Annotated in this window: 58 protein-coding genes (1 of these 58 running past the window's edge); 23 read left to right on the plus strand and 35 right to left on the minus strand. The window is 35.7% G+C overall.

Translation table 11 applies throughout. From position 1 onward, the window contains the following. Nucleotides 1-464 precede the first annotated feature (464 nt). Together F960_RS05580 and rpiA are read right to left on the minus strand one after the other, a co-directional pair. On the minus strand, nucleotides 465-1,145 hold the full coding sequence (locus F960_RS05580; protein ID WP_004860568.1) for a M48 family metallopeptidase: 681 nt from the start codon (nucleotides 1,143-1,145) through the stop codon (nucleotides 465-467). A gap of 124 nt (nucleotides 1,146-1,269) precedes the next feature. Further along, the gene (rpiA, locus tag F960_RS05585) at nucleotides 1,270-1,941 is read right to left on the minus strand and encodes a ribose-5-phosphate isomerase RpiA (RefSeq protein ID WP_004860571.1); all 672 of its coding nucleotides are present in this window, start codon (nucleotides 1,939-1,941) and stop codon (nucleotides 1,270-1,272) included. 104 nt (nucleotides 1,942-2,045) lie between these two features. On the opposite strand from rpiA, the gene ilvA reads away from it, so the two are divergent. After that, nucleotides 2,046-3,584: a threonine ammonia-lyase, biosynthetic gene (gene ilvA, locus F960_RS05590; protein ID WP_004860573.1), complete on the plus strand. Its 1,539-nt coding sequence runs from the start codon at nucleotides 2,046-2,048 to the stop codon at nucleotides 3,582-3,584. Nucleotides 3,585-3,769: 185 nt separating this feature from the next. Here the strand turns inward: ilvA and F960_RS05595 are convergent, their stop codons facing one another. Next, nucleotides 3,770-4,267 carry a hypothetical protein gene (locus F960_RS05595; protein ID WP_004860577.1) on the minus strand — a complete coding sequence of 166 codons (498 nt, stop codon included), beginning with the start codon at nucleotides 4,265-4,267 and terminating at the stop codon, nucleotides 3,770-3,772. Between the two features lie 157 nt (nucleotides 4,268-4,424). On the opposite strand from F960_RS05595, the gene F960_RS05600 reads away from it, so the two are divergent. Beyond that, on the plus strand, nucleotides 4,425-5,075 hold the full coding sequence (locus F960_RS05600) for a potassium channel family protein (protein WP_004860580.1): 651 nt from the start codon (nucleotides 4,425-4,427) through the stop codon (nucleotides 5,073-5,075). A gap of 34 nt (nucleotides 5,076-5,109) precedes the next feature. Further along, on the plus strand, nucleotides 5,110-6,450 hold the full coding sequence (locus tag F960_RS05605) for a TrkH family potassium uptake protein (protein ID WP_004860582.1): 1,341 nt from the start codon (nucleotides 5,110-5,112) through the stop codon (nucleotides 6,448-6,450). 66 nt (nucleotides 6,451-6,516) lie between these two features. Here the strand turns inward: F960_RS05605 and F960_RS05610 are convergent, their stop codons facing one another. The 3 genes from F960_RS05610 to F960_RS05620 all read right to left on the minus strand — a co-directional run bounded on the left by F960_RS05610 (nucleotide 6,517) and on the right by F960_RS05620 (nucleotide 12,510). Then, entirely contained in the window at nucleotides 6,517-7,704 is a 1,188-nt protein-coding gene (locus F960_RS05610; RefSeq protein WP_004860585.1) for a phospholipase A, read from the minus strand. A 23-nt stretch (nucleotides 7,705-7,727) separates the two neighbouring features. Beyond that, entirely contained in the window at nucleotides 7,728-10,667 is a 2,940-nt protein-coding gene (locus F960_RS05615) for an insulinase family protein (protein ID WP_004860588.1), read from the minus strand. A gap of 532 nt (nucleotides 10,668-11,199) precedes the next feature. Next, nucleotides 11,200-12,510 (minus strand): DUF3472 domain-containing protein, encoded by a 1,311-nt coding sequence (locus tag F960_RS05620; protein ID WP_004860591.1) that lies wholly within the window; start codon nucleotides 12,508-12,510, stop codon nucleotides 11,200-11,202. Between the two features lie 527 nt (nucleotides 12,511-13,037). On the opposite strand from F960_RS05620, the gene F960_RS05625 reads away from it, so the two are divergent. The 8 genes from F960_RS05625 (at nucleotide 13,038) to F960_RS05660 (ending at nucleotide 18,971) form a co-directional block, all read left to right on the plus strand. Further along, nucleotides 13,038-14,042 (plus strand): adenosine kinase, encoded by a 1,005-nt coding sequence (locus tag F960_RS05625; RefSeq protein WP_004860593.1) that lies wholly within the window; start codon nucleotides 13,038-13,040, stop codon nucleotides 14,040-14,042. A gap of 15 nt (nucleotides 14,043-14,057) precedes the next feature. After that, on the plus strand, nucleotides 14,058-14,369 hold the full coding sequence (locus F960_RS05630) for a Rieske (2Fe-2S) protein (protein WP_169333007.1): 312 nt from the start codon (nucleotides 14,058-14,060) through the stop codon (nucleotides 14,367-14,369). 10 nt (nucleotides 14,370-14,379) lie between these two features. Continuing rightward, nucleotides 14,380-14,997, plus strand: coding sequence for an OB-fold-containig protein (locus tag F960_RS05635; RefSeq protein WP_004860599.1), 618 nt, complete (start codon nucleotides 14,380-14,382; stop codon nucleotides 14,995-14,997). A gap of 635 nt (nucleotides 14,998-15,632) precedes the next feature. After that, nucleotides 15,633-15,824: a cytochrome oxidase putative small subunit CydP gene (gene cydP, locus F960_RS05640; RefSeq protein WP_004860602.1), complete on the plus strand. Its 192-nt coding sequence runs from the start codon at nucleotides 15,633-15,635 to the stop codon at nucleotides 15,822-15,824. Then, complete coding sequence (locus F960_RS05645; RefSeq protein ID WP_004860604.1) at nucleotides 15,824-17,404, plus strand: cytochrome ubiquinol oxidase subunit I; 1,581 nt, start codon at nucleotides 15,824-15,826, stop codon at nucleotides 17,402-17,404. Before cydP ends, F960_RS05645 begins: the two co-directional genes overlap by 1 nt. Continuing rightward, entirely contained in the window at nucleotides 17,401-18,546 is a 1,146-nt protein-coding gene (gene cydB / locus F960_RS05650) for a cytochrome d ubiquinol oxidase subunit II (RefSeq protein ID WP_004860607.1), read from the plus strand. Before F960_RS05645 ends, cydB begins: the two co-directional genes overlap by 4 nt. Before the next feature lie 23 nt (nucleotides 18,547-18,569). Further along, the gene (gene cydX, locus F960_RS21765; RefSeq protein ID WP_004860610.1) at nucleotides 18,570-18,671 is read left to right on the plus strand and encodes a cytochrome bd-I oxidase subunit CydX; all 102 of its coding nucleotides are present in this window, start codon (nucleotides 18,570-18,572) and stop codon (nucleotides 18,669-18,671) included. Nucleotides 18,672-18,674: 3 nt separating this feature from the next. Continuing rightward, entirely contained in the window at nucleotides 18,675-18,971 is a 297-nt protein-coding gene (locus F960_RS05660) for a cyd operon YbgE family protein (protein ID WP_004860613.1), read from the plus strand. Nucleotides 18,972-19,050: 79 nt separating this feature from the next. On the opposite strand, the gene F960_RS05665 is transcribed toward F960_RS05660, so the two are convergent. Both F960_RS05665 and F960_RS05670 read right to left on the minus strand, forming a co-directional pair. Continuing rightward, nucleotides 19,051-19,575 carry a GNAT family N-acetyltransferase gene (locus F960_RS05665; protein WP_004860616.1) on the minus strand — a complete coding sequence of 175 codons (525 nt, stop codon included), beginning with the start codon at nucleotides 19,573-19,575 and terminating at the stop codon, nucleotides 19,051-19,053. Between the two features lie 118 nt (nucleotides 19,576-19,693). Further along, on the minus strand, nucleotides 19,694-20,377 hold the full coding sequence (locus F960_RS05670; protein WP_004860618.1) for a YccT family protein: 684 nt from the start codon (nucleotides 20,375-20,377) through the stop codon (nucleotides 19,694-19,696). A 377-nt stretch (nucleotides 20,378-20,754) separates the two neighbouring features. On the opposite strand from F960_RS05670, the gene F960_RS05675 reads away from it, so the two are divergent. Further along, a complete protein-coding gene (locus tag F960_RS05675) occupies nucleotides 20,755-21,948 on the plus strand; it encodes a hypothetical protein (protein WP_004860622.1) in 1,194 nt (397 codons plus the stop codon). Between the two features lie 130 nt (nucleotides 21,949-22,078). On the opposite strand, the gene F960_RS05680 is transcribed toward F960_RS05675, so the two are convergent. The 7 genes from F960_RS05680 to ftsY form a co-directional block, all read right to left on the minus strand. Next, the gene (locus F960_RS05680) at nucleotides 22,079-22,675 is read right to left on the minus strand and encodes a nitroreductase family protein (RefSeq protein WP_004860626.1); all 597 of its coding nucleotides are present in this window, start codon (nucleotides 22,673-22,675) and stop codon (nucleotides 22,079-22,081) included. A 123-nt stretch (nucleotides 22,676-22,798) separates the two neighbouring features. Continuing rightward, nucleotides 22,799-24,163 (minus strand): hypothetical protein, encoded by a 1,365-nt coding sequence (locus F960_RS05685; RefSeq protein WP_004860630.1) that lies wholly within the window; start codon nucleotides 24,161-24,163, stop codon nucleotides 22,799-22,801. Between the two features lie 94 nt (nucleotides 24,164-24,257). Then, nucleotides 24,258-26,117, minus strand: coding sequence for an esterase/lipase family protein (locus F960_RS05690; RefSeq protein ID WP_004860633.1), 1,860 nt, complete (start codon nucleotides 26,115-26,117; stop codon nucleotides 24,258-24,260). Between the two features lie 18 nt (nucleotides 26,118-26,135). Continuing rightward, the gene (locus tag F960_RS05695; RefSeq protein ID WP_004860636.1) at nucleotides 26,136-27,158 is read right to left on the minus strand and encodes a T6SS immunity protein Tli4 family protein; all 1,023 of its coding nucleotides are present in this window, start codon (nucleotides 27,156-27,158) and stop codon (nucleotides 26,136-26,138) included. A gap of 51 nt (nucleotides 27,159-27,209) precedes the next feature. Next, nucleotides 27,210-28,217: a T6SS immunity protein Tli4 family protein gene (locus F960_RS05700; RefSeq protein ID WP_004860637.1), complete on the minus strand. Its 1,008-nt coding sequence runs from the start codon at nucleotides 28,215-28,217 to the stop codon at nucleotides 27,210-27,212. Nucleotides 28,218-28,262: 45 nt separating this feature from the next. Further along, nucleotides 28,263-31,010, minus strand: coding sequence for a type VI secretion system Vgr family protein (locus tag F960_RS05705; RefSeq protein WP_004860641.1), 2,748 nt, complete (start codon nucleotides 31,008-31,010; stop codon nucleotides 28,263-28,265). A gap of 314 nt (nucleotides 31,011-31,324) precedes the next feature. Beyond that, entirely contained in the window at nucleotides 31,325-32,434 is a 1,110-nt protein-coding gene (ftsY, locus tag F960_RS05710; protein ID WP_004860646.1) for a signal recognition particle-docking protein FtsY, read from the minus strand. 310 nt (nucleotides 32,435-32,744) lie between these two features. Here ftsY and F960_RS05715 point away from each other — a divergent pair, with 310 nt between their 5' ends. Further along, a complete protein-coding gene (locus F960_RS05715) occupies nucleotides 32,745-34,088 on the plus strand; it encodes a M16 family metallopeptidase (protein ID WP_228134731.1) in 1,344 nt (447 codons plus the stop codon). Nucleotides 34,089-34,098: 10 nt separating this feature from the next. After that, complete coding sequence (locus tag F960_RS05720) at nucleotides 34,099-35,652, plus strand: M16 family metallopeptidase (RefSeq protein ID WP_004860650.1); 1,554 nt, start codon at nucleotides 34,099-34,101, stop codon at nucleotides 35,650-35,652. Nucleotides 35,653-35,708: 56 nt separating this feature from the next. Here F960_RS05720 and F960_RS05725 read toward each other — a convergent pair whose 3' ends face one another. Further along, on the minus strand, nucleotides 35,709-36,032 hold the full coding sequence (locus F960_RS05725) for a hypothetical protein (protein WP_004860653.1): 324 nt from the start codon (nucleotides 36,030-36,032) through the stop codon (nucleotides 35,709-35,711). Between the two features lie 124 nt (nucleotides 36,033-36,156). Further along, nucleotides 36,157-36,513 carry a hypothetical protein gene (locus tag F960_RS05730; RefSeq protein ID WP_004860654.1) on the minus strand — a complete coding sequence of 119 codons (357 nt, stop codon included), beginning with the start codon at nucleotides 36,511-36,513 and terminating at the stop codon, nucleotides 36,157-36,159. 211 nt (nucleotides 36,514-36,724) lie between these two features. On the opposite strand from F960_RS05730, the gene F960_RS05735 reads away from it, so the two are divergent. The 3 genes from F960_RS05735 (at nucleotide 36,725) to F960_RS05745 (ending at nucleotide 38,052) form a co-directional block, all read left to right on the plus strand. Further along, complete coding sequence (locus tag F960_RS05735) at nucleotides 36,725-36,958, plus strand: SEL1-like repeat protein (protein WP_004860657.1); 234 nt, start codon at nucleotides 36,725-36,727, stop codon at nucleotides 36,956-36,958. Nucleotides 36,959-37,107: 149 nt separating this feature from the next. Continuing rightward, on the plus strand, nucleotides 37,108-37,485 hold the full coding sequence (locus F960_RS05740; protein WP_020846690.1) for a DUF2750 domain-containing protein: 378 nt from the start codon (nucleotides 37,108-37,110) through the stop codon (nucleotides 37,483-37,485). A gap of 135 nt (nucleotides 37,486-37,620) precedes the next feature. Then, nucleotides 37,621-38,052 carry a CBS domain-containing protein gene (locus F960_RS05745; RefSeq protein ID WP_004860662.1) on the plus strand — a complete coding sequence of 144 codons (432 nt, stop codon included), beginning with the start codon at nucleotides 37,621-37,623 and terminating at the stop codon, nucleotides 38,050-38,052. A 106-nt stretch (nucleotides 38,053-38,158) separates the two neighbouring features. Here F960_RS05745 and trpB read toward each other — a convergent pair whose 3' ends face one another. The 9 genes from trpB to F960_RS05790 form a co-directional block, all read right to left on the minus strand. Continuing rightward, nucleotides 38,159-39,367, minus strand: a complete 1,209-nt coding sequence (gene trpB, locus F960_RS05750) for a tryptophan synthase subunit beta (RefSeq protein ID WP_004860663.1) — start codon at nucleotides 39,365-39,367, stop codon at nucleotides 38,159-38,161. 66 nt (nucleotides 39,368-39,433) lie between these two features. Beyond that, the gene (locus F960_RS05755) at nucleotides 39,434-40,621 is read right to left on the minus strand and encodes a vWA domain-containing protein (protein WP_004860666.1); all 1,188 of its coding nucleotides are present in this window, start codon (nucleotides 40,619-40,621) and stop codon (nucleotides 39,434-39,436) included. A gap of 13 nt (nucleotides 40,622-40,634) precedes the next feature. Further along, complete coding sequence (locus F960_RS05760) at nucleotides 40,635-41,486, minus strand: AAA family ATPase (protein WP_004860668.1); 852 nt, start codon at nucleotides 41,484-41,486, stop codon at nucleotides 40,635-40,637. Nucleotides 41,487-41,505: 19 nt separating this feature from the next. Continuing rightward, entirely contained in the window at nucleotides 41,506-41,925 is a 420-nt protein-coding gene (locus F960_RS05765; protein WP_004860670.1) for a hypothetical protein, read from the minus strand. Then, nucleotides 41,915-42,220 (minus strand): YcgL domain-containing protein, encoded by a 306-nt coding sequence (locus tag F960_RS05770; RefSeq protein ID WP_020846688.1) that lies wholly within the window; start codon nucleotides 42,218-42,220, stop codon nucleotides 41,915-41,917. Before F960_RS05770 ends, F960_RS05765 begins: the two co-directional genes overlap by 11 nt. 127 nt (nucleotides 42,221-42,347) lie before the next feature. After that, nucleotides 42,348-43,490: a ribonuclease D gene (locus F960_RS05775; protein ID WP_004860674.1), complete on the minus strand. Its 1,143-nt coding sequence runs from the start codon at nucleotides 43,488-43,490 to the stop codon at nucleotides 42,348-42,350. A 302-nt stretch (nucleotides 43,491-43,792) separates the two neighbouring features. Further along, nucleotides 43,793-44,389, minus strand: coding sequence for a recombination mediator RecR (recR, locus tag F960_RS05780; protein WP_004860678.1), 597 nt, complete (start codon nucleotides 44,387-44,389; stop codon nucleotides 43,793-43,795). Nucleotides 44,390-44,399: 10 nt separating this feature from the next. Then, on the minus strand, nucleotides 44,400-44,729 hold the full coding sequence (locus F960_RS05785; RefSeq protein ID WP_004860679.1) for a YbaB/EbfC family nucleoid-associated protein: 330 nt from the start codon (nucleotides 44,727-44,729) through the stop codon (nucleotides 44,400-44,402). Nucleotides 44,730-44,818: 89 nt separating this feature from the next. Further along, entirely contained in the window at nucleotides 44,819-46,006 is a 1,188-nt protein-coding gene (locus tag F960_RS05790) for an O-succinylhomoserine sulfhydrylase (protein WP_004860682.1), read from the minus strand. Nucleotides 46,007-46,146: 140 nt separating this feature from the next. Between F960_RS05790 and F960_RS05795 the strand changes: the two genes are divergently transcribed. The 4 genes from F960_RS05795 (at nucleotide 46,147) to F960_RS05810 (ending at nucleotide 49,724) form a co-directional block, all read left to right on the plus strand. Next, on the plus strand, nucleotides 46,147-47,268 hold the full coding sequence (locus tag F960_RS05795; protein WP_020846686.1) for an alpha/beta fold hydrolase: 1,122 nt from the start codon (nucleotides 46,147-46,149) through the stop codon (nucleotides 47,266-47,268). Nucleotides 47,269-47,648: 380 nt separating this feature from the next. After that, nucleotides 47,649-47,918, plus strand: a complete 270-nt coding sequence (locus F960_RS05800) for a YARHG domain-containing protein (protein WP_004860687.1) — start codon at nucleotides 47,649-47,651, stop codon at nucleotides 47,916-47,918. Nucleotides 47,919-47,940: 22 nt separating this feature from the next. Then, complete coding sequence (locus F960_RS05805) at nucleotides 47,941-48,354, plus strand: HIT family protein (protein WP_004860690.1); 414 nt, start codon at nucleotides 47,941-47,943, stop codon at nucleotides 48,352-48,354. 260 nt (nucleotides 48,355-48,614) lie between these two features. Next, on the plus strand, nucleotides 48,615-49,724 hold the full coding sequence (locus F960_RS05810) for a porin (RefSeq protein WP_004860692.1): 1,110 nt from the start codon (nucleotides 48,615-48,617) through the stop codon (nucleotides 49,722-49,724). A gap of 123 nt (nucleotides 49,725-49,847) precedes the next feature. Here F960_RS05810 and F960_RS05815 read toward each other — a convergent pair whose 3' ends face one another. Beyond that, nucleotides 49,848-50,438 carry a YidB family protein gene (locus F960_RS05815; protein ID WP_004860694.1) on the minus strand — a complete coding sequence of 197 codons (591 nt, stop codon included), beginning with the start codon at nucleotides 50,436-50,438 and terminating at the stop codon, nucleotides 49,848-49,850. Between the two features lie 125 nt (nucleotides 50,439-50,563). Continuing rightward, the gene (locus F960_RS05820) at nucleotides 50,564-51,034 is read right to left on the minus strand and encodes a DUF6231 family protein (protein WP_004860697.1); all 471 of its coding nucleotides are present in this window, start codon (nucleotides 51,032-51,034) and stop codon (nucleotides 50,564-50,566) included. A 33-nt stretch (nucleotides 51,035-51,067) separates the two neighbouring features. On the opposite strand from F960_RS05820, the gene F960_RS05825 reads away from it, so the two are divergent. Further along, the gene (locus F960_RS05825; RefSeq protein ID WP_004860700.1) at nucleotides 51,068-51,940 is read left to right on the plus strand and encodes a DUF2797 domain-containing protein; all 873 of its coding nucleotides are present in this window, start codon (nucleotides 51,068-51,070) and stop codon (nucleotides 51,938-51,940) included. A 73-nt stretch (nucleotides 51,941-52,013) separates the two neighbouring features. On the opposite strand, the gene F960_RS05830 is transcribed toward F960_RS05825, so the two are convergent. Continuing rightward, nucleotides 52,014-52,718 carry a hypothetical protein gene (locus F960_RS05830; RefSeq protein ID WP_004860704.1) on the minus strand — a complete coding sequence of 235 codons (705 nt, stop codon included), beginning with the start codon at nucleotides 52,716-52,718 and terminating at the stop codon, nucleotides 52,014-52,016. A 125-nt stretch (nucleotides 52,719-52,843) separates the two neighbouring features. After that, nucleotides 52,844-53,320, minus strand: a complete 477-nt coding sequence (locus F960_RS05835) for a hypothetical protein (RefSeq protein WP_020846685.1) — start codon at nucleotides 53,318-53,320, stop codon at nucleotides 52,844-52,846. 133 nt (nucleotides 53,321-53,453) lie between these two features. Here F960_RS05835 and F960_RS05840 point away from each other — a divergent pair, with 133 nt between their 5' ends. Then, nucleotides 53,454-54,200: an IS5 family transposase gene (locus F960_RS05840; RefSeq protein ID WP_004855273.1), complete on the plus strand. Its 747-nt coding sequence runs from the start codon at nucleotides 53,454-53,456 to the stop codon at nucleotides 54,198-54,200. Here F960_RS05840 and F960_RS05845 read toward each other — a convergent pair. The 5 genes from F960_RS05845 to F960_RS21455 all read right to left on the minus strand — a co-directional run. Then, entirely contained in the window at nucleotides 54,189-54,611 is a 423-nt protein-coding gene (locus F960_RS05845) for a hypothetical protein (RefSeq protein WP_004860716.1), read from the minus strand. The two genes, F960_RS05840 and F960_RS05845, sit on opposite strands and share 12 nt — an antisense overlap. Nucleotides 54,612-54,817: 206 nt before the next feature. Then, nucleotides 54,818-55,893 (minus strand): IS3-like element ISAba20 family transposase gene (locus F960_RS05855; protein WP_085945815.1). Its coding sequence is split into 2 segments (ribosomal slippage): nucleotides 54,818-55,641 and nucleotides 55,641-55,893, totalling 1,077 coding nucleotides; the frame shifts between segments, so codons are not numbered across the junction. Between the two features lie 66 nt (nucleotides 55,894-55,959). Next, a complete protein-coding gene (locus F960_RS05865; protein ID WP_004860723.1) occupies nucleotides 55,960-56,592 on the minus strand; it encodes a lysozyme inhibitor LprI family protein in 633 nt (210 codons plus the stop codon). A 168-nt stretch (nucleotides 56,593-56,760) separates the two neighbouring features. Further along, the gene (locus F960_RS05870) at nucleotides 56,761-57,255 is read right to left on the minus strand and encodes a hypothetical protein (RefSeq protein ID WP_004860726.1); all 495 of its coding nucleotides are present in this window, start codon (nucleotides 57,253-57,255) and stop codon (nucleotides 56,761-56,763) included. Then, nucleotides 57,245-57,671 carry the 3' portion of a LysM peptidoglycan-binding domain-containing protein gene (locus tag F960_RS21455; RefSeq protein ID WP_004860730.1) on the minus strand. It continues 1,139 nt past the right edge of the window, so 427 of the gene's 1,566 nt are visible here — the last part of the coding sequence; the start codon falls outside the window, past its right edge — the gene reads right to left on this strand; it ends in the stop codon at nucleotides 57,245-57,247. The genes F960_RS05870 and F960_RS21455 overlap by 11 nt, the downstream gene beginning before the upstream one ends.

Consider the following 57,671-nt stretch of genomic DNA (forward strand, 5'->3'; position numbering starts at 1 on the left):
AAACTTGGCTCATCAATTTTCTGACAAATATTTCTCAAATAAACTTCGAGTAATTTCTACCAATCAATCAATGATAATTTTTTTCAATGATCAACTAGCAAAAATCCACACAAGTTGTTCTTCATAATCTCTTAATGATCTTCTCGATGATTCGTCATCATCAAGCTAGGTCAGCTATATTACTCTCTTCTTTCAGAAAGTCAACTAGTAATTTCAAATTATTTTAAACATCTTAAACTCAATCAATCCATTCAACTAACTGATTTCTAAGAAGTTTTAATCTTCATCACCGCCGATGGATGTGCATTCTACAGCATTCCCAACCTAACACAACCCCTTTTTTGAGTTATTTTGCCTGTATGCTTATTTTTTAATCACCAACTTGTACATATGTTTAATATCTCTACATTTTAAGTTTAAATAATGAACATTTATTATTTTTATCATATTTTTCTTATCATTTTTTAAAACCACCAATACGGCATCGCTGTCGTTTTTAACAGTTTTCTATGCATCAAATAATTAGAATCAAAAGACTGCACCAGATTCCAAAACTTTGTGCTGTGATCAAAATGTTTGGTATGGGCTAATTCATGTACGCAAACATAGCGTACGATTTCTTTGCTAAAAAGCACCAAACCACTATTCAACATAATATCGTGCTTTTGCGTGCAACTCCCCCAACGTGTTTTCGGTTGCCGCACAGCACATTGCTTGTAATTAAGTCCGATCTCATGACTCGTCGTTTCTAAAAATTTCACCAAATGATTTTTCGCATAAGTAATCACAAAGGCTTTGAGATATTCTTCAGGATGTCGATTGCTTATATAGAGTTGTAAATTTGACTCATCCAAAATAAAGGATTGCTTTTGGGTTTGATATATAACGTTAAGGGGTTGCTCTAGATTGAAAAGCTGTAAATGTTGGGGTAATTCTTGATTTTTTGCGCTGTACTGCGCCTGTTGTTTAGTCCATGTTTCTACTAACCATTCATGTGATTCATTTATAAATTTTTCTATTTGTTTTTGCGTGCAATATATAGGTGCAGTCAATCTAATCTGAGTTGGCTCTACACGTAAACGTAATCGAGTTGCTCGTGCATGTCGAACGAGTTTGATTTCAGGAAGTGCAATCTGATCAGACATTGATAGTATTCTAAATTCTTTTTTCAATTTATCGCTTTAAACTGTTGTTAGAACAGCCACATTATTTAACCCAAACTCTCAAATGAGAATTTGGGCTTTATTTTCTATTATTTAAACCAAGCAATTAAACCGCTGTACGTTCTTCAATGCCATTATTGGTTGCAACAATTGCGATATCCGCTTTATTTAATGCAAAAATACCGTTTGTCACTACACCTGGAATGTCATTTAAAGTTTTTTCCAACTCTAATGCATTTAGGATGTTTAAGTTATATACATCCAAAATCACATTACCATTATCAGTAACAACACCTTCACGGTATGCAGGATCACCGCCTAAGGCCACGATTTTACGTGCAACTGCAGAACGTGCCATTGGAATCACTTCTACAGGTAATGGAAATTCGCGGCTTAATTGTTCTACCCATTTTGAATCATCCACAATACACACAAATTTTTTGGCAATCGATGCAACGATTTTTTCACGGGTTAAAGCAGCACCGCCACCTTTGATCATATGCATATGGCGATCAATTTCATCTGCGCCATCAACATAAGCATCCAGTCCGCCAACACTATTCATGTCAACAACTTCAATACCGAGTTTTTTTAGGCGCTGTGCTGTTGCTTCAGAACTTGCAACCGCTGCTTCAAGTTGCAACTCAGGCAAAAGATCAATAAGAAAGTTTACTGTACTGCCTGTTCCAACGCCCAAAATGCCACCTTTTGGCAAGTGTTTTAAAGCTGCTTTGGCTGCGGCTTGTTTTTTCTCATCTTGGGTTGCATAAAGACTCATGTTATCACTCAACTATTTTTCACATTTGCTTAAAATTAAAAGCGCAAATGCAATGGGTTTGCTACAATAAACGCTTATATTAAACTGTTAGAGGGAAGATTAACATGCTGTCTCGTTTGGTTCGACAAATTTTACAGGCAACGGTCTACGACGTTGCAATCGAAACCCCACTCGACGCAGCGCCACGAATTAGTCAAAAGTTAAACAATAACATTCGCTTTAAGCGCGAAGACTTACAACCTGTCTTTTCATTTAAACTACGCGGTGCATACAACCGTATTAGTCAATTACCGAAATCTCAGTTAGAACGTGGCGTTATCACAGCTTCAGCAGGTAACCATGCACAAGGCGTGGCACTATCTGGTCAGAAACTGGGAATTCGCGCCATTATTGTCATGCCAAAAACTACACCTGACATTAAAGTACAAGCGGTTAAACGTCTTGGCGGTGAAGTGGTATTGCATGGTGATTCTTTTGATGTTGCAAATAAATATGCAATCGCGTGTGCTGAAGAACAAGGCATGACTTTTATTCCTCCTTATGACGACGAATTGGTCATGGCTGGTCAAGGAACGATTGCCAATGAAATTTTGCGTCAATGGCGTGATGTAGACTATGTATTTGTTGCAGTTGGTGGTGGCGGTTTAATTGCAGGTGTGGCTGCCTATCTTGGTGATGTTGCTCCTCACGTAAAAGTTATTCCAGTTGAATATGATGAGTCTGCGTGTTTAAAAGCTGCTTTTGATGCAAATGAACGTGTAATCTTACCTTCTGTTGGTCTATTTGCTGATGGTACTGCGGTTGCGCAAATTGGTGAAAAGACATTCCAAGTCATTCAACTACAAAAATCCGATAATTCTGGACCGATCGTTGAACGTGATGTGGTATTGGTCAATACCGATGAAATTTGTGCAGCAATCAAAGATACTTTTGATGAAAATCGCAGTATCGTTGAACCTTCTGGTGCAATGGCTTTGGCAGGTATCAAAAAATACGTTGCTGAACATGGTTTAGAAAATAAAAACATCGTGTCCATTGTATGCGGTGCAAATATGAACTTTGACCGTTTACGCTATATCGCTGAACGTACTGAGCTTGGTGAACGTAAAGAAGCGATTTATGCAGTCACCATTCCTGAAGAAAAAGGTTCATTCTTGAATTTCTGCCGTACTTTACAAGGTCGAAATATCACTGAATTCAACTATCGTGTTGATGAAAATGAAAATGCACAAGTTTTCGTAGGTATCAGCTTAAAAGCAGGTGAAAAAGAACGTCATGAAATTTATGATTTATTAAAATCTAAATATGACGTTGATGATCTATCTGATGACGAAGTTGCAAAATTGCATATTCGTTATTTGGTTGGTGGACATGCAAATATCGAAAACGAACGTCTATTCCGTGTTGAATTCCCTGAACGTCCGGGTGCGCTTTTGACTTTCCTTGAACGTCTTGGTCCAACGCATAATATTACACTTTTCCATTATCGAAATCATGGTGCTGCTGAAGGTCGTGTTTTGGTTGGTTTAGATGCTGAGGATGCGAAACAAAACCCAGATGGTTTGATCGAAACATTGGAAAATATTTCTTATCCATATGTAGAAATCACTGATAATCTTGGTTATCGTCGTTTCTTAAAATAATCCTATAAATCGTGTCAAAGTGAATTTGGCACGATTTATTTTAAAAATAAGCGTTTTAAAACACGCTTATTTTTTTACTTATTTGATAAGAAATAAAGAGGAAATACGGATATTTGTCTATTTCCTGCCTATTTTTGAACTGTTGATAAAGCATAACAACAAATATCAATACCTTCAGGCTATCATTATCCAATCATAATCATCGGCATTTCTTCATCGTATATGTCATTAAACACTGTCAATAATTGATCGTTCATTTCATTATCAACAGGTACAAGTAACCAATATGGATTTTCTGCTTGGATAACAAATAAAGCCATTTCCAAATCATCAGCAACTTCATTTATATTTTTAAATACAATATCTTGTAGCATTTGATCTTCATAACTATAAGCATGATCCAAATCTTGTTCATGATCACCTTCTTGAAAATGATCATAAGCTTCTTGGATTTCATCACTAATTTTTTCAGCGAGCGCATCCGTATTGATTTTATTTTTGATCAAAGGATAGGACATGTCCAAATTTTCAGTCGGCTCATCCATATCCATTTTCATGATGTTTTGCCGTGTAGCATTCACCCAGATCAGTAGTGCATCAAAATCACTGGGATCATCAGGCTGCGTGCTTTGATTTAATTCTGGAAAGATCAATTTTAGTGTTTTAAATAGTTCACTTTTCATGGATGAACTCCAATTTAAGTTAAAGTTACTCAATTTGCATTGGCACTGTCTTGATTTAAATATAAAATATATCAATTAATAAATTGAAATGATGAGCTCTTGTATAATTTCTGCACTTATTTGTTCAGCACTAAATTGACAAGAAAAGGACTAATTTATGGCGCAATTCGCTGTCATCGGTTTAGGTAGTTTTGGTGCTACGGTTGCACTCGAATTGATGAGTTTAAACCACGATGTTATCGGTATCGATAGTATCAAAAAAAATGTTGAAAGTATCGCTGATCGATTGACACATGCTGTAATTGCAGATGCGACAGATGAGCATGTTTTAGATGAACTCAATATCAAAAATTGTGATGCTGTTGTTGTCGCAATTGGTGAAGACATTGAAGCAAGTATTTTATGTGTGCTGCATTTAAAAAATCTTGGTATTCAAAAGATCTTGGTTAAAGCAAAATCTCAAGCGCATCATATGATCTTATCGCATCTAGGGATTGATAAAATTATTCACCCCGAAGAAGATATGGGGATTCGTGTTGCACAAAACCTGAGCTACCCAATGATTAGTCGTTATATGGCGCTCAATAATGATCATTATATTGTTAAAATCGAAATCGGCAGTAATTTACAAGGCGCACAATTTCAAACAGTCATGGAAAATGTGCACGATATTAAAACATTGCTTTTACAGCGTGGCTCACATGTTCTTTATGACATCGCACCAGGGACTATTTTGCAGGAAAAAGATATTTTAATCCTCGAAGGTCCTGTAGATGAGCTGAAACAGATTTCAACACGTTTCTTATAACCGCTTTTGAGCACATTTTACGTTTAGCATTCTTATGAAACAACTCATTAATAAAAAGCATAAAAGTGTTAATTTAAGCCCGCCGAGTCTACTAGCACTCGGCTTTTTGAGCTTTATTACCATTGGCACACTTTTGCTCAAACTCCCTTTCTCACATATCGGTGAGTTGAGTTGGATCAATGCATTTTTTACTGCAACTTCTGCCGTGACTATCACAGGACTTTCCGTAGTCAATGTTGGTGACTCTTTTACTATTTTTGGTAAAGTCATCATCATGCTACTGATTCAATGTGGCGGTTTGGGCTTTATGTCCTTTGCGATCTTGGCTGCGCTCAGTTTGTCGCCTAAAGTTGGGCTCAAACAGCAAATGATGGCTCAAGAAACCATTGGGCAAACCAGCTTGGCAAAAGCCACTTTGACCATTAAAGCTGTATTCTTTTACTCGATATTTTTTGAAGCTTTGGGAACATGCATCTTAACTAGCGCTTGGATGGAACATTATGATTTTGAGCATGCTTTTTTCTATGCCTTATTTTATAGTGTTTCCGCATTCAACAATGCAGGATTTTCCTTATTCCCCAATAGCTTAACCAGTTTCTCTGGGCAATACATGGTGACCTTTACCATCAGTATTTTATATATTATCGGTGGGATTGGCTTTGTTGTATTGATGGATATTAAACAAAATAAGCGTTGGAAAAAGCTTTCGACAAATAGCAAACTGGTACTATCCACCATTACAGGTTTAAACTTATTTGCTTTTATTATCATTTGGTTACTAGAAGCGAATAACCCTTTAACCCTTGCACCCATGTCATTTGATGACCAAGCTCTCAATGCATGGTTCCATGCCACTGTGCCCCGTTCTGTAGGTTTTAACAGTATCGATGTCGGTAGCATGACTGATGCATCATCATTTATCACCATGATGCTGATGTTTATCGGGGGTGGCTCGCTAAGTACCGCCGGCGGGATTAAAGTCGGCACTTTTATCATTACTGTGCTAAGCGTAATCAGCTTTTTAAGACGTGAAGATGAGCTCACTGTATTTAATCATCGTATTCCTGAACGTACGACTTTTAAAGCCTTGGCCGTGATTTCCATCACCTCTATGTTGATCGTGATTGGCTTCTTTAGTCTTTTAATCTTAGAACCACATAAGCGTTTTCTGGATTTACTCTTCGAAACTATTTCAGCAGCCTGTACAGTTGGTTTGTCGCGCGGAGTAACCGAAGACTTAGGTCCATATAGTTTAATGGTTTTAGCATGCCTTATGTTTGCAGGTCGATTGGGACCGCTAACTTTGGCATACCTGATCGCCACACCGAAGAAAAGTCGTGTCAGCCATCCTGATACCGAAATTCAAGTCGGTTAATCCAGTAAGACAAAAAGCAAAAAACCACTCAAAAGAGTGGTTTTTATTTTAAAAATAATAATTTTTTTAGTACCAATTCATCAAAGAAACACCTAAGCCCACGTAGGTTGCACGGTGATTATAATCAATCAAGCTTTCGCCATAACCATCAAATAATTGGAAATGTCCACGCAGTTTACCTTTGATTGGGAATGCCCAGTCGAACTGTGCCGCACCGTGTGAATCACTACCACCACGCAAAGAATGTCTTAACATCAGTGAAAATTCATTATCTTTATAACGGTAAAAAGCTGTTAAATCACCACGACCCACATAGTCCTTAATGTCTGGGTTATTATCATCTTTAAAATCTTCATCAAGACGATACCAAGGACGTAGCATAAGCGCAAAATTTCCACGCTCTAAGCCTACATTTAACATGACACGATTCCAACTACGTGAAAACGGATCTGAGCGACCATTGGATTGGTGATTGAGTGTCAATCCCAATAAACGACCATTTAAACCCAAAATCTCATAATTGGTACGGAACATCAAACTGGCTTCAGGCTCGTAGTTGGTTTCTCGAAATGGACGAGATTCTTTACTGTTCAGCACCTGCCAACGTGATGATTGAGTATAACCTATCCATAAATCACCATTGTTGCCAAAAATATTTTCCCAAGCTTTAGTTTTCAACGAGAGCTGGAATTTCATTTCTGAAGATTTTAAATCTTGTGATTCTGTTACGGTGTTCAAAGGATTTGGACTATGTGGTAATTCATTGCGATCACTTGTCCAAAAAACAGGAAGCACGTAGACAGGCTGATAAGCTCGAATATTCCAAGTACCCAGTTTACTTTCAGGAGCAAGCTCCCAACGCCGATCAAGTAAGGACGTATTTGGATCAATACTTGGTGCTTCTACAGCAAAAAGATTACCTAAACCATGCTTAATTTTTTCAGGCACAGTTTTTGGCTTCACCTCATCAGGCGTTATTTCATCTGCTGCGACACGTTCTGAAACCAACTCAGCATGAGCAGGCTCAGGAGTTTTAAAGATTTTGTCATAACAAGATAAACGATCAGCATTTGATTCAAGTGCCGCACATGCTTGTGCCGTCATTGGATTTACTGGATCAATATAGCTAGCAACGACATTCTGAGTTTTGTTATTGGCTACTGTTTCCGCATGTAGCAAAGGCACCAATCCTAAGCTAAGCATGGTTAACATGCTTAGCTGAAAAGGAACTCGCTCAAAATTTTTGAACGACATAAATTTCTCCAGTCTTTCTTTTTTTAATTTACTTGTTTAATTTCAAAGCCCAGTTGCTCTAAAGTTTCTTTCTTAGCAAATGGTGCTACCACAGCTTTACTCGCCTGTTGATCGATTAAATATGTTTTCGCAACACGTTTTAAATCTTCTAAAGTCACATTCAAGATACGTTCACGCAGTAATTTTCTAAATGCAGGCGTACGATCATGCAATAAAGCATAACATGCAGTGATTGCCTCACCCGCAGGTGAACCCGGTTTATCCATACCAGAAATCAAACCTAAAATAGATTCTTCAAGTTGATATGGTTTTTGTTCAGTATTTAACAACCAAGAAATACTTGCTTCAAAATCATTAAACGTTTCAGCTAAGCGCGGATCACGGTAGCTATAGAAACGGAATGCACATGCATTGCCATCATAAGTTGCACCGCCGCCATAAGCACCACCTTTTTCACGAATGGCGCTATGCAAAAATCCATTACGCAAATAACCAGCAAGCACCATAAGTGGTGCAGCATCAGGATGCGCAACTTCAACAGCTGGATATGATGAAGCACAGAATTGAACATTGGCTTGAATCAACCACGCTTGATCTTTATCAGAGTTTTCTTGTGCAACTTCAGTCAAATATAAAGGCGATGTATCAACTGCAACTTTATCCCAAACAGTTTGAACTTCTTCAATCAAACGTTCAGATTGGTGTTCTTCACAAACCAATAAAAATTGTTTAGGAGCCAATAATAATGCACGGTGAATCGCTTGTAATTCTTGAATAAATTCAGCATATAAAGCGTCATCATTTTCAATTTTAGTGATGAGACTTCCAAGCCAATTTAAAGCGCCTAAACCTGTATTATGATAATCACGATTTGCCAACGCACTCATATTACGAGATGAGACTTGCATCGCATAACTATGACCTGCACCTGAAAGACGAGATGCCCAACGTGTTTTACGTTGTTGCAATAACTCAATAATGCGGCCTTTTTCATCAAAACGTAATTGCTCAAATGCAAGTTTCAGCAAACGAATCGCTTCAAAATTGTGAGCTAAAGATTTGGTTGTCAAAGTAAGCCAAGATGAAATTTGATTTTTATCATCGACTTTACTTCGCAACGAAGCACCCATACCCAAACCACCACTAACAGCAGTTTGTAATTGCTGCAATTGTAAATAACTATATTCACCCGCACCCACTTCACCCATCAAAATTGAGAGCAAATTGAAATACGGTGACTTAACGATTGCATCAGGAATTTTAATCACAACTTGTTGATAATAAATCCCATTGGTTCCAGCGTGATATAAATTCAATGGAGTATCTACGCCATTGCTAATGATTTCACGTAACTGACCTTGCACGATCGCCATTTCAGCAGGAATATCTTCCAATCCAACTTTTGGCAATATATCTAAATCGTCTTCAGTTTCTTGGCGTACTTTAAGCGCTTGTGTTTGCGCCTTAATTTCAGTCTTATCGCTTTCAGTCAAAGACTCACCAATTTTTGCCAAACGTGCTTGTTCGTCTGCTGTTTCTTGGGCAGATTTAGTTGCATCTGGAACCAAAGTCATTTGTACACGGTGTGGATTGTCTAGCAAATACGTTTGGATCAAATTTGACAACCACATAGGATCTTTCAATTCTTCTTTGACTTGATCGATCGCACTATCCACATCCCAAACATGAATTGGATCGCTGTGATGAATTGCACTGCCCAAACCATTTAAAATCAAAGTCAAACCATAAGGTGTGCCATCGCCATTGATTTCACGTTGATGTAATTCAATTTGGTGCAAGATCGCATCAACAATTTCAGTATCAACAGGTTTTGAAGCAACATCTTTTAAAATGTTTAACACACCATTTTTAAATGTTTCACTATGTTCTGGGTTTGAACCCTGTACGCCACAGTAAAAAGTCATTTCAAAATTGCTATCATCTACGCCCATGATTGGACCAGTAGACTGTGCATAGCCACAAGTTTCAAGATAATGGCGCAGTGGCGATGCTGAATTTTCAAGCAAAATCCCTTCCACTAAACGCATGCCTAAGCGAAGTTTGATATCGCTAGACTCAGGCAACAACCAAGACAAGATATGATAGGTTTTGTCTTTTAAATCTTCACTATCTACAGCATAAGTTTCAGTAACTTCTTTTGGCGCTGTAAGACGCTTTTCGGCTTTAGAATAAATCGTTTCGCCTTTTTGAAATTTGGACAATGCCAATTTTTCAAACTGTTCTTGTAAATTATAAGCAGGCTCATTACCGAAAGTCATAAACACAGCATTACTTGGATGATAATGCGATTTATAAAATGAAACCAATTCCTCATAAGTTAAATCTGGAATATCTTTAGGATCACCACCTGAGTTGTAGTGATACGTTGTTTCAGGAAATAAATGATAAGCCAACTGATGATAAAGTTGATCTGAAGGTGAGCTCATCGCACCTTTCATTTCGTTGAAAACAACACCTTTATAAACAGGTTGATCATTTTCAAGTTCGATGCGAATCCCTTCTTGAGCAAAATCAAGCGGATTTAAATTTGCAGCAAATGCAGCATCTAGATAAACCGAAAGTAAATTTTGAAAATCTTTTTTATTTTGCGTTGCAAATGGATAAGCCGTCCAATCTGCTGCTGTAAAGGCATTCATGAAAGTATTTAGGGAACGACGGATCATTAAAAAGAACGGGTCACGCACTGGAAATTTTTCAGAACCGCAAAGTGCAGTATGTTCGAGGATATGTGCTTCGCCTTTTGAATCCATCGGCTGGGTACGAAATGCCACCAAAAAGACATTTTCATCATGTTCTGTAGCCAAGTGATAGTGAATTGCACCAGTCACTTTGTGTTTAAATTCAGAAACTAAAATATCTAAAGCTTCAACATGGTGTTGACGTACCAACTGAAACGCGGGATGAATGGATTGATTTAGAGTTTCAGTGACATCTACAGTCATGCAAATTCCTCATTTTATAAGTTTTAAAAAATATTCTGCATTATAGCTTTAGTTCGAAGAACAATTCACGCTAAATTAGACAACTTTTAACATTTAATCCTACTTTTACGCTCAGGAATATTTATATCTGATTCTTAAGATAATGATAAAAATCAAATCTAAAACTCTGTTTGATCATTCAAGGAACACCTCTATCAATATAGTATTGATTTAAATTGTTTTTATATTAAAAAGCATAAGACGGATAAAAAATATATTGAAAGAGGAAAGATAAGAAAATGAATATGATCCCATATCGACAATTGTTGTCCGGAATTCATATTTAGGCTAAAACCCATAACACCCTATTTGTGTGATAATAAAATGTCTAAAACCTCTTGGACTGAAAGGAAGTACCTAATCTACCAGCCCAACGATCGGGTCCTACCTTTGTCACAAGATCATAAGATTTTACTGCTATTGCTGTAATGTTTGAGTGCCTAAAAATATCTATCAATTATTAGGCACTCACCGTGCAACAGCAGAAATTAATTTAATTTAACTTAACTTTTCTCAAATCCAAATAAGGATTCGCTACAACTTCATCGGCGCTTGCCATAAACCAACGCTTCACATTATTTGAATCTGTCTCAACCCCACCATTAACATTATAACATCCGAAGGATTTATCATCGTCATTGTAAAGCTTAACATTTGCTGTCGTTAACGGTACCCAAGTATTGTCAGATTTAAGAATTTGAGCATTTGAAACTGCCAATTTACGTTTAGGCATATCCCAACAGTTTGCTGTATTTCGTCTAAAATCTTCTACAAACAAATAAATTTGATTAACGATAATACTTTCAGCATATCGATGCGTTCCTAAATTGTAACTTCGGTTTGATTCTACATCTCTAATAGTAATCGTAGAATCTGCATACGACGTACCTGATGCATCCCTTCCATTCTGATAAGTCATCGTAAATTCATAGGGTTTACCAATTTGCCAAATAAATGGCATTGAACAACTTCCGCCAGTACCTTCACCTCCAAAAGTAACACAACTTGTACTCCCCGGATCTAATGTTCTCGCTTTACCTTTATCACCAAGAGAATCAATATCCCAAGTAGAATAGAGAACCCTTTTATCGCCAGTAGCACTCACTTGTAACCCTGCATAACTTCCAGGAAAGCCCATAACTTCATAATAAGTACCAAGTGCTTCAGTTCCAGGAATTATGGTTACTTTATATCCTTTGACTTGATCAGATACAATTTGTTCAGGGCGATCAAAAAGTATATAAGTATTACTCATACCCCATGGACGCTTAACTTCGGTCGTAGTTGTATTTAAAGTCAACTTGCCAGATATACCGTTTAATGATGCAACAACATCTATCGTTTCATTTGGCTGCCGTCCAGCAATCCATGTTGCTTCAATTAATCCATTTTGATCCGTAGTTGGCGATTTCAAAAATACTTTGCTAAATTTATCCGAAATCGTAAAGCTTAATGGAACGTTTGATACAGGCTGATTATTTTCATCAACGACTTTAAAAACAAACGGTTTTTTAGGAATACTACCACTTACAGCAGTTGTGTCACCTGACACTTTGAGAATCGTAAAACTTTTCTGTTGAGGATTCGTCGTTATTATTGTATTGGTTTGAGTAGAATAAGGGCTTGTTTGCTTAACTTGTGCCGCTGCTATTGGAGCAACATTGGTTTTATTCGATCCGAAAAACGAACTTAGAACATTATTGAAATCACTCAAAAATGTATCAAAAAAACCAGCATGGACAAAAAATGGAGCACTGAGTAAAACAGCACTCACCACAGCAATTTGCTTTTGACTTTTTTTCATGACATTTCCTACATTTTTTCAAGTTTTAGTATTTTGATATTGCAATTTTTTTAAATACCTATATTTAATCCATTGAATAAACAAGTATATTTTTTTATTGTGATAAAGTACCCTACTTAAATCGACAATTTGCGCAATCTAATGAGCACTTTTATCGTATTGATACTTTAAATCTAATCTATAAAATATTACATTATTGTTAATATTTTCTAAAATAAAGTGCAAAAGATATCTCTAATATTCAAAACACTAAAATACATATCACGATGGGATGGAAAGTAAAAAACAATTAAACCAAAAATATATAAAAATCAAAAAATTAGAATCTATTTATATTTCGCGACTGAATTGCGTTGTCGACAAACCTTAAATTTACTAGAGCTATAAAATAAATCGGTATTTTCACTTAGCAATATAATCACCTCTTATCCTGAATTTTATTCAACAATTTTTTGAAAAACTGAATATTGAAAAATTGAGCATTGGTGTAAACTATCGTTTTTTAAAATTGTAATGTGATTAAAGACATGAAAAGCGTTGATCTTTTTGCCATTGGCAATGCACTCATCGACCAAGAATTTAAAGTATCAGATGATTTTTTGCTGAGTCAAAATCTGCAAAAAGGTACAATGCAGTTAAGCGATGGCGAAACTCAAAGCACTTTATATCAAAATCTGCAAGCAAGCCAAAATTATAAAGGACAAGCTTCAGGTGGCTCTGCGGCAAATACTACAGTTGCATTTAGTGCCTTGGGCGGTTCAGCATTTTATGCCTGTCGTGTAGGTAATGACGAACTTGGAACAATTTATTTAGACGGTCTCAATGAAGCGGGTATTCAAACCACTGAAAAATCCATTAGTGATGGCGTAACAGGTACATGTATGGTACTTGTCAGCGAAGATTCTGAACGTACCATGCATACTTATCTCGGGATTACAGCTGAACTTTCAGATGCGCAAATGGATTTCACCCCATTAAAATCAGCAAAATGGCTCTACATTGAAGGTTATTTATCGACCAGTGATACTGCACGTAAAGCAGTTAAAGTTGCGCGTCAAATTGCAAAAGAAAACGATGTAAAAATCGCAATAACACTATCAGATCCGGCAATGGTTCAATATGCTCGCAGCGGTTTAGATGAACTTATTGATGGTGCTGTAGATCTAATATTTTGTAATGAACAAGAAGCAATGATGTATACAGAAACTTCGACTGTAGAAGATGCACTTGCTAAATTGAAATTACTTAGTAATGAAGTTGTCATTACAATGAGTGAAAAAGGTGCTTTAGTTGCCAACCAAAATGAGCAATATGTCGTTGCAGGACGCAAAGTTACAGCCGTTGATGCCAATGGTGCTGGTGATGCATTTGCAGGTGCTTTTTTATATGCACTAAACCAAGGATCTGATTTACGCTCAGCAGCTCAGTTAGCAATTTTAATTTCAAGTGAAGTCGTCGCTCAATTTGGACCACGTCTAGATGTAGCGGACTATGCTAAACTTTTGCAAAACTTCCAAAAGGAATGTGCATAAATGAATAAAATCTGCATGACCGAAGATATCCCAGAACGTGAAGCTCGGTCTTTTGACATTGAAAATGGTGATATTATTTTTATTACTCAGCGTGATGGCAATTTTTTTGCTTATCAAAACCTTTGCCCACACCTGCAAACAGAACTTGAATTCCTAGAAAACCAATTTTTAGACCAAGATCAAGAATATATCCAATGCTCAACTCATGGTGCTTTGTTTGAAGTTGAGTCTGGAAAATGTATCTTTGGTCCATGTGAAGGTGATTCACTGGAAAAAGTAGCGATAAAAGTCCATTCTGATGGCGGCATTTATTTAGAAGATCAATAAAAGGATAGCCATGCTTAATTTCTTTTTAGAGCTAGATTTACTTCCGTTTAACTTAAGTTTTTTAGCATTAATTATTTTAAGTATGGCTGAAACGATTGGGTATTACTTGGGCATGCGCCCAAGCACCCTAATCAAACGCTTTTCGCCGACTTGGTTGCGCTCATCCCCTTTACTTCAAGTCAAATTTTCTAAGGTTTTAATTTTTGTATTTCTATTAATAAACTTTGGCTTTGCTGGCTATTTTTTACAACTCTTAGCCTTTGCTTCACAACACCAATTTATGGCGTGGTATTACATCATCATTCCAGCCATAATCATCGCAATCTTCTTTACAGTCTTTATGCTGCATTGCCTAGACCAAGTCATCAAACCTAAATTTAATTCAAATCGTGTCAATTTACTTGGACGCTTAGCCACTGTATCTAGTGGAAACGCCCGCCCGGGTTTCTCTGCTCAAGCACGTGTACGTGATGAGTTCGGACAATTACACTATGTTCAAGTCGAACCAGAATTTGGCGAACTGGAGTTTCAATCACAAATTATCCTGATTCGTTTTAAGAAATCACATTATGTTGCAAAAAAAATCTCGATTTCAAATCAACTTTTCAACCCTGACTATGATGCATGAATTTAGTATTTTCATTAAAATACATAAACTTAATCTATAAATTTTAATAAATAATACTTTTACATCAACTGCTGTGATTTTTCGACAGTTCATAATGCAAATTTTGCATTCGCCTGCATTTTTAGATCATCTATCTCTCCCCTACAAATTGTCTTAAATAGCAAATTTAAAGTCATAAAAAGATACTAAACCTGATCTAGATCATCAAAAAAAGTGAAGAATACAACTTTGTATAATGAAAAATATTGATTATTTTTTATGCACACCACGTCACTTATTTTAATTTTTATATCACTAAAATCGCACATTAATTAATCAAAATTAAATTATAAATATTATATTTTAATAAACCTAAATAATACCAACCATTTTAATCAAGTTTAATTCATATTAATTTACTTGGTTTTAATTATTAAAACCAAGCATATTAGTCGACTTTAGATTTATATAATTACAACCATTTTAGTCAGGTTTTAAATAACAAATTTTTAAAATAATTATCAATAAAAATCAATTTTAACTATATGTTTTTAAACATAATAACAATATATTTATATTTTAACTATTTAAACTATTCCATTTTTGTTATTTTTTGTTTAATAATATAGTGTGATTTAAAAAGTCAGGCTTAATCAATGAGCTTAAAATCTAAAAATTTGAATCGTCGCTTAGTCCGTGAAATTGCGATCATATTAATAATTAAGATCGCTCTTTTGCTAACCATCAAACATATTTGGTTTGATGCGCCGACTATTCCCAAAGATTTTGACAATCAAGTTGCCGAGCGTATTGCTGGCAATTCTTCCCAAATCAAGGAGACACGTTGATGATTTCTGAAAGCGTGGTCGATCTTTCGCGGTTCCAATTTGCAATGACCGCAATGTATCACTTTATTTTTGTCCCTCTAACACTCGGTATGGCTTTTATTCTTGCCATCATGGAAACCACATACGTCGTTTCTGGTAAAGAAATTTATAAAGACATGACGAAGTTTTGGGGAAAACTTTTCGGTATTAACTTCGCTTTAGGGGTCACTACTGGATTAACAATGGAATTCCAGTTCGGGACAAACTGGGCGTATTATTCGCATTATGTTGGTGATATTTTCGGGGCACCACTCGCCATTGAAGGATTGATGGCTTTCTTCCTTGAGTCCACTTTTATTGGTCTGTTCTTCTTCGGATGGGATCGACTCAGTAAGGTTCAGCATTTAGTCGTCACATGGCTTGTCGCAATCGGTTCAAATATGTCCGCATTGTGGATCTTAGTGGCAAATGGCTGGATGCAAAATCCTGTAGGTGCAGAATTCAACTATCAAACCATGCGTATGGAATTGGTAGATTTCGGTGCATTGATTTTCAACCCAGTTGCTCAGGTGAAATTCGTACACACTGTTTCTGCAGGTTATGTCACAGGCGCAATTTTCGTATTGGCTATTTCAAGTTTTTATTTACTTAAAAAACGTGATTTACCATTTGCACGTCGTTCATTTGCGATTGCTGCGATTTTTGGTCTAGCTTCTACGCTATCAGTCATTATCCTTGGTGATGAATCAGGTTATGAAATTGGCGATGTTCAAAAAACTAAACTCGCTGCAATTGAAGCTGAATGGGATACTCATCCTGCACCAGCACCGTTTACTTTATTTGGTATTCCAAATAAAGAAACCATGACCACTGATTATGCAATCAAGATCCCTTATGTCATGGGTATCATCGCAACTCGATCTACTGATAAAGAAGTCAAAGGTATCAAAGATCTAATGGTTGAACATGAAGCACGTATCCGTAATGGTATGGTGGCTTATTCTCAACTTGAAAAATTGCGTAACGGAGACACTTCTCCTGAACTTAAAGCTGCATTTGCTCAAAACCAAAAAGATTTAGGCTATGGTCTTCTTCTTAAAAAATATGATGCAAATGTTGTGACTGCGACTGAAGAACAAATCAAAGCCGCTACTAAAGATACGATTCCTCATGTTCCGAGCTTGTTCTGGACATTCCGTATCATGGTCGCTTCAGGCTTCTTGATGTTGGTATTGTTTGTACTGGCTACTTATGCAGTCGCTAAACGTAATGCTGAAAACAAAACTTGGTTACTCAAATTTGCGTTGTTTGCTCTTCCTTTGCCTTGGATCGCAGCACAAACTGGTTGGTATGTTGCTGAAGTTGGACGTCAACCATGGACCATTGGTGAAGTTCTACCGACACATTTATCGACTTCTACCTTGAGTACTGGTGATGTAATGGGCTCTATTGCTGCATTGATCGCGTTTTATACAGTTCTCTTGATTATCGAAATGTATCTCATGATCAAATTTGCCCGCCTTGGACCAAGTTCATTGCACACTGGCAAATATCATTTTGAAACTAAAGCTGCTCCAAAAACTGAGGAGGCTCAGTCATGATCGAATATGAACTCCTAAAAATCATCTGGTGGGTACTCGTTGGGGTATTACTCATTGGCTTAGCGCTAACAGATGGTTTCGACATGGGATCAATGGTTCTCATGCCATTTGTCGGCAAAAAAGATGAAGAACGTCGCGCTGCAATCAATACGATTGCACCGCACTGGGATGGTAACCAAGTTTGGTTAATCACTGCTGGTGGTGCGATTTTTGCTGCATGGCCTATGGTTTATGCGGTCGCCTTCTCTGGAATGTACTGGGCGCTGTTATTGGTACTGTTTGGTTTATTCTTACGTCCTGTCGGTTTCGACTATCGTTCTAAACTAGAAAATACCAAATGGCGCAATGCTTGGGACTGGGGTCTATGCGTTGGTGGTTTAGTTCCTGCTCTTGTATTCGGTGTAGCTTTCGGTAACTTATTCCTTGGCGTACCTTTCACACTTGATGAAACTGTTCGCTCTAGCTACTCAGGTAACCTCTTTGGTCTACTTAATCCATTTGCCTTAGTTTGCGGTATCGTCAGTTTATCAATGCTATGCGCGCATGGTGGTGCGTGGTTAATGCTTCGTACTGATGGTGCATTACGTGAACGCTCTGCAAAAGCAACTCAGCTTATGGGTCTCGTTTTCCTTGTATGTTTCTTAGGCGCTGGTGCTTGGTTATACTTCGGCAACATCGAAGGTTATACCCTTGCAACTAACTTCGATACAAATGGTGTTGCAAATCCATTGGCTAAACAAGTGATCGAAAACTCTAACCATGGTTGGATGAATAACTACAGCAAATATCCGATTACGATGATTGCACCTATCGTGGGTATTTTAGGTGGTTTAATTGTTGTCTTTGCTGCGGGCAAGAACAAAGCAGGTTTAAGCTTCCTCGGTTCAAGCTGTGCCGTTACAGGCGCGATTTTAACTGCAGGCTTTGCATTATTCCCATTCCTTCTTCCTTCAAGCGAAAGTGCTATCTCTAGCTTGACTATGTGGGATGCCGTTTCTAGTCACAAAACTCTTGGTGTAATGACTGTAGCAGCGTGTATCTTCGTACCAATCATCCTTTGTTATACTTTCTGGTGTTATTACAAGATGTGGGGTGTTGTTACAAGCAAACACATCGAAGAAAACTCACACAGTTTGTACTAAGCAGCACATTAGGAGAATAAATTATGTGGTACTTCGCATGGATACTTGGAATTTTAATGGCATGCTTTGCAGGTGTACTAAGTGCACTCTATATCGAAAGCCATCAAGATTTAGATGAGGAATAACAGATGACAACAGCAGTGGCAACTCCGAAAAAAAATGGCATGCAAATAACCGTAATGATCATTTCATTTCTGTTGGCATTGCCTTTATCTGGCGTTCTATTGGTGAACCCTGCCCTAATGCTTGATAGCAATGGTCATTATAACCATAGCGTGTTAATGCTGGTCATGATTGGCATATCAGGTGGCTTTATCTACGGTGTTGGTTTCATCCCTAGATTTTGGTTATGGAAATGGTTATTTAGCCCATTTATAGCATGGCCTCTTATGCTAATTGGCTATTATTTATGGTTCTTTAACTAATTTTCAAAGCTTAAAAAAAGACCTCAAATTGAGGTCTTTTTTATGTCTAGACTTAAAATTTACGAATATAAGCAAAATGCTAAATCAGCGTTTTTTGCATTTCAATCAAATTTAAATCCAATAAAGGCATCCCTAGGTTTGCATCTAGAGGATAGTCTTCTATCAATCCTGTTTTCTTATATCCTCTGCGTTCATAGTATTGGATAAGTTCTTCACGTACATTAAGCACATACATATTGATTGCTTTTATGTTTGAATTGTAGATTTGTAAAAATTGCTCAGCCCTACCCAACAAAGTTTTTCCTATACCAGCTTGCTGAAAAGATGGATCTATACAGAAGGTTCCTATTTCTGCGTATGTTTCATAAAATGTTATTCCAATACAAGCAATTAACTGCTTTGATCGTGTATCAGGGCCTTCTATAACCATCAATAAAAACCCTGGCTTGTTCAATTCCTCAAATAATTGATCTTGTGTAATTCTTGAGCCCGAGACATATTGGGTTTCATTCGTCCAGCTTTTATCAATATTATTTCGATATGCATTATTTATTAAACGAACTAAATTAGGAATGTCATTATTAAGTGCAAATCTATACTTCATATCATCCTTTTAAAATTATAAAAGATCGTTCTTATCACGATCTTTTATCATATTTTTAAAGAATATAAATACTTTTCTAGAAAAATTTCTTATTTTTTATAAAATTACACAATCAAAATTATTGATTCGCCAACCAAGACATAAATCTTTGGCGTTCTGCTTTAGATGCCTTTTGCCAAATTTCAATCATTTGCTGATCAGCCGAGTTTGCTGAAACATGCTGTTGCACAGCATTTGTTTGAACTGGTGCAGGTGTAGCACTTGCAACTACAGCTGCCTGAGGTTGGTTTGCATAGACTGCTTGTGGTTGGTTACTAGGCGTTTTGGTATCTTGAGTCAAATCAAATACGCGACCAAAGACCCCACTTTTAAACCACGGTTTTGCTTGGTTATTTGCACCTGTTTGTTGAACAATCAATTTATTATTTTGATCAAAAATTGCAACTGTTGGTTGTTCAGCAAATTTTTTTGCTTCATCAAAATTGCGTGGAGCCCCCACCAAACTTATACTATATTTTTGCCCATCTATAAGATTTGGTGCTGTAACGGTGACTACACCTGATTTTAAAATATCATGTTCACCATCCATATGCTCAAAATAACCTTGATAGCGTACACTTAATGAGACTTGACCTGGATCAACTTTATATTCATTTTTTTTTGTTCTTAAAATTCCCGCATTTACTTCTTGGTCATTGACAGCCAAAATTACAATATCTTCAGGAGCTGAAATTGTTACTGCAGCAAAAATAGAACTACTCATCATCAGGCCAATTGCTGCCAAACCCATTTTAAATGCCATCTTTAACGTATCTCGTGTCAATAAACTAAAAAATTTATTGAACTATGCTACGTATGCGTGACATTTTTATGACAAACAAAATTTAGCTGAGCTAGAAAAAGTAATTCTATTGGTACTATCACGAACCGTATATCTGAAATTAAATAAATAAACTATTAAAAAATGAATATTTATATTATATATAAAACAATATTAAGTATTTGAAAATAATCATTATTTTTAAAATTTCTGTCATACTTCTTAGCTATACTGATTTAATTCAAAGCTAGCTATCCAATACTTAATATATTTTTTATTTAAATAAAAAATATATTTAAGTGTTCAATATTACTTTGCCTCTAAACAAAGACATAAATTAAATAATCAAGGATCGTTTCATGTTGAAATCAAATCAAAATCATTTAAAAAAAATACTTTCTGCGAGTCTTATCGCGTTGAGTTTACTCAGCCCGTTAAGCATACATACAGCTCAGGCAGCAAATAACATAAGCAACACTCAAATCTCCCCCTTTCAACTTGTGCAAATCACACAAAATATAAAATTAAATATGGCGCAGAGGAATCTCTCTGCCAATGAGAAAAATCTATATAGAAAACTCTATGATATTGCCAACAATACACCCAGTTTATATAACCCAGCTATTCAATCACCAACTGAACAATACGAACATATCCGTAAGCAAATACGTCAACAGTTTGTAACAGTGAAACAACTTGCAGCGCAAACTTATGGCAGCAATGCTCAACAAAAAAATTTACTCGCTACAAATGCTTTTATTTTGATGTATTACGATGCACTGAGTCGTAAAAATCCAAATTTTTATTGGCCAAATTTAGGCGTATTCGTTGCCAATGATGTACGTTCAAATTATGCACTTACATTTTCATTATCCAATGCTTTAGACCCATTAAAACTCAGCAACTCACAAAATATCATGATTGCTGGCAAGAACATTCCGACTTTGCAAAATACAATCATGCAGGCAAATCAAGCGTTGATCCAAGGTCAGGCAGACGTCATGGCAGATATTGGCGGTTTAAGTATTTTACATCAACACTATGATTCGGCTGAGCTTGCAACTGTGCTTTCTCCATACGGCGCAAATCTACGCAAAGCATTTTTGTTGCAGAAAGTCGCTGACGAATATGCCAAGAGCAAAGGGAATACTGATAAACAGTTTAAAAGATTGGCAACTGATGCTGCGATTGGCTTTGGAATCCATGAACAAGAGAAAATTTTACAGCCAATGTGGGACCAAGCACTGATGCGTGATTTTGCAAAAATCAATGATTTTATGCTTAGTCTTAGCCTTGAAAATGTCGGACTCCGTGGTGATATTTTCATAGGGGTCAATAAATTTAAGTTGATTTTTACACCATACCTCATCATCCGTGCCCCTCTATCAGCAACCAATTTAGCATCTTTACAAGACCGTATAGCAATCGCCCGTAATGGTTTTACAGTACTCAACAAATGGAAATCCAACCCTGCTTATTCACGCTGGATTCCTATTTACCAAAGTCAAATTGGGCAAGGTGAAGGATTGTATGAACCTATCGGCACTAGATAATGATGAAAATTGAATCAATATCTCAAACTACAATCTTATAATAAAAAAAGCTGCTCTAAGAGCAGCTTTTAAAAAGGATAATGCACCTACAATCGGATTAAGCTTACAGGGCATACTCTCCTATTTTCGATTATGCACTGAATGATTTGAAACGATCAGCATCATTCATAAATGCTTTATCAGCAGCAGGCGCTTCAACTGAACCGAATACAAGTTGAGCACGTAATTTCCAGTTTGCAGGAATATCAAATACTTGAGCAACTTCTTCATCAATAATCGGGTTATAGTGTTGAAGTGATGCACCCAAACCTTTTTCTGATAAAGCAGTCCATACAGCAAATTGTGCAATCGCAGTTGAATGCTCAGACCATACTGGGAAGTTGTCTGCATAAGCTGCAAATTGTTCTTGTAAACCTTTTACAACATTTTGATCTTCGTAGAACAATACTGTACCGTAACCTGCTGCAAAGCTGCTGATTTTTCCTTTTGTAGCTTCAAATGCTTCAGCAGGAACAACTTTACGTAAAGTTTCAAGCACGATTTCCCAAAATTTTACATGAGCAGCACCATACAAAGTTACTGCGCGGCTAGATTGTGAGTTAAATGCTGATGGGCTGTGTTTAATTGCATCAATGATGGTTTCTTCAATTTGAGCTTGCTCTAAAGAAACTTGGTTACCAATTGCATAAACTGTACGGCGTTGTTTGATCTGATTTAAAAATGACATGCGATTATCCTTGTGTTGACCCTTTGGTCATATTTCTTAAGATGTGCCCAGTTTATAAATTCGGAGTGTTCTAGTCAGCTTTATAATTATTACAATGCGTTCTATATTTGCAATGATCGAATGTTATGACATTCCTATAACAGTAATTTCATCATCGTGATGCTGATCAAAATGCATAGTCACTTTATCTTCAATAAATACACCAAACATAAATTGATAAAGTAGTTGTAAAGTTTTCGTATCACCGAGGCTATAGTCAAAATTGAGCAAATGATTTGTCTGAATTGGAACAAAAGCAAAATATTGTTCTAAAAAGTTCTCTTTACTCATATCTGGTGGTTGATTTATAAGATGGAAAAAAGGCGTTAAATCATTATATTGTTCGATTTTTAACAGATTTAATTGAGTAAAGCTCTCATATAAATTATTTTTCGCAAATGTAATTTTTTTAAAGTAATTCATATCCAATATATCAACTTGATTCGCTATTAAAAACAAACTTCCAGAAAATTCACAAGGTGCATATTTATTGTCTATAAAATTGATAATATATTTTAGTTCCTCTACATCCAAACCAGAATCGGCAAAAATAACAATATCAATTTTTGATTGCTCATTATTGGCACTTTTTATAATATTTAGAAAATATTCATAAGCTACTTGCTGACTCTGATAAAGATAAAATATTTTTACCTGTTCTTCGATGATTCCAACCTGATCTAAATAAGACAATATCCACTTACTAATATCATGCTCTTGTAACGATTCTTTGATTTTATCAGACAAAATAATATGTATATCTAATCGTTTTAAATCTACTGGACTATCTTCTATAATTTCTGAAGTACTTTCCGTAAAATCCATATCCTTCCATTTAGGATGAATTCTATATTGATGATTTAAAGCAGTACGATAATATTTTTCTGCCAACATAAAATGTAATGCTATTTTTTCTAGAACCGGCTTTTGCTGTATTAATTCCTTCTTTATCATAGCCTTAATTCGATGTGATTTATTGTATTTTTGATCATTTTCATCCACTTTTAAATCTTGTATTTTGCTACTAAATATAGCCAACTTTGTTTTTTCAAATAAATCCGTATCAAATATCGGTATCGGTTGATTGTTCTCTTTGAGTATAATTTCACCATTATGTCCCAAACTGCTATTAAGCTGTGGTGAGTATAACTTCACGATTTGAATTTTTGCTTCCGCCTTTTCATTTTTTATTGACTTAATTTCTTCATTTTCTTGTTGTATATGGTCATGGTTTACTTTTTTCTCCGTTTTCTCCACTGTTCCTTTTTTTAAAAAATACCCTATTGAACATAACAATGAAAATCCAAATGGAAATAGAATCCCTAAAAATAAAATTTGGTTATCTGTAGGATTTTTTTGTACGATTCGCCAATAAAATAATAATAGTACCAATATAAAGATACAGATCGTAAAAAATAAAAACACTGTAAATAATAATCTTTTTAACATTTTATTTATCTCATCATATTTGTATTTCAATCAATAATGAAGAACTATTTTTATATCAATATAAATAAAAAAACTTTTTATATATCATCTACCCTCAATTAATATCCAATGCAATTTTAGCAATGCAATATAGTGTGCAACGCTGGCTATCTTTATGGGCGTAATTACTAGCATGGTCATAGCCATTAATCACAAATGTCTGTTTTAAATTTCGTCCTTCAGCTCGAGTATCCGCACCAGATTGATAACAAACGGTCCCATCTCCGGGCGAGGTAGGATGAATTTCAACTTTAAATGTCGCTTTGTTATTTTTAGATATTTGATATTGTTCGTCAAAAATGACCTCACGAACGCCATCTTGTTCATTTTCATCATTTTGTACGATAACAAACCGTGACTGTGTTTCCGCCGAATTTGCACCTTCAGAAGCATCATCGGTCGCTGGAATCTTTTGATTTACCCCATATTTTTCTACTAAATTGATCAATTCATCTTCTGTACTAATGTTTAATTTATCGTGACATGTCCATGTGACTTGACCAAATGCCTTATGATCATCATCCTGAGCATAATGTGCATAAGTATTTTCGTGATAATGATCCTTGATAAGGTTATGTAATTCTAATACTACATCAATAACTTTCGTATATTCATCAAAAACTGTTTTTCCATTCTTTGAATCAAGTTTTTCAGTTATTTGTCCCGATGGATCAATATAATCTTCATTCACCATCTGCCACCAGACGTCTTTTTTCTTATAAATTTCCGTATATGGATCATCTGTTTGGGGCAAGTATGCCGTGATGGTACCATTATTACTTTGGCTCTTTGTTTTTGTCGCTTTAAGTATTAACCATGCTTTTGGAGAATTGGGAATTTCAATATTATTTCTAAAATTAGCAAAGGGTAAAAGTTCCAAGGCTCCTGGTGCACTTGCTAAAACCGCTGTCAAATCTTTAGAGTCTTTACCAAACATCGGAGCTGCAACCCAAGCACCAATTTTATCAAATAAACCACCATCGGTTGCTTTAAATCCATCCCACCCCATAGTTAGACGTTGATATACTGCAGGTGCCCCACTAGCAGGCATTACCCCATGTACCACTCCAACGATATTGTCTTTTATACTCGGATTTTGTATCAAGGCACGTGTGACCAATCCCCCCATACTATGGGTAACAATAATAAATTTTTTAAAAATAGAACTAGGGAATTCTTTTTTTAACTGTTGCATGACTTCATTGTTCATCCTAGCTGCAACTAATTCTGCTGAGCTTTTATTGGTATCCAACCAATTATAACCACATGCAAAAACAGGAAAAGCATAATTAACCAATGCCTTGTGATCCATCTCTTCAAGAAGTTCAAAAAATTTGTCTGGTTGCCAATTTTTATTGATATGATCCTGTTTTTTCTTAATCTTTCCTATTTTTACTATTTTCTCCCACTCATCTGTCCCTTTAAAACCATCATCAGTACGATTTTTGATGTTATTGATAAGATTATGATTTAGATAAGACTCTAGATAAATTAATATCTCACCGTACCCCTTAGACCAGACAGATCCCCAACCTCTATCTTTTGCAATTTCCTGTGAAATATATGGGATTAACTTCTTATTAAGCTTAATTTCACCATCATACCCAACCATTGTAGATTTTAAATCAAGTTCAGTTTGACGTTTTGCTGCATCTTTCTTTTTCCATAAACTTATTTCTTTTATTCCTTTAGCAATGCCATTCGGAGGATACCAAATATGCTCCTTATTTTCATTCATTAAGTTTGAACCCATTATTCCTGGTATAAAAATAATTGGAACAACAAATGGTGGTGGTGGACTGACTTCACATATGGTTTTAGTATCACTGGGTGTAGTTTGAGAAATATAACCAACTTGATTATTTACTGTCTCTATTTCATAAGCATCATGTATATAAGCTTCTTCTGTATTCATCTTTTAAGTCCCCCTATATTAAAATTTTCTTATACTTTTCATGATTGACTCATATAACTTTAATGCTTCTATTTCAGTTAAACTGGCTGTTTTACTTGTAAATGACTCATAACCCGTATTAACTTCCAGTTTAATTAAAGGGTCTAATGATTGTCTTGATGTCCCTGTATGCTCCCATAAAGCACTAATCCCATCCTTGCCTTTCATCGGCTCAATTGTGATCCATTCTTGACCTTGTAATCCTGTTGAACCCGACTGATTTTTTATGCCTTTGCGAATAGTCCCTTTTTCTATTTGACGCTTCGATTGTCCAACTTTTAATAATTTTTCTGTTATGCGAGGAATTAGCTCTAAGGTCGGTTGTAATGTTGCCTCTTCTTCAAAACGAATAACAACTGAAGGATATTTAATAAAATCAAATGAAAACTGTTGCATACTATAACGGTATTTTTCTCCTGAATCTTTGATAAAGCCTTTATCTATACAAAACCCAGCTTCTGCTGGAACCTCATGATCGCCTCTAGCCCTTAAGTTTTTTACTATATGCTCTATTGTTTCATCACTACGAAGTTTATTGGCTTCACGATTTCCATACCCTCCTTCTATTAAAAATAATGTATTTTTATCTAATACAAATGCAAACACATCTATAGGTACTAAGGGATCTGGGCTATATTTACCTCGTATTATCTTAGTTAATCTTTGTCCATATTTAACTTCAGGCTTATCATCTAACAATATACGTTTACCCTCAGTTTTATAATCATTCCTTATCTTTTCTACGGCTTGAGCATAGTCTGCTTTTGATGCATTACTTTTTACTTTTATCCTAAATGTATCAAAATTTACTGACTGACCAAATACATTTGCTTCTGCTGGTATCTCAAAGGCGTAACGTCCTAAACACCAAGTTTTTGTATCTTCGAGATTGATCGTACTCATACTTTTCCCCAATTGGTTAGTTTGCGCTGTTCCTACATAACTACAGCTTGTATTAAAAATTGTTGTTGCTAAAACTAAAACACTAGCTAACTTTTTCATTTATTTTCACCCCATGAAAAAACAAATCTAAAAAATTATGATTAAAATAAATTAGTTAAAATTATGAATGCTTTTTAATATATTTTCATAAAGCTTTAACGCTTCAACATTGCTAATACTTGCTGTTTTTGTTTTTAGATCATTACCATTTGTTAAGCTCAAATAAAAAACTGGTGCTAAGTTATTATTTTCAATTCCAGGATACTCCCATACCACATCTACTCCATTTCTGCCTTTCATCGGTGCTTCAGTGATCCACTCTTCACCTGCAAAGCCATTTATGATGCGTTTACCTTTCCTGATTGTTTTGACTTTAGTTAAAAATCCTGCAAGTAATCCATCTTCTTTTAGGTTTTTTGTTGTTCTCGCGATCAAGCCGCCATCAAACTCTCTGATTGTTTCCGTCTGAATCTCGATATCAACAGTTAAAAACTGAGTAAAATTTAAAATTAAAGTTTGGTCAGCATATCGATATCTTTCACCATTATCTTTGATAAAGCCATTGTTTATACAAAAACCTTTTGAGGTAGGAATGCTGTCATTATTTCTATATTTTAGTTTTTGTACCAAATTTTCGATAGACTCTTTACTCTTTGCTTCATATTCTCGCGAATATGATCCTTCTATCTTAAACAAGCTACCGTTATCGAGCACAAATGCAAAAACTTCTATTGTTGGCGACTTTGGACTTAACTTTGCCCAAATGATTTTCGTCAGTGCCCGGTCATGGTAAACTTCCGCGGTTTGATCAACCAAAATTGATCCATAACTAGTATATTCCTTAATAATTTTTGCGATTTCTTTCTCCAAATCATTTTTGGTTGCACCTAGTTTTTTTGTTTCTATCTTAAATGAATCATATTCGTCTCGTTGTAGAAAAAATTGGGCATCTTTGGATGCTTCAAAAATATAACGCCCTAAACACCATGTTTTTGTATCTTGTAAATTAATCATATTCATATTCCCCCAAAATTGGTTACGCTGCGATGTTCCTGCATAACTGCAGCTTGTATTAAAAATTGTTGTTGTTAAAACTAAAACACTAGCTAACTTTCTCATTTATTTTCACCCTAATTTAAAAATTCAACAGCTATGTATTCATATTTATTCTTCAGCTGGACCGAGAACTGTTAGTTTGGCCTTATTCATCGAAAGTGAATTTACATCTTCAGTATGTCCATCAGTATCGGTAACACCTTCTATTACTTTCCCATCTTCTGTTTCTATTTTATATTTCATATTGGGCATGGCCTGACCTAAACGATCTTTGAGCACAAACCGTTCGTTGTATTCCATATCCATACTCGGTAGATCCCCTAATTCAGCAGCCATACTTCCCCCACTTATAACTTGTGTTTGTGCCCCTTTTAGTTTTAATAAGCCAGGACAAACCACTTCGATATTGCCATCTTGAATTTTGATATACCCACCACCACAAGTAATTAAAATTCCTTTGCCACTTTCAATTTTAAGTAAGTCATTTAAGTTATAAATATGAAATTTTTCTTGCGCAGCAATTTTCATATTGCCTGATTGTGCCTCTATGTTGAGATCACCACCGCCAGCCTTGATATTCATTCCAGCCTGTTTGGAAAATAAACTGATTTTATTTAATGCATTGGCTAAAAAGTTTCGTCCAGAAAACAATTGCACACTGCGAGGTGTAGTGATATCCACATGGTTTTGTGCTTGTAATACAATGCCTTGTTGGCTATTTGCAACGATGGAATCTTTTGCATTAAGTAAAACATAAGGATTTGAATCTGATCCGTCCCATGCTTCAAGATCGGTCACAATTTTTTCTTGTAAATCAAGTTCAGGCTCTGTGGTTACATGCCCTTTGACCAATTTAAGCAATGCTTCATTATTTTTCTTATGTACTTCTAATAACTGCTGCAATTCACTTCGATCAAGTTGATTACCTGCTGCATTAATCGCACTTTGTGTAGTTAACAAGATCCCTTTTGCAGCACGAATTGCGCCATACTCATCAGATCGTAGCTCAAAGCCCTCACCCCGTCCTTCGCTTTCAGCGCCAGTTTTCGGATGGCTTAAATTCCCCAAATTTAATTGAGTTGCACCAAAACTACTTTGCAGCTGCGTACTAATCTGTCCCTCTGTATCATCGAATCTGAGCTGTCCATAACCATCACCAGCAAACTCATTACTACGGATACCACTTAAACTTTTGCTATCAGGTAAAATACTTTTTTTATCAAACTTAACAGGTTTATGTTCACTTTCATGTAATCGTCCTAGTATAAATGGACGGTCAATATCTCCATGTACAAAATCTACAAAAACCTCCTCTCCAACTCTTGGTAAAAATGATATTCCCCCACCATCCGAATACGCCCAAGGTGTCATTGTTTCAAGCCATGCAGAGTCAGCATTATTCTGATTTGAACCCGCTCCAGAATCATGCGTATTGTCTTCTTTTCGGCTAAATAAAAATTGAACTTTTACCCGACCTTCCTGATCGGTATGTACCACTTCCCCTTCAGGCCCCACAACTTTTGCACGCATTATTCTAGCCAATGGTTTTTCACCCATTGGGTCGTATTTAGGAACAATTTTTATATCACGTCGTACCAGTGTTAATTGGCATGCCTGTCTTTCTTCGATACGGTCTTTATCGCTATTCCAATGATTTAACGAAAATAAGCGTTCAAGCTGATCTGATATATCTTTTGGAAAATTATTTTGGTTATAGGAATATTTACTCAGTATCAAAAACTCTTTTGCATTTTTATGCTGTTGATCAATTTCTGGATGCTCATTTAACTCAAAATAATACCCAACTTGGGCATCTCTAACACTGCCATATGCAATAAAACACTTCGCATTTAGGTCTTCATAGTCGATGAGCTGTTGATTAAGTCGATCCACTTGACGATTGCTCGACGACGTAACATGATCTTTTTGCTCAAAATCTCCAATCCAAGCAGGGCTAATCAACATAGATTGTTCTAGATTTAACTGTTCGTTGGTATATTGAGCACTATTTTTATGTTTACTATATATCTTTCCAGCACCCTCTTGGTGTGAGTATGCTTGAGAATGCCATCTTTGAATATGACTCGCTGTCGCTCCTAATTTTCGATTTGAAATCAATGAAGTAATAGTATCAAAACGTTCTGTTGCATCTGATCGATGGTAACGAATGTTCTTTCTTTTTAAACATTGAAAATGACGATTATCATCAATAAGTCTAAAGAACTGAGGCTCAATATTATTCTGACTTGTTGTAAGCAAATATTCATGTTCATCAATTAAAAAATTTACACCTTCCTCTCTCAATAATCGACTCAAAAAATTAAAATCACTTTCACAAAACTGCATAATAAAAGGGCGCGTATCATATCGTTCCAGCTCTACATTTTTTAAGCTCAGTTTCAAACTACTGGCAAATACTTTCGACTTATTGCTCCATTCATTAAATAAAATTTCCACTATTTGTAGAACAGTTTTATTCATAAAAACACGTGAATTTATACGTTTTTTTAGTAAATATGTTGCATCTGAAATTTCTAGTCTATAAACCGTAAGACCACCATCACTTTGCCCAATACTTGCACCGATGACCAAGCCTGATACGCGGTTATATTGTCCTTTGTCTGTAATCTGATCTACCGCTACATTACAACCAATAAATGATTTTAACTCTATGAATGGATCCGTACTCATACAAATCAATTCAGCCGAAAGACCTTGATTAATTTCATGAAAAACTTCAATCCGTTGTATATCAACTTTATTATTGAGCTCATGATCTGACAGATGTAATAAAAGAGCCCTATTTGTAGAATTAAACCCTAAATTTTGTAATAAAGTAGAAATTGTATTAAACATTATATTTTCTTCTGAATAAAAAATAATCAATACTTATCATTATCAGTGCTTTTGTTATAAAGCAAATCAGTCAACTTTATATAATGTGCAATACATCAAATATTTATAATTTTTATTGAATAATATCTTTTTATTTTGATTGTATTTTTTGTAATCAAAATATTAACAAAAAAATAATGATTATTATCTTTTTAATTATTTCACATAACTATTCTTTTAATATTACCCATTTTATAAATAAAATATTTTCAATTATATTAAAGGCACAAAAAAGCACCTGTATACTACAGATGCTTTTTATTCATTAAGCGAATTTATTTATCAGTTTCAAACAATGCCGCAACAAAAGATTTGGCTGAGAATGGACGTAAATCATCAATTTTTTCACCCACACCAATAAAACGAATAGGCACATGAGTTCGGCTAGCGATATTAAATAATACACCGCCTTTAGCTGTGCCATCTAACTTGGTAATGGTAATCCCTGTCAAACCTACAGCTTCATCAAACATTTCAACTTGATTGATTGCATTTTGCCCTGTACCCGCATCCACGACCAACATGATTTCATGTGGTGCAGTCGCATCAATTTTTTGCATCACGCGTTTAACTTTCTTGAGCTCTTCCATCAAGTTGCTCTTGTTATGCAAACGTCCTGCTGTATCAGCAATCAATACGTCAATGCCTTTTGCACGCGCACTTTCAAATGCATCAAAAATCACAGAAGCGCTGTCCGCACCATGACCTTGAGATACAACCGCAATGTTGTTACGCTCGCCCCAAATTTGCAATTGTTCTGTTGCAGCTGCACGAAAGGTATCGCCTGCCGCCAACATTACTTTTTGACCTTCGCCTTGCAAACGTTTTGCAAGCTTACCAATCGTTGTGGTTTTACCCACACCATTAACACCAACAACCAAAATTACATACGGATTTTTATTTGGGTCAATGTGTAATGGTTTAACACGAGGTGCAAGTAAAGCAACCAACTCTTCCTGCAAAGCTTTATAAAGTGCGTGAGAATAGATCAAATCACCACGTGCTGTACGCTCTGTTAAATTGGCAATAATTGTTTTAGTCGCTTCAACACCGATGTCTGCGACCAAAAGTTGTTCCTCAACTTCTTCAAGCAATTCATCATCGATTTCCTTACCACCAATCAAGATGTTGACCATGCCATCGGCAAAACTTTTACGTGTTTTGGTCAAACCTTCTTTCATACGGCTGAAAAAACCACCTTTTTTCTCAGTCGTTTCAGCTGCATCTGCTTGTTCAGGCTCTACAGCTGTTTTTTCTTCAGCAACAATTTGTTCTTGCTTATTTTCTTGGGCAATAGGCACATCAACGGCTGGTAAACTCGGTAATGTAACATCGTCATCCCCGATATCCGCATCAATCAAAAATTTATTTTGCTGTTGTTGCATGCCGATTCCTTGAAAAGCATCACGTTAAAAAAGAAAGAGTTTAACATAAAAAGCTCAAATTGCTGAGATATCCGCATGTCGAATCTTACTCAATAGCGCCTGACAATATCAAATCAAATACTTTGCACAACAAAAGCACAAAGTCTATGAGATACAAACTAAAATGCAACATTCTGCGCTTGATTTAACTCATTCATTTTTGAACAATAAACTCTAAAATACCCAATCTTCTGAGTAGCTAGTGCTTTTTTCAAATTTTCCAGTTTTATTTTTTGCTAAAATTCGGCTTTGCAAAATCAAGCAATTTTTGCTGTATAGCAGTGTACTCAGTTTAAATGCCATTTTTACACCATCACATTCAGAAACTGATTCCCAGCTTTCCCGAAGCACTGTAGAGACGACGCTTAAAAATGGTTTAAAAGTCATTATTCGTGAGGATCATCGTTCACCGATTGTAATGACACAAATTTGGTATGGCGTGGGTAGTGGCGATGAGTCTGGCAATATATTGGGTGTATCGCACGCCTTAGAACATATGATGTTTAAAGGTACGCAAAAAGTACCCGAGGATGAGTTTACCCGTTTAAGCCGCCTTTATGGTGGTAGTGTTAACGCAGCAACCAGTACCAATTATACTTATTATTATCAACTCTATCCGAGCAAATACTTTCCGCTTGCTTTGGAGCTTGAAGCAGACCGTATGAATAATCTGGTGTTAAAACCCTCAGATTTTCAAACAGAAATCAAAGTCGTAATGGAAGAGCGACGACAACGCACCGATGACAATCCGCGCAATTTGGCTTTTGAGCGTTTTAAATGGATCGCTTATCCAACCAGCCACTATCGCCAACCCGTCATTGGCTATATGAAAAATTTAAAAAATATCAAATTGGATGATTTAAAAACGTGGTATTCAACATGGTATACCCCGAACAATGCAACATTGGTAATCGTTGGTGATGTCAATGCAGAATCAGCATTACAACAAGTCGAAAAATATTTTGCACCGATTGCAAAACGTCAGACACCAGAACGCAACGATGTGCTCGAATATGATCGTCTAGGTTATCGACACATGGAGGTTTCACTGCCTGTTCAGGTGCCAAATCTCTATATGGCTTGGAATGTTCGTTCACTTAAAACAGCCAAAAATCCACAGGATGCTTATGCATTAACCATTATCCAAGCGCTTTTAGATGGCGGTATATCTTCAAGATTGCAAGATCGTCTAGTTCGCGGTCGCAAATTACTCACTGCCATTAATGTCAACTATGATCCATACAATCGTGGTGACAGTTTATTTACGATTACCGCAATTCCCGCAGAAGGTGTAAGTCTGGAAAATGCGCAGAAAGCGATAGAAAAAGAGATTGATAAGTTCAAAACGGAACTGGTTGATCAAAATGAACTTGAACGAATCAAAGCCAATTTTGTTGCCAATATGATTTTTAGCCAAGACGATCTCGTTGGTCAGGCGAAAATGATGGGCATGCTAGAGGTCAATGGATTGAGTTATCGTTTAATGGATGATTTACCAAAACATTATGAAGAAGTCACACCACAAGATTTACTCAAGATTGCCAATGCTTACTTCGTCAAAGACAATCTGAGTACGCTCTATCTTTCACCTGAAAATGATTCAGCCGATCAATAAGGGGCATTATATGAAACATCTACCCATCTTTGCCCTATTGTTAAGTTTAAGCACTACGATCTATGCTGATAATGTCGTCGAAGCGGATACACGTGATGCTGAACATGCCGTGGATCAGCCCTTAGAAATAGATAACGATCCAAATCAAATTTCTGCGATTGCCAAACTACAAAGTTTAAAAAACTTATCGCACAAATCTACTTTTCAGGCCCCCTTTGTACAAGATCTTACAAACCAATTTAAAGTCCGGACTTTGTTTGTAGAAAACCAAGATTTACCTATGGTTGATATACAACTCACTTTTAATGCGGGTTCTGCTCGAGACCAAGAGATCTCAAAACAATTGCCTGGTCTAGCCAATATGACTGCAAAACTTCTCGCTGAGGGCACTGAAAAATACACAGCAACACAAATTGCAACAATATTTCAAAGACTTGGAGCAAAATTTAGCGTCAATGCTTACCGAGATATGTTCGTGGTCAAACTGCGTGTCATGTCAGATCCAGACAAATTAGAGCCTGCTTTGGCTTTGATGTTAGATGTGATCAAAAATTCCACGCTGAATAGTTCAGGCTTAAATATGGTCTGGAACAATACCAAAGTTGGACAAAAACAAGTTCAAGAAAATCCAACAAGTCTGATGAGTTTCCAATTTTATCGCACGATATATGCAAATCATCCATATGCTGAACCAATTTCAGGGACGCAAGCAAGCATTCGAAAAATTACCGTTGAAAATTTACAACAATTCAAACAACGTTTTTTAGTCGCTCAAAATATGAATATCGCCATTACTGGAAAATTATCTGCCAAACAAGCACTGGATATTTCAGAACGTATTGCGGGCAATCTACCACAAGGCAGCAAAGCCTTACCGATCAAAGAACCGAACGCTAAAACAGGTTTTGATATCGAACATATTACTTTTGATTCAAGCCAAGCTTCCGTCATGATGGGACAGTTAAGCATTACCAAAAATGATCCCGATAAAGTTGCCTTAGACCTAGCAAATCAAATGTTTGGCGGCGCAAATTTCAATTCAAAATTGATGCAAGAGCTGCGTGTGAAACGTGGTTTGACCTATGGTGCCTATAGTAATTTAACAGCACTACAAGCTTCGGGTATTTTTAGTTTGAGTTATTCAACTCAACAAAACCAGTTGATGGATAGCATACAGATTGCCTATCAAACCCTGCTCAATTTTGTGCAAAAGCCGATCGACAAAAAACAATTAGAAGAAACCAAAGAAGGTATGCTTCGAGCCTTCCCGATGAATTACAGCAGTAATGCCAATACCAACTCACAAATATCGTCGATTGGCTTCTATGGCTTAAATGCCGATTATTTACTGCAATATCAAAAGCAGCTTCAAGCACTTACACCTGAACAGGTTCAAAATGCGATACGTCGTCATATACGACCAGATCAAATGAGTTTTGTTATTGTAAGCAAAGATCTTGATCAGGAAGAATTATTGCAATTGTTAAATAATACTTACCATGAATTTTCAAAAGAAAATAATTGGAAGGAAAATGTCAAAACCAAAGTAAAAGCCAAACACTAATTGGCCTATTGACTATATGGTATTTTGCTTCGACCATAAAACTCCAGCCAAAGTGCTCAATAATTATTGATATTTAAGGCTGGGTATTTTTTCGTATGCTGAGCCTCATAACGCTCAGCTCGAACCAAATGAAAGTACTCTACACGCTTGATTTGCTCAGATTGTAGCAATTGCTTTGCCATGTGCTGGGTATCTGGATATTGAGCTTGTTGCGAAAGCTTGACGATATTTTGCAATTGTTCAGGTTGAATAGGTCGCGATAGCTGAAAAAAAGCCAGAAGTACAATACTCAAGATCACTACACTGACCAGGGTATTTAAAAAACTTTCAAATGGGAATTGGGAGTAAAACTTCAAAATTTTTTGTTTAAAAATAAGCATGACCAACCTCGAATTGAGGTTAGTGTAACCGTGCTCGACAAAAAAACATAGTATTCAATAAAACACTAGCAAATCTATTTAGTGAATACTCGCCAATTACACTAATAATTGGCGAGTATGACATTTAAATAATGGTACGAATCACCGCAAAATACAGTATAAGTGCAATAATTGCTAAGGCTAAAAACACTGCAAAGAGGCTTAGCCCACCCTCAGCATGAGCTGGATGCAAATCATCATCGTCCGCTAAACGTTTTAACTCCCCGTCATATACACGATAAAATTTGCGTTTATCCTCAAAAGATAAAGTTTTTGTAAAATCATACACACGTTTACGTTGCGCTAAGCAATAATCCCCAAGATGAATTTCCTGATGAAAAATTGCATCATCTAACTGTTTTCTGTGAAATTGGGCGAGTCCCACCACCTCATTTTCTTGCGGAGGAACACTGAAATTGAATCCATCAATAGTCGTTGTCATTTTGTTCTCCTTTTGGTATAATTCTCATATACATATTAATAAATAATAATACTGATTAATGTTTAATCGTGTAATCTTAGTAAATCGGGTTTTCTTCCAATAATGCTTGACAAATAACGTAATTTGTCATATTAGTGTAATAATACTTAGATAGATTAGTATGTAGGTCAAATGACCATATGATCATCATAATTAGAATAAGGAGTTTAATATGATTCATCAAATCTCTCACCAAGAACTAGAACATGTGTATGCAAATGCGGTAAATACAATTCAATCAGAAATGAATTTTGTAGATGCGGTAAAAGAGTTAGAAGATGCAGCACGTTTAGGTCATGGTAAAGCGGCAATGTTCTTAGCAGAACTTTATTATCAAGGTTTTCGCGTAGAACGTGATTCGTTAAAAGCGCAATATTGGCAAAAAATGGCCACATTGCAAGCATAATAAGACGTCACTTAGGTGGCGTTTTTTAAACCCTAAAATTTGTAAAATTGAAATGATTAAATAATTTCTTACGATTTAATGCAAAGCTTAAACTGTACTTTTATATTGAATGCATACAATAGAATCACCGTAGATAAGATATGAGAATCATGAATAAGTTTACGCAGCTTCAACCGATTTCAAGAGAACTTATCATTAAAATTTCAATACTCAAAACGATGATGTACTGTGGGGTACTCTGGGGTCTTTATCACCAAGGTGGTTGGGCTATTCGTTCGGATCAAGAAGGTTATATTTTTCCATTTTGGCTCAATTCCGTTCAAGCGTTTCGTTATGCAAAGATCCATTGGCCTAATTACACACCAAAAAGGATTACCCCAAAAGACTTTGAGGATGCACTATTACCCACACTCACTCGCCTCAATGTCACCCCTGCTTTGTTTAACTCATCATCAAAGAAATTTAAGTTGTCCACACAACAAATGAAACATTTCTTTTTTTCACAACCGCAAGTTGTTATGGCATAAATATGGATATCACAAGAGAAAAGCTGTAAATTTTGACTTATTAGTTCATTTTTTGGGTTTGTTAGCTATTTGCAATATTCAAATTAAGCGCTAATTTAGTAGAAAACAACATAACAAAGGCAAGGAAGAATATCCATGACCAACGTAGCACAAGTACTTCAATCAAAAGCAGACCAAGAAACAGTATCAATCCGTCCCGATGCAACAGTACTCGAAGCCATTTCTCTCATGGCAAATAAAGGGATCGGGGCAGTTTTAGTGATGGACCAAGATCAGGTGGTTGGGATTTTATCCGAACGTGATTACACCCGTAAAATCGCCTTGATGCAACGTTCATCAGACCATACGCACGTTTCTGAAATTATGACTGCAAGTGTAATTAGCGTTCAAAGATCACATACTGTAGAAGATTGTCTGGACTTAATGACTGATCGCCATTTGCGCCATTTACCCGTGATTGAAAATAATCAATTGATTGGTTTGGTTTCGATAGGTGATTTGGTCAAAGCTGCGATGGAAGATCAAAAGAAATTAATTCATCAGTTACAACAGTATATTTCTGGATAAGTATTGCTCCCAATATGATCCATAGAATAACATGCTCCAAAAAAAACAACCTCAAGACAAGAAAAAGCCAGCAATCGCTGGCTTTTTGTTTAGGTTTAGAATGAAATCAGTTCAAACCCAATTTCTCAGCAACATAATCAGAGTCTTTATCACCACGACCTGATAAGTTCACAACAATTTTGGTTTCTTTCGACATTTTTCCAGCTTCACGCAATGCCCAAGCAACAGCATGTGAACTTTCAAGTGCAGGTACGATTCCTTCAACTCGCGACAAAGTCATAAAAGCATCAAGACATTCTTTATCTGTAGCCGTTGAATATTCGACACGACCCAAATCTTTCAAGAAACTATGTTGCGGACCTACACCCGGATAATCCAAACCAGAAGCAATAGAATGAACTGGCAATGGCTCACCTTGGTCATTTTCCAGTACATAGCATTTCATACCGTGGATTTCACTTGGTTTACCCAAAGTCAAAGTCGCAGAATGCATATCCGTATCAAGTCCATGTCCTGCTGGTTCAACACCTACCAATTTGACATCATTATCATTTAAAAATGCGCTGAATGCACCCATTGCATTTGAACCACCACCAACGCAAGCCACGACATAATCAGGATGCTGACCGAATCTGTCTTGCGATTGTTGTTTGATCTCCTGACCAATAATCGCCTGAAAATCACGAACCATTTTCGGAAATGGGTGTGGACCCACCACAGAACCAATCGCATAAATAAAGTTCTTCGGATCTTTTAAATACTCTTCAAAAGCACTATCCACTGCATCTTTTAGCGTTGCAGTACCACGTGTTACCGAAACGAGTTTTGCACCCAAGATTTTCATTTTAACGACATTAGGATGTTCTTTTTCGATATCAACCTGCCCCATATGGATTTCACAAGGAATACCCACCAAAGCACACGCCGTTGCCAATGCCACACCATGCTGCCCTGCACCCGTTTCTGCGATCACTTTGCTTTTGCCCATATACTTGGCAAGCAAAGCTTCACCTAAGCAGTGGTTAATTTTATGTGCGCCAGTATGGTTTAAATCTTCACGTTTTAGATAGATCTGCGCCCCACCGAGTTGCTCAGACAAACGCTTTGCATGAAAAAGTGGACTTGGACGACCCACATAATTGGCAAATAAATCCGCCAATTCATCTTGAAACTCTGCTGTATGACGAATTTCTTCATAGGCGATATTAATTTCATCCATTGCTTCTTTGAGATGTGGTGGAATGAATTGACCACCATATTCTCCAAAAAATCCTTCTTCATTTGGTAAAGCAATGCCATTAATTTGATGATCCATTTGTTTCCCTTGCTTTGTTAGGCTGTGTCATATCGAATAATGCTTAGCCCGATCCTATCTATTTGATTATCGTGCTAAATATTTAGTGATATCTTCGATACCTTTTAAAGTCATTGGATACATATGATCTTCAAAAAGTGTTTTAATCATTGAAATTGTTTGTGTGTAATGCCAATAACTTTCTTGTTCTGGGTTTAGCCATGCCGTTTTTTCAAAATGATTGCGCAAACGTCTTAGCCAAACTTCACCAGATTCATCATTCATATACTCTACAGAACCACCCACTGATCGCAATTCATAAGGTGCCATACTAGCATCCCCCACGACAATTACACGATAGTCTTTACCATAAGTATTAAACAAATCCCAAGTATTCATACGGGATGAAGAACGGCGATGATTATCTTTCCAGACATAATCATACAAACAGTTATGAAAATAAAAATATTCTAACGTTTTAAATTCAGTTTTTGCGGCACTAAATAGCTTTTCACATAAGGCAATATGTGAATCCATCGAACCACCAATATCAAATAACATCAATACTTTGATACGGTTACGGCGCTCAGGAACCATTTGCACATCCAAGATTCCTTGCTTCGCTGTTTCGCGAATCGTGCCATTGATATCAAGTTCATCAGCAGCGCCTTGGCGGGCAAATTTACGCAAGCGACGCAAAGCAAGTTGCATCTGTCTAGTGCCTAGAACTTGCTGATCATCCAGATTTTGATATTTCCGTTGTTCCCAAACTTTTACAGCAGAGTTTTTACGGCTAGGCCCACCGATACGCACACCTTCAGGATGATCACCAAAAGCACCAAAAGGCGATGTGCCTCCAGTACCAATCATCCGATTGCCGCCCTGATGTTTTTTATGTTGTTCGCGCAAACGCTCTTCCAACATTTTCATCAATTCTTCGAGAGAACCCGCTTTTAACAGCTCCGCACGTTGCTCTGGTGTTAGGTTCTTTTCGATTAACTCTAAATCAAGCCATTCTTTTGGAATTTTATGAATTTGATTCATCAACTCATCAAGATCAAAGGTTTGAATTCCTTCAAAATAATCTTTAATGGCACGATCAAATTTGTCAAAGAAACGCTCATCTTTGACTAAAATTGTTTTAGCAAGTTGATAAAACTCTTCCTGATCGGCAAAAACCAAACCCTGACTAATCGCCTGATTTAAGTCGATCAATTCACGTGTTGTGACGGGAACACCGTATTTGCGAAGTGTATAAAATAATCTCACAAACATGAGCGATCACCTACTAACGTCGTGACATAAAGGCTAAACGTTCGAGTAATTGCACATCTTGTTCATTTTTAATCAATGCACCATAAAGCGGTGGAATTGCTTTACTTTTATCGTGATTTCTCAATACATCTTCTGGCATATCGTCAGCCATTAACAAGCTTAACCAGTCGATCAATTCAGAAGTTGATGGAAGTTTTTTTAGACCTGGTACTTGACGGAGTTTAAAGAAAATCTGTAAAGCTTCATTGACCAAAATTGTTGAAATATTTGGGAAATGTACTGCGATAATTTCACGCATGGTCGCTTCATCAGGAAAATCAATATAATGAAAGAAGCAACGACGCAAAAATGCATCTGGAAGTTCTTTTTCATTATTTGAAGTAATGATTACGATAGGACGTTGTGTCGCTGTAATGGTTTCGCCTGTTTCATAAACGAAAAATGACATTTTATCGAGTTCATGCAACAGGTCATTTGGAAACTCAATATCCGCTTTATCAATCTCATCAATTAATAAAACACAGCGTTCTTCGCTGGTGAATGCTTCCCACAATTTACCCGGCTTGATATAGTTTTTAATATCATAAACACGATCATCGCCCAACTGACTATCACGTAAACGTGATACAGCATCATATTCATACAAACCTTGCTGAGCTTTGGTTGTCGATTTGATATGCCAAGTAATGAGCTTTAGACCTAAGCTTTGTGCAACTTGTTCAGCAAGCAAAGTTTTACCAGTACCCGGCTCACCTTTAACCAATAATGGTTTTTGCAATGCACGTGCAGCTTTTACAGCCAGTTTTAAATTATCAGTCGCGATGTACTGATCAGTTCCAGTAAATTGTTGAGATTCAACAGCCATGTTTTAACCTTATTTTTATTTAAAGAGGTGAAGAATTATTTGTCTTAGAGCTAAGATCAGTCGTGTTTTTAGTCATCTTAAATTTTGACCAAAAATAACCAATGACCAAGCCCAAACCGAGTACCAAACTGATCAAAGATAAATTTGACCAAATTAAAGATCCATCTTTTGTTAATACACCAAAAAGCAATCCAAAAAATGCAGGTGCGATAGATGAATTTGGTCCTTCTGAAATTGAAGGTGTTGCGATCAATGCAAACACCACTGCCCAACTAATACCACCCAATGGTTGAGGCAGGCGCTTTTGCACGCCATACCAACACCACAAAATGATCAAGGCACCTACGATATATACCGCTATTGCAATGCTATCCTCAGGAATCACATCAAGCAAAGAAACGGCATTATCCCAAAGTCCTGATTGATCTTCACGCACCACGTAGTCCCTCTGGTTCAACCGCATTAGGATTAATTAAACCCTCTGGCGGCATTTGAATAAAGAAGCCTTTTGTGAGTAATGAATCAAGAACATGTAAAATGTTGGCTCTAGCCAATTTTCGAGACTCACTTAATTCTAAGTGCATCACAAAAGTTGCACGACCAAAAGCCATTTTCAATGTATCTGGGACCACTTCTAATGGATCAGCTTCATCATCTTGGTTTGGATAATCTGGACGAGCCACATAAAGATACATTTCATCTTTTTTGCTCGATTTGTAAATATCACAATGCATTGTCACAACAGCACCTAAAAACTTAAAAGACAGCATACAACAAAAATACGACTGATACATTAGCGATTATTAACGCATCAGTCGTATTTTTAAACGAAAATGTATATTTTATAAATTCAGCCAAAAACTATTCGGCGACTTTTATCTGTGTAGACAAATAACTTTCATCTTTTGATAAAAGACCAATCAAAGGCTTAGTCAAGCAATCATAACGCCAGCCCAAGAGATAGCTAGGCAAGTCTTGTTCATCATTATGAAAAACAATATGTTGATAAATAGCATTTAACCATTTTTTACGAAGCAGTACTTCTTTGGGAATCGACATTTCAGTTGATACACGCTGAATCAGCTGTTCAGCCTGCTCGCTAATCTCTTTTGAAGAATGTCGGATCGGACGTGCAATGCGTAATGGCCACTGCTCTGCTTCTGGTAGATATTTCAATAAATCCAAAATTGTTTTGCCGTGTTCACGAACCACATTTGGACGAATATTTTTAACAGTCGATAACTGGAAATTATTCTTAGGATTTTTTTCAACCAAATCAATCATGGTTGAATTTTTTAAAATAAAACTACGCGGCAGATTTAAAGCCTTAACCATCTGTTCACGCCAGATTGCAATTTGCTGTAATTGCATCAATTGACGACGTGAATGACGATAATTCCCCACATCTAGATAAAGTTGCTCAAGTGGTGTTTCAGTCGCGATTTCATGAGTCAGGCTATTGCAATCTTCAACAGCGCAATCATAGAGGTTTTTTTGACTAAGTTCGGATTTGACCTTTTCAGCAAGTTGCATGATGTAGAGCACATCATTTGCGGCATAATTCATCTGCTCAGGCGTCAAAGGACGTGCCAGCCAGTCTGAACGAGTCTGATCCTTCTCAATGTCTATATCTAGCATGTTCTTTAAAGCATTTTGATAACTGACTTGCAGACCATGACCTAAAAAAGACATCGCGACTTGCGTATCAAAGACATTTTCAAGCGCTTTGTTTTGAGAATAATGATAAATCAGATCTACATCTTCACTACATGCATGAAAAACATTTTGATTTGCTTGGAAAATTTTACTCCAGAACTCAGACAGATCCAGCGTAGTGCCATCAAGCAAAAAAACGCTTTCTTTGATATTGATTTGGAACACGCCAAGTTTCGGCCATAGTGTATCGACCTTGATAAATTCAGTATCGAGACCATAGGTTTTGTATTGACTCATTAAGGTCAGTACATCGGCAAGTTCAGCTTGTTGCTGGATAAATTGGAACATCTTGATTTGAGTCAAATTTTGTATTTGAAATAATGGAATATTACCCTAATTTATAACATTTAAATATAAGAATTTTCCACTAATTTTCAATAAAAAACTGATTTGTATTGATTAGCGAAAACCTCTATTATTTATTAGTACATTTTAACAATAAGTCAAAAAATGCTATAAATTAATTAATATATTATAATAAAGCTAAATTGTTTTGTTTGTAACAAAACTTATTTTATAAAAATGAAGCAAATGTACAAGTCATTTTACTTCATTTTTATATATTCTTAATAAGATAAATACCTTAGTTTTTATCTCATTTTCATACGATTGTGTACTGCTTGACTCAAAGTGTGGCTATCCACATATTCAAGTTCACCACCTTGTGGCACGCCTTGTGCAATTCTTGTCATTTGCACAGGTAAGTGTTTAGCCGCTTCAACCAGATAGTGCGCTGTAGCTTGACCTTCAACCGTAGCATTAGTTGCTAAAATCACTTCTTGGACCTTGCCATCACTTAAACGCTGAATCAGATACGGAATGCCAATTTCTTCAGGTCCAATCCCATCCAGCGGTGATAAATGTCCACCAAGCACGTGATATTTACCTCTAAAACTACCGCTTTGTTCAATCGCCATTACATCGGCTGGAGATTCAACTACACAGAGTAAACCATCATCACGATCATTAGACTGGCAAATATCGCAAATCTCATTTTCAGTCAATGAATGGCAAATCTCACAATCATGGATATAAGAAGTCGCTTCATTTAACGCATGCGCCAAACCGACAGCACCTTCTTTATTTTTCATGATGAGATGTAATGCCATGCGCTGAGCCGATTTTGGTCCAACACTTGGTAAGATACGCAGTGCTTGTACAAGCTGATCAAATCTGTCGCTAAACACTTATATTTCCTTAGAATAAACCTGCTAGACCTGGTGGTAAACCCATGCCTGAGTTTGCAGATTTCATTTTTTCTTCAGAAATCACTTCTGCTTGACGTGCTGCATCATTCATCGCAGCGGCAATCAAGTCTTCGATCATATCTGGATCATCTTGTAAAAGTTCAGGATTGATCTCAATACGTTTTACAACATTGCGGCAAGTCATAGTCACTTTAACCAAACCACCACCTGCTTCTGCATGTACTTCGGTTTGAGCGAGCTCTTCTTTCGCCTTTTTGGCATTGTTTTCAACTTCTTTTTGCATGCGTTGAGCTTGCTGCATGAGCATATTAATGTTCATAGTTTCTCCGAACATACTTGGATTTGTTTAACGATCATAGCAAAATCTTGATCTTGTCTACGACAGTTAAACACACCCCATTTAAAAAATTAAATTAAATCTAAACCATGTGACAAGTCACGAATAATATCATCAGCGTCTTCAAGACCAACTGACAAACGAATGAGACCTTCACGAATCCCTGCTGCAGCTTTTGCTTCAGGAGAAAGTTTGCCATGTGTCGTAGTCGCTGGATGAGTAATGGTTGATTTTGCATCACCCAAATTACCTGTAATCGAAATAAACTGAGTATTGTCGATGACTGTCCAAGCCCCTTCACGCTCACCTTTTACTTCAAATGAAACGATGCCGCCAAAACCTAATTGTTGTTTCGCTGCAAGTTCATGACCAACATGATCCTTCAAACCAGCATAATAAACTTTTTCGACTTTATCATGCGCTTCAAGCCATTCTGCAATTTTTTGTGCACTAGCCGAATGCGCTTTCATACGTAAGCGTAAAGTTTCCAAGCCTTTCAAAAATACCCATGCATTGAATGGGCTCATCGAAGGACCTGTGGTACGAACATAACCAAAAACTTCTTCAAGTAATTTATGATTACCAACGACAGCACCACCAAGCGCACGACCTTGACCATCAAGATATTTAGTTGCTGAATATACCACTAAATCTGCACCAAATTTTAATGGTTGCTGCAACACAGGCGTACAGAAACTATTATCAATCGCAAGCAAAGCATCATTTGCATGAGCTAAATCGGCCAAAGCTTGAATATCAGCAATTTCAGCTAAAGGATTTGATGGTGATTCAACAAATAAAAGCTTGGTTTCTGGACATACAGCATTTTTCCATGCATCTAAATCTGTCAAATCTACAAAATCAACAGCAACATTGAATTTAGCAACATACTTTTCAAATAAAGATACAGTAGAACCAAATACAGCACGTGAACAAATCACATGATCACCAGCCTTAAGATAAGACATTGCCACAGCCATAATCGCTGCCATACCCGAACTTGTTGCAACAGCACGCTCACCACCTTCCAAAGCTGCTAAACGTTTCTCAAACATTGCAACGGTAGGATTGGTAAAACGAGAATAGATATTGCCCGGCTCTGCACCTGAAAATTTAGCAGCTGCTTCAGCAGCATTTTCATACACAAATGACGAGGTGAGGAAAATCGGCTCACCGTGTTCACCTTCAAAACTACGTGTATGACCTGTGCGGATCGCTAAGGTATCAAGTTGGTATTCAAGGTCTTCTTGTTGGCTCATCTTTAAAATCCAGTCTGAAACTGCCTTTGTACAAAATTGCCAACATTTTGAGCGTCTAATGTATTTAAGGTCAAGGTAAAATGTGAAAATATCGCATAGACTTCGTACAATCTTTTATGAATAAAGGTCGATCAGCGCACATGGATCAAGGATTAAGCAAATTTAAAAACCGTAAAATTAAACTAAAAAACCTATCTACTCGTATTTTTAATGGAAAATCGTTAGTTTTATCACAAACGACTCCTTATGAAATCGTGGCGCATTATCATAAATCGAATGTGCGTTATTATGCTGCGAAAAACCGTAAGCATTTAGAACCATTGGTTTTTGTTGCACCACTTGCGATTAACATGTCGATTTATGATCTATACCCTTATCGCTCATTGGTCAAACATTTTTCTGATAGTGGTTATGACGTTTATTTGGTCGATTGGGGCAAACTGACTTATGCCGATCAAGAATTGAATTTTTTAAATTTTATTGACGAAGCTTTACCTTTTTTTGTTGATAAAATACGTGAACATTCTCATAGCGATCAAATTTCACTGCATGGTTGGAGCATGGCAGGTATTTTTGCCTTACTTTATACCGCTTATCGCCAACCCAACTACGTCAAGAACCTGATTGTTTTGGGTAGCCCAATTGATAGTTATGCATCAGGTGGTTTGGGCAAATTGTATAAAAATTTACATGAATATATTCGCAATATTCCCAAACTTAAAAAAGTCATGTTTTATGGTCGCATTCCAAACCGTTTGATTCATACACCGGGGATTTTAAATGCCATTGGTTTTAAAATTTTAGATCCTAAAGGTTGGTATGAGGGGCATAAACAACTATTACTCAATCTTGATGATCAGCAAACACTGCATGAACACGCCACTTTAGGTAATTTTTTAAATCATATGATTGATTATCCAGGAGGAGTCAATCAGGACATGATCTTTAATGTATGGCTACAAAATCCGTTGAAAAATGGTGTAATAAAGCTCTATGGAAAAGAAATTTCCATTAAAAATATCGATTGTTCACTTTTTGTGGGTGCAGGCAAAAGTGACCAAATGGTATTAGCAGCGTCTGTAGAGCCGCTGACTCAAATTACCAAGAGTAAAGATGTGACTTATACATTGATACCGGGCGGACATCTTGGTTTGATGTCGAGTCAGAAATCTTCAGAACAATTTTGGCCAGTACTGACTCAATGGTTAGATGACCGATCCACCCCATATCCTGTAAAAAATTTAGATTTAAATGCGTCATAAGACAATCTAAAACACAATACTCAAACCCAAAGTCTGTCAAATAGGCTTTGGAGCTTTTATTCGCCCGCCAATTGAAAAAAGTAAAATTTTCAATAGCTCCAAAAACAAACGAAAAAGGTAAATTATGAAAAAAAGTTTGTTTTAATTCACAGTTTCATCATTTATACGCTGATTGAAAAAATATTTTTTAAATTGAAATTTACAAAATAGAAATCAATACTTCCAGATATATATCAAAGGATTAATATTGATTGACACAATAAAAATTATTTCAAAATGTTATATATTTACAAGTTTTGAATATTCTCGTCATTGAATATCCATAATTAAATCTTATATATTGCACTATGAACAACCCACTTTTTATGAAAGGAGTTCACATGAATAAGCTGAAAATTGGTGTTTTAGCCAGTGCAATGACGATGTTTGCAATGAGCAGCATCGCAGCAACACCCGAGCAAGAATGCCAAAAACTCAAAGATGATTACAATGTTATTTATGCATCTAAAGGTTTCTGTTTCAAAGATCCTGAAGCAAAAGCTAAATTTGGCAATGAAAATTGTTTTACATCTAAGCCAAAATTTTCAGAACGTGAACAACAAAGACTTGACGAAATCAAGGCTCGTCAGAAAGAATTGAACTGTAAATAATTCAATTCTAGGAGATTTAGACATGGCTTACGATGATCAAAACATTTTTGCAAGAATTCTTCGCGGAGAGCTCCCTGCAATCAAAGTGTATGAGGACGATAAAGTTCTTGCATTTATGGACATCATGCCGCAAGCCGAAGGACATACTTTAGTCATTCCCAAATCCCCTGCAGAAACTTTACTTGATTTAGATGCTGAAGATGCAGCTTATACTATTCAAATCGTACAAAAAATTGCGCGTGCCATTGAAAAAGGACTCGATGCAAAAGGGATCGTTTTAATGCAGCTCTCAGGTGCTTCTGCTGGACAAACCGTTCCACATGTACATTTTCACCTTATCCCCAGTTCAATTCATGAACTAGGTCGCCATGCTGCAACTATGGGTGATACAGATAAAATCCAAGCTCTGGCTGAAAAAATTAAAGCTGCATTATAATTTTATTTTTTCCAGTTTGTTTTTGTAATGAGGCTTCGGTCTCATTTTTTATTTAAATTGACTCACTTAGATGCATTTTTATTCTATTAGAATTATTTTCAAACGTCATTAAATTGTAACTTTTTGTTCACTTCAATGTCACAAAGTTTGCAGATACTGCTTAGCAAGTTGGTGAGTATCTGTAAAATTTTGTATAACGTGCTCGCCAAAACGAAAGCAAACAAGGCTTAGACCATTTTGACTGTTTTGGAGAATTCTCAATGAAAAAAGTGCTACTCGCTGCAGCAGTTGCATCATTAGGCTTAAGCGCAGCGCATGCAGCGCCTACATTGTACGGTAAGCTTAATGTTTCTTTAAACCAAGTAGATAATAATGACTGGAAAGGCAACGACCAAACACAATTAAATTCGAATGCTTCACGTATCGGGGTTAAGGGCGAAGAAAAACTCACTGACAGTGTTGGTGTGATCTATCAAGCTGAATGGGCAATTTCCACTGACGGTTCAGGTTCAGACACAGATTTAAGTGCACGTAACCGTTTCCTAGGTTTAAAATTTAAAGATATTGGTAGTGTAAAAGCAGGTCAATATGATTCATATTTCAAGACTTCTGCTGGTCGTTACCAAGACATTTTCAACGATGATACAAACCTAGATATCACTAAAACAATGTATGGTGAAGAACGTTTGAAAAACGTTGTAGGTTTTGAAACTGATAAAAACCTGTTGATTCCTGGTTTAGTGTTTAGCGTTATGGCGCAAATGGGCGAAAACGATTCATCAAATTATTCAACAAAAAAACGTGATAGTTTCGGTAGTGGCGTATCAACATCTTTAGCATATGACAACAAAGATTTAGGACTTGCAGCGGCTGTTGCAGGTAACTTTGGCGTGCAAGGTGCATATAACGCACTGAGCTTAAAAGGCATTGAATCTGATGCAGTTCGTGTAACAGGTTCTTATGACTTTACTAAAGTTGGTCTAGCTGGTCTTGTGCTTGGTGCACTTTATCAACATGCAGAACCATCAGATGCTCCATCAGCTGCATCTCTTGCCGGAGCAGTAGACAAAGATGGTAAAACTCTTGGTTTAGACAAACGTGTTGGTCAAAATCTTGAAGAAAATGCATGGCTAATTCAAGCAACATATAACATCTTAAACACACCTTGGACTGTAAAAGGTCAATATCAATCTGCAAAAACAGAATGGGATGGTGGCGATCGTAAATTAGATCAATACGGTGTAGGCGTTGACTATAACTTCAATAAACAAACACGTTTTTACGGTGTACTTGCACAACAAAAACGTGATTGGCAAAGTAATGATGACAAGAAAACCGTTTATGGCTTAGGCATGGAATATAACTTCTAATTTCACATTAAAAGTTAATGATAAAAGGGCTAAATGCCCTTTTATTTTTTTGAGTAGCCCTTAAAACAATAAAAACCTCATTTGAGGTTTTTATTGTTAAAATTCACTTGAGATTTAAAACAATTATTTTAAAAATCCAGAAACCAGATTCATTACATTTTGGATATCTGAATTGGCTTCTTGATGATTAGTGGCATCACCATCTGGTGTCAAAGAATCAATGATTTGTGGTAACACAGAAGAAATTGCACCATATACCTGATCTGTCGGTACATTGGCTTGCTGAGCAACTTGTTCAACTTCTTGAGTATTGAAAAGACTTTGAATCTGGCTCGTTGCAGCCTCGGTATTGGATTGATTTGGATCAACCCAGCTTTGTACTTGACCACCAAGACCTGCGCCTTGAAGTTTTGCTAATGCACCTTGTAAACCACCATTTTGCTGGATCCAGCCTAAAACTAAAGGCACTACAGCGATCAATAATGATGAAGCATTAAAACCACTCGATTGAGGTGCCTGTTGTTGTCCCCCACCCAAACCGCCAAGAACAGAACCTAAAATCCCACCCAAACCGCCTTGTGACTGTTGTTGTCCACCTGCAACTTGCCCGAGTACTGACCCCAATATACCGCCTAAACCACCTTGTCCCGATTGTTGTTGACCACCAAGCGCTTGCTGAGCCAAGATTTCCACAATATTACTTAGATTTGTCATGATTATTCCTTAATAAGTATAATGACTCAGCTCTAGAATACTGTGAAAATTACAATAATCAAAAAGCAATTTGTATATTTTTTTAACAGAATTCTACCGCTTTTTAAATACTTACAAATAATGGCTTACCAACGGAACTTGTTCCAGTTTTCAGGATTTGCCCAGAACTTTGAGTTAAACCAATCTGGTACATGTTTATAGGTCAAAATATTGAATTGCCAAAGTGCAAAATCACGATCATGCGTTTGTTTATCTATAAGTTGAGTAAAACCTAAGGCGCGCATTAAATGTTCATCTTTCAATTTACACACCACGACAATGCGTTTTGCCATCAAATCACGTAATTTAACTAAAAGCTGAGATTGAACAATTTCTGAAATATTTTCCATCTCTGGTGTATCTAATAATACAAATCCCAAATCATATCGCATATTGAATGGCAGATTTATAAACTCATTTACGTTAAAATAGTGCCATTGAATTGAGTGATTTGTATTGTATTGTGTCAAATCTTGACCGATACATACAGCAGTTGATATAGGCTGCTCTTTAGATAAATCGTCTAGCATAGAAGTGATGACATTTAACTCAGCCATAACTGCACCTTTATATTGAGTGAGTAATTAAACATGGAACTTCAAGGCATTTGCCATAAAATGCATGCAGGTTTGAAAGACCTTAGTGTAACTGATCAACAAACTCACAAGGCAAATGTAGAGTATAAATTTATTTTAGATCGTTTAGAAATTGACCTTCCATTCAATTTAGGTCAGGAAATTGAGCTTGAAGCGACGGGAAATATCTACTGCATTTCATGTGGTAGCAAAACACCTAAATCCTATTCTCAAGGACATTGTTTTAAGTGTTTTAAAACCAAAGCTTCATGTGATATGTGTATTATGAAACCTGAAACATGCCATTACCATCTTGGAACATGCCGTGAAGATGATTTTGCTCACGAAGTTTGTTTTCAACCACATATCGTATATTTGGCAAATTCTAGTGCGCTCAAAGTTGGGATTACTCGAATTGGTCAAATGCCAACACGCTGGCTAGATCAAGGAGCGACTCAAGCATTACCGATCATGAAAGTCGGTTCACGTCGTCTATCTGGACAACTCGAAATCATGTTTGGTACACAGGTTGCTGACAAAACTGATTGGCGTAAGCTTTTAAAAGGTGAAGCAGATCCAGTCAATCTCGTTGAAATCCGCAATGAATTGGTTGAAGAATTTGCACCTAAAATTCAGACGATTCGAGATGAATTTGCTCAAAATCTAGAATTTAATGAAACAGTTGAATATCTTGAGGATGAGTTACCACGCGAATTTATCTACCCAGTTGATATCTATCCTGAGAAAATCAAATCTCACAATTTAGATAAAACACCGGTTATTCGTGGGAAATTGCAAGGTATCAAAGGACAATATCTTCTCTTAGATACTGGTGTAATTAATATTCGCAAATATACAGGTTATGAATTAAAAGTCCGAGCTGAATAAACTGTAACCTAAAGCTATAATATTTTAAAATATTATAGCTTTTAATTTTATTCATATTTATCATCCACACACTTTATAATTTTTCCTGTACTTTATTCCCTTTAAAGTAATACGTAATATTATAATTTTTATCTATTGAGACATTTTTTTGAGCCGAAATATATTTTTCTTTAACCACACCAAATTTATCTATTGTATAAATAACTAGTTGCACACCTTCATTTTCATTTGCTAAAAAAGGTAAAATAATAATCTCACTCCCCTTTTCAGTTTCTTTCAAAACTACTCCATCACCAAAAGATGGTGAGATAAAAGAATAATATTTTATTAGTTTACTCGATTTTATTAAATTTACTTTCTGACAACTATCTTTATTTCCACTCTCAAGACATTGCAAATGATCATTGGAATTATATGGTAATGCTGTAATTTCAAGATTATAATAATTAAACTCTTTAGCATCATTTTTTCCAGTGTTCAAATACTCCAATCGTGATAAATATTCACGTTGATAGCACTTTTCTTTGATTAAGCCAACTCCCTCTCCTAAAGCATAACTTGTACTCCATTCACACTTTTTTTGAACATCTGAACTCCATTTTTTAAAATCACTGGTTTTGTTATTATTCTTATTTTTCAATTGTATTAATATTTTTTTATTCTCACTTTCAGTACATTTCAAATTTCGGTAGACATTATTAAAGTCACAGTTAGCTAGAGATTTGGTTATATACAACAAAGTAGATAATAAAATAAATATTCTTAATAGAATTTTCATATTAAATTCCTATAAAATTATCAGGTAAAATTATTTTAAAAGGTTTTGGTATTTTGTTTTTTAACTCAGAAACAGTAGCATACGCATGCATAGATTGCCTTGTAGCTGAATAAAAATTACTCCCTTTACTCTCCACGTATTTTATAACTTTTGCCAATAGAAATTTCAGTAATATGACTTCCTTCTCTACCATATACCATATCACCATTAGTAATAATCACCCATTTCCGTTTACCTATAGGTGTAAATATAAAGCTTTTATCTTTTTCACCGTCCCCATCCATATCACCATTGACTGTTAACATATAATTTAAAGGCATGTCAGGATCATGACCAAAAATATTAACAATTTTAAAGACTACTTTCTCCGAATTACATTTTTTATAAAATGTAATCTGTTTTTTCTGTGTATCAATAAAAATTAAAGCTTGATCTTTATAACAACTTGGATCTACATCTATGGGATATAAAATTTTATTTTTTAAAGACTCTACATCATAATAATTTTTTTTCAGTTCTGACAAACCTTTTTTTAAATAACTATTGATGCACTGACTATCATTTCTCTTACAATTTAACAAAATTTCTTTCTTTAAATTCATATTATCCATTGACATAATTTTTAAAGAATTTTCTTGATTTGAGTATGTGAAATTTAGGGTCTGTTGACATTTGTTGCCTAAAAAAATAGCGAGATAGTAAAATTAAATCGCCAAACCCAATTTTACCCCCGCTATGCCTCGTACAATGCTGAATGATCAACACTGGTCTAAGTTACTTTCTATTTTCCGTCACTTTAATATTTATCTCAAACTAAATTTAAGAAATTTTATCGAAGCTATTCTATTTCGTATCAGAACAGGTTGTCCTTGGAGAGATTTACCTCAAGAATTTGGTAAGCCAAACTCTATCTTTAAGAAATACAATCGTTGGTCTAAAAATGATAAGTTTATGAATATTTTTAAATTATTTAGTAAACATGCTGATAAAGAATGGATATTTATTGATGGTAGCCACGTACGGGCACACCAGCATTCTTCAGGTATTAATAATCAAGATATTTCCAAAAGTATCGGTGGTAATAGTTCAAAAATACATTTAGCAGTTGATTCTAATGGTAATCCCATTGAGTTTATTATTTCAGATGGAACTTCCCATGATATTAAGATAGCCCCTGATCTGGTATCAAAATTAGATTTAACTGAATCAGAAATATTATGTGCTGATAAAGGTTATGACTCAGACAACTTCAGGACTCAAATTGAGCAAACAAAAACTAAGTCAAATATTCCTAGAAAATCAAACACTAAGTCTAACAATGATCATATGGATTGGCATATCTATAAAATCAGGCACTTAGTTGAGAATTCATTCTGTAGGTTAAAACAATTTAGAGGAATTTCAACTCGATATGACAAGCTAAAGCGTAATTATCAAAGTGCTGTCGCTCTTGCTTGTATATTTATTTGGTTACCATTGTAGGTTAAGTTCCATACTGCAAATGTCAACACACCCTAAAATCATTTCTTTATAAGCATCATCATACAACTTTCTTTCATTGGAAGGGAAGTTATATCCAGATTGTAATAATGCATCATTATTTAAGGAAAGCTCACTTGCATAAACCTTTTTTAAAGCCATAAGCTCTTTTTTATAAGCTGAATTTACGCAATAAGAATCATAATTAATACAATTAGTAGCTATTTCATTTACAGTACGTTGCCGTGAATTATTAATTTCTTTTACTTTTTCATACTTATTTTTATTTACAAAATTCACAACCAATTCGTCAAAATATTGCTTATATAAAAATGAATTTTTATACTGTTCACTCTCAGCAAATGAAGTATTTATTATGAATAAACCAAATAAAAATATGATAGCTTTTTTCACTCAACCCTCTCATGAATTTTTAAAATAAGATAATATTAGTAATCTAAAAATCACTACATTTTAATTTTTCTTCAATTAAATTTTTATCAGTTGTATAATTCATAGAAAAATTCAAATTGATCAAATCTTCTTTTCTAAATACAGTAGGAATAATGGTAATACCCCCATTTTTAATTGAATTAATGGGTAGAAAATCTAAAGCCTTGTTATTGTTTAAAAATAGGTGGACAACCATTTACTGACATATGAGGTCGTTCATGATTATAAAAGTACTGCCAGTCAGTTGTATAGTCCTGCACCTCGCTCAGATCTCGAAATAAATATTGATTTAGACACTCATAACGTACTGTACGATTAAATCGCTCAACATATGCATTTTGCTGTGGATTGCCTGGTTGAGTAAATACATGCTCAATACCATGCTGATCACACCACTTTTCCATCAGCTCACTTATATACTCTGGGCCATTGTCGGTTCTAATGCGTTTAGGTTTACCTCGCCATTCAATGAGCTGATCAAGTCCTCTCAGCACACGTTCTGCTGGCAACGAAAAGTCAATCAATATATCCAATGACTCGCGATTATAGTCATCAATCACGTTGTGAACTCGATAACTACGTCCATCACTGAGTTGATCATACATAAAGTCCATTGACCATGATTCATTCTTAGCTGTCGGTACTGCAAGGGTTTCAGGCTGTTCTCGTTTAATCCGCTTATTAGGCTTGATTCTTAAATTAAGCTCAAGCTCCTTATAAATGCGATAGACACGTTTGTGGTTCCATTTGTATTTTTTAACATTACGCAAATACAGGAAACAAAGCTTGAAGCCCCATGTTTTATGATCATTGGTTAATTGAATCAACCATTCGGCAATCTGTTGATTCTCTTCATCTAAACGAGCTTTATAGCGATAACACGTTTGACTGACTTTAAAAATTAAGCAGGCCATGCTGATTGAAATCTTAAATTGCTCAGTAGCTTGCTGAGCAAGTGACTTTCGCTGAACAGGCCTTAAAACTTTTTTAAAAGTGCATCTTGCAAGATGTCTGACTTTAGCCGCTCATCAGCATACATGCGTTTTAAACGGGCATTTTCAGCCTCAAGTTCTTTAAGCCGCGTCATCATTGAAAGATCCATGCCGCCATATTTGGACTTCCACTTGTAGAATGTAGCAGAGCTCATACCATGTTCGCGGCACAAGTTCGGTATGGGTGTTCCTGCTTCAGCTTGCTTCAAGATACTCATGATCAAGCTGTCTGAATACTTAGATGTTTTCATAGAAAATCTCCTTAAATCAAGGTTATTCGATTTTCTACTTTTAAACTCAATTATTTTTAGGGAGGATTACCTAATATTCCAAACATCCTTTCCATTTGTTACAAATGATAAGTTAAATTCTGGAATACCATTATTATTAGTATCAATCTTGTATTCTACTGAATATTCTCTAAAAATTTTACCTACAATCTTATAAATTATAGGGTCTTGAAGCCCCTTATCACAGGCTTGATATATATAAATTTTATCTTTTATGATTTTTAGTGTACTTTCACTACACCAGCAACCGCCAACATCCAGTTTTTTTTGAATTCCAGTTACATAACTAAATGGCTTTATTAAGTTGTTCTCTGTTTTATCAAAACCCATATAGTCACTCTTTAAGCTTAATGTTTTTTTATTATTAGCAATGCTTAAACACATATAGCCTTCAAGTGTATTTACTTTATCTTTGAACCCACATTGTAAATTTCTTCTTTTCAGCCAATCTCTTTGACTTTTTACCAAATAATCCAATTCAACTTTATTCTCTTTGATATAATTCCTTATATCAGAATACATCCCATTTAGATCCCTTTCGCTCTTTTCATATTTGCTCTTTTCTTCTAAAATATTATTTTTAGCCTGTATTTGGTTTGAATACGCAACAAGATTTAAAATAAATAAAAAATTAAAAGCTTTAGATTTAATGTTTTGCATAGCAACCATCCACACATATCTGCATTTTCATAGATTACATTTCCTCTTTTATTTATCACTATTAATTTTTAAAGTATTCTATTAAATTTTATATCCTGTATACTCAATAATTCCAGATAAATCATTAAAAATCTTAACTTATTCAACAATTTTTTTATTGATATAAAACTAATTATCTAGTTTACAATTCTTTTTAACGTAGCTATTTTCATAATCTATCAGTCTTTCATTCATATTAAATAGGCTCAAACATGTTGGATGTTCTATTTTTTTTACAATTTTTTCATTTTTATAAATGTATTCATTATCACATATGATTTCACAACCTTCTATTCTGCTTAATTTTTTTTGAACTCTAAAAATACGTCCACCTTTATACTCATAATATTTTACAATTTGATGATAGTCATTATAAGAGGTATCATTCAATGGATTTATATATTTCGCCTCATATTTCCCAATTATACGATTATCTTTTTTTAATCTAGTTTCAGCTATTGAAATAAAATTATTATTTACAAATCGAAAACTTGTATAATCTTCATCCCCTACTATTTTTTCAAATCTTTTATATGTTTCTATCATATAGAAATTTTTTGGAATTTCTTGTGAAAAACCATATTGTGAAATCAATAAAAAAATTAAAAATATTTTAATTTTCATTAATATGCTCCTTCACTGTCCTATAAATATCACTTATTAGAGTCTTACTTTCATTAATTAAAATTTTTACATTCCTCGGTGTAGTCATAAAGCCAAACTCTATTAAAATTTTATATTTTGCGTTATTTTTCAAAACTGTTAAATCGCTCCTTTTTGAAGTTAAAGCTTTTATTTTACAGTAATTTTTTACTATTTTTTCTGCTAATTTTTTTCCATTCTCATCTTTATAACACATCACAGCATAATTATTTATTAAGTTTTCAACGCCATCGCAATGCAAAGAAATAAAATAGTCAGCTTTAGCCTCATTTGCTATTGTATTTCTATAGCTTAACGGTGCTTTAGATTTTATTTTCAATGACTTGCATATAGCAATATTTGGTATGTTTTCATAAGAAATATTTCCTTTTGTATCT

This window comes from Acinetobacter gerneri DSM 14967 = CIP 107464 = MTCC 9824 (assembly GCF_000368565.1).
GTDB lineage: Bacteria > Pseudomonadota > Gammaproteobacteria > Pseudomonadales > Moraxellaceae > Acinetobacter > Acinetobacter gerneri.

What these genes read in the sequence shown, in the direction of transcription:
- F960_RS05580 (WP_004860568.1), bottom strand. Translation starts at nt 1,145, where the DNA reads ATGTCTGATCAGATTGCACTTCCTGAAATCAAACTCGTTCGACATGCA.
- rpiA (WP_004860571.1), bottom strand. Translation starts at nt 1,941, where the DNA reads ATGAGTCTTTATGCAACCCAAGATGAGAAAAAACAAGCCGCAGCCAAA.
- ilvA (WP_004860573.1), top strand. Translation starts at nt 2,046, where the DNA reads ATGCTGTCTCGTTTGGTTCGACAAATTTTACAGGCAACGGTCTACGAC.
- F960_RS05595 (WP_004860577.1), bottom strand. Translation starts at nt 4,267, where the DNA reads ATGAAAAGTGAACTATTTAAAACACTAAAATTGATCTTTCCAGAATTA.
- F960_RS05600 (WP_004860580.1), top strand. Translation starts at nt 4,425, where the DNA reads ATGGCGCAATTCGCTGTCATCGGTTTAGGTAGTTTTGGTGCTACGGTT.
- F960_RS05605 (WP_004860582.1), top strand. Translation starts at nt 5,110, where the DNA reads ATGAAACAACTCATTAATAAAAAGCATAAAAGTGTTAATTTAAGCCCG.
- F960_RS05610 (WP_004860585.1), bottom strand. Translation starts at nt 7,704, where the DNA reads ATGTCGTTCAAAAATTTTGAGCGAGTTCCTTTTCAGCTAAGCATGTTA.
- F960_RS05615 (WP_004860588.1), bottom strand. Translation starts at nt 10,667, where the DNA reads ATGACTGTAGATGTCACTGAAACTCTAAATCAATCCATTCATCCCGCG.
- F960_RS05620 (WP_004860591.1), bottom strand. Translation starts at nt 12,510, where the DNA reads ATGAAAAAAAGTCAAAAGCAAATTGCTGTGGTGAGTGCTGTTTTACTC.
- F960_RS05625 (WP_004860593.1), top strand. Translation starts at nt 13,038, where the DNA reads ATGAAAAGCGTTGATCTTTTTGCCATTGGCAATGCACTCATCGACCAA.
- F960_RS05630 (WP_169333007.1), top strand. Translation starts at nt 14,058, where the DNA reads ATGACCGAAGATATCCCAGAACGTGAAGCTCGGTCTTTTGACATTGAA.
- F960_RS05635 (WP_004860599.1), top strand. Translation starts at nt 14,380, where the DNA reads ATGCTTAATTTCTTTTTAGAGCTAGATTTACTTCCGTTTAACTTAAGT.
- cydP (WP_004860602.1), top strand. Translation starts at nt 15,633, where the DNA reads ATGAGCTTAAAATCTAAAAATTTGAATCGTCGCTTAGTCCGTGAAATT.
- F960_RS05645 (WP_004860604.1), top strand. Translation starts at nt 15,824, where the DNA reads ATGATTTCTGAAAGCGTGGTCGATCTTTCGCGGTTCCAATTTGCAATG.
- cydB (WP_004860607.1), top strand. Translation starts at nt 17,401, where the DNA reads ATGATCGAATATGAACTCCTAAAAATCATCTGGTGGGTACTCGTTGGG.
- cydX (WP_004860610.1), top strand. Translation starts at nt 18,570, where the DNA reads ATGTGGTACTTCGCATGGATACTTGGAATTTTAATGGCATGCTTTGCA.
- F960_RS05660 (WP_004860613.1), top strand. Translation starts at nt 18,675, where the DNA reads ATGACAACAGCAGTGGCAACTCCGAAAAAAAATGGCATGCAAATAACC.
- F960_RS05665 (WP_004860616.1), bottom strand. Translation starts at nt 19,575, where the DNA reads ATGAAGTATAGATTTGCACTTAATAATGACATTCCTAATTTAGTTCGT.
- F960_RS05670 (WP_004860618.1), bottom strand. Translation starts at nt 20,377, where the DNA reads ATGGCATTTAAAATGGGTTTGGCAGCAATTGGCCTGATGATGAGTAGT.
- F960_RS05675 (WP_004860622.1), top strand. Translation starts at nt 20,755, where the DNA reads ATGTTGAAATCAAATCAAAATCATTTAAAAAAAATACTTTCTGCGAGT.
- F960_RS05680 (WP_004860626.1), bottom strand. Translation starts at nt 22,675, where the DNA reads ATGTCATTTTTAAATCAGATCAAACAACGCCGTACAGTTTATGCAATT.
- F960_RS05685 (WP_004860630.1), bottom strand. Translation starts at nt 24,163, where the DNA reads ATGTTAAAAAGATTATTATTTACAGTGTTTTTATTTTTTACGATCTGT.
- F960_RS05690 (WP_004860633.1), bottom strand. Translation starts at nt 26,117, where the DNA reads ATGAATACAGAAGAAGCTTATATACATGATGCTTATGAAATAGAGACA.
- F960_RS05695 (WP_004860636.1), bottom strand. Translation starts at nt 27,158, where the DNA reads ATGAAAAAGTTAGCTAGTGTTTTAGTTTTAGCAACAACAATTTTTAAT.
- F960_RS05700 (WP_004860637.1), bottom strand. Translation starts at nt 28,217, where the DNA reads ATGAGAAAGTTAGCTAGTGTTTTAGTTTTAACAACAACAATTTTTAAT.
- F960_RS05705 (WP_004860641.1), bottom strand. Translation starts at nt 31,010, where the DNA reads ATGTTTAATACAATTTCTACTTTATTACAAAATTTAGGGTTTAATTCT.
- ftsY (WP_004860646.1), bottom strand. Translation starts at nt 32,434, where the DNA reads ATGCAACAACAGCAAAATAAATTTTTGATTGATGCGGATATCGGGGAT.
- F960_RS05720 (WP_004860650.1), top strand. Translation starts at nt 34,099, where the DNA reads ATGAAACATCTACCCATCTTTGCCCTATTGTTAAGTTTAAGCACTACG.
- F960_RS05725 (WP_004860653.1), bottom strand. Translation starts at nt 36,032, where the DNA reads ATGCTTATTTTTAAACAAAAAATTTTGAAGTTTTACTCCCAATTCCCA.
- F960_RS05730 (WP_004860654.1), bottom strand. Translation starts at nt 36,513, where the DNA reads ATGACAACGACTATTGATGGATTCAATTTCAGTGTTCCTCCGCAAGAA.
- F960_RS05735 (WP_004860657.1), top strand. Translation starts at nt 36,725, where the DNA reads ATGATTCATCAAATCTCTCACCAAGAACTAGAACATGTGTATGCAAAT.
- F960_RS05740 (WP_020846690.1), top strand. Translation starts at nt 37,108, where the DNA reads ATGAATAAGTTTACGCAGCTTCAACCGATTTCAAGAGAACTTATCATT.
- F960_RS05745 (WP_004860662.1), top strand. Translation starts at nt 37,621, where the DNA reads ATGACCAACGTAGCACAAGTACTTCAATCAAAAGCAGACCAAGAAACA.
- trpB (WP_004860663.1), bottom strand. Translation starts at nt 39,367, where the DNA reads ATGGATCATCAAATTAATGGCATTGCTTTACCAAATGAAGAAGGATTT.
- F960_RS05755 (WP_004860666.1), bottom strand. Translation starts at nt 40,621, where the DNA reads ATGTTTGTGAGATTATTTTATACACTTCGCAAATACGGTGTTCCCGTC.
- F960_RS05760 (WP_004860668.1), bottom strand. Translation starts at nt 41,486, where the DNA reads ATGGCTGTTGAATCTCAACAATTTACTGGAACTGATCAGTACATCGCG.
- F960_RS05770 (WP_020846688.1), bottom strand. Translation starts at nt 42,220, where the DNA reads ATGCATTGTGATATTTACAAATCGAGCAAAAAAGATGAAATGTATCTT.
- F960_RS05775 (WP_004860674.1), bottom strand. Translation starts at nt 43,490, where the DNA reads ATGTTCCAATTTATCCAGCAACAAGCTGAACTTGCCGATGTACTGACC.
- F960_RS05785 (WP_004860679.1), bottom strand. Translation starts at nt 44,729, where the DNA reads ATGAACATTAATATGCTCATGCAGCAAGCTCAACGCATGCAAAAAGAA.
- F960_RS05790 (WP_004860682.1), bottom strand. Translation starts at nt 46,006, where the DNA reads ATGAGCCAACAAGAAGACCTTGAATACCAACTTGATACCTTAGCGATC.
- F960_RS05795 (WP_020846686.1), top strand. Translation starts at nt 46,147, where the DNA reads ATGGATCAAGGATTAAGCAAATTTAAAAACCGTAAAATTAAACTAAAA.
- F960_RS05800 (WP_004860687.1), top strand. Translation starts at nt 47,649, where the DNA reads ATGAATAAGCTGAAAATTGGTGTTTTAGCCAGTGCAATGACGATGTTT.
- F960_RS05805 (WP_004860690.1), top strand. Translation starts at nt 47,941, where the DNA reads ATGGCTTACGATGATCAAAACATTTTTGCAAGAATTCTTCGCGGAGAG.
- F960_RS05810 (WP_004860692.1), top strand. Translation starts at nt 48,615, where the DNA reads ATGAAAAAAGTGCTACTCGCTGCAGCAGTTGCATCATTAGGCTTAAGC.
- F960_RS05815 (WP_004860694.1), bottom strand. Translation starts at nt 50,438, where the DNA reads ATGACAAATCTAAGTAATATTGTGGAAATCTTGGCTCAGCAAGCGCTT.
- F960_RS05820 (WP_004860697.1), bottom strand. Translation starts at nt 51,034, where the DNA reads ATGGCTGAGTTAAATGTCATCACTTCTATGCTAGACGATTTATCTAAA.
- F960_RS05825 (WP_004860700.1), top strand. Translation starts at nt 51,068, where the DNA reads ATGGAACTTCAAGGCATTTGCCATAAAATGCATGCAGGTTTGAAAGAC.
- F960_RS05830 (WP_004860704.1), bottom strand. Translation starts at nt 52,718, where the DNA reads ATGAAAATTCTATTAAGAATATTTATTTTATTATCTACTTTGTTGTAT.
- F960_RS05835 (WP_020846685.1), bottom strand. Translation starts at nt 53,320, where the DNA reads ATGAATTTAAAGAAAGAAATTTTGTTAAATTGTAAGAGAAATGATAGT.
- F960_RS05840 (WP_004855273.1), top strand. Translation starts at nt 53,454, where the DNA reads ATGCCTCGTACAATGCTGAATGATCAACACTGGTCTAAGTTACTTTCT.
- F960_RS05865 (WP_004860723.1), bottom strand. Translation starts at nt 56,592, where the DNA reads ATGCAAAACATTAAATCTAAAGCTTTTAATTTTTTATTTATTTTAAAT.
- F960_RS05870 (WP_004860726.1), bottom strand. Translation starts at nt 57,255, where the DNA reads ATGAAAATTAAAATATTTTTAATTTTTTTATTGATTTCACAATATGGT.